Annotated in this window: 49 protein-coding genes and 4 tRNA genes (2 of these 53 only partly in view); 18 read left to right on the plus strand and 35 right to left on the minus strand. The window is 42.9% G+C overall.

Going from position 1 to position 57,671, the window contains the following annotated elements:
* The 6 genes from uvrD to lptM form a co-directional block, all read right to left on the minus strand.
* Window positions 1–2,126, minus strand: partial view of a DNA helicase II gene (uvrD, locus tag CKY02_RS04210; protein WP_476641906.1) — the 5' portion only. 37 nt of this gene lie to the left of the window's left edge; 2,126 of the gene's 2,163 nt are visible here — the first part of the coding sequence; the start codon lies at window positions 2,124–2,126; its stop codon lies off the left edge, out of view.
* A 66-nt stretch (window positions 2,127–2,192) separates the two neighbouring features.
* Window positions 2,193–2,909 carry a 5-amino-6-(5-phospho-D-ribitylamino)uracil phosphatase YigB gene (yigB, locus tag CKY02_RS04215; RefSeq protein WP_112877286.1) on the minus strand — a complete coding sequence of 239 codons (717 nt, stop codon included), beginning with the start codon at window positions 2,907–2,909 and terminating at the stop codon, window positions 2,193–2,195.
* Complete coding sequence (xerC, locus tag CKY02_RS04220; protein ID WP_193493042.1) at window positions 2,909–3,817, minus strand: tyrosine recombinase XerC; 909 nt, start codon at window positions 3,815–3,817, stop codon at window positions 2,909–2,911. Before xerC ends, yigB begins: the two co-directional genes overlap by 1 nt.
* Complete coding sequence (locus tag CKY02_RS04225; RefSeq protein WP_112894341.1) at window positions 3,817–4,521, minus strand: DUF484 domain-containing protein; 705 nt, start codon at window positions 4,519–4,521, stop codon at window positions 3,817–3,819. The genes xerC and CKY02_RS04225 overlap by 1 nt, the downstream gene beginning before the upstream one ends.
* Window positions 4,522–4,553: 32 nt before the next feature.
* Complete coding sequence (gene dapF / locus CKY02_RS04230; protein WP_112894342.1) at window positions 4,554–5,378, minus strand: diaminopimelate epimerase; 825 nt, start codon at window positions 5,376–5,378, stop codon at window positions 4,554–4,556.
* Window positions 5,379–5,426: 48 nt separating this feature from the next.
* Window positions 5,427–5,621 (minus strand): LPS translocon maturation chaperone LptM, encoded by a 195-nt coding sequence (gene lptM / locus CKY02_RS04235; RefSeq protein WP_112894343.1) that lies wholly within the window; start codon window positions 5,619–5,621, stop codon window positions 5,427–5,429.
* Between the two features lie 78 nt (window positions 5,622–5,699).
* Between lptM and cyaY the strand changes: the two genes are divergently transcribed.
* On the plus strand, window positions 5,700–6,020 hold the full coding sequence (cyaY, locus tag CKY02_RS04240) for an iron donor protein CyaY (protein ID WP_112894344.1): 321 nt from the start codon (window positions 5,700–5,702) through the stop codon (window positions 6,018–6,020).
* Window positions 6,021–6,049: 29 nt separating this feature from the next.
* Here the strand turns inward: cyaY and CKY02_RS04245 are convergent, their stop codons facing one another.
* Entirely contained in the window at window positions 6,050–8,620 is a 2,571-nt protein-coding gene (locus tag CKY02_RS04245; protein WP_112894345.1) for a class I adenylate cyclase, read from the minus strand.
* 597 nt (window positions 8,621–9,217) lie between these two features.
* On the opposite strand from CKY02_RS04245, the gene hemC reads away from it, so the two are divergent.
* Genes hemC through hemY form a run of 4 tightly spaced genes read left to right on the plus strand, consistent with a single transcriptional unit; the run spans window position 9,218 to window position 13,283 of the window.
* Complete coding sequence (gene hemC, locus CKY02_RS04250) at window positions 9,218–10,159, plus strand: hydroxymethylbilane synthase (protein WP_112894346.1); 942 nt, start codon at window positions 9,218–9,220, stop codon at window positions 10,157–10,159.
* A complete protein-coding gene (gene hemD, locus CKY02_RS04255; RefSeq protein WP_112894347.1) occupies window positions 10,156–10,896 on the plus strand; it encodes a uroporphyrinogen-III synthase in 741 nt (246 codons plus the stop codon). The genes hemC and hemD overlap by 4 nt, the downstream gene beginning before the upstream one ends.
* A 20-nt stretch (window positions 10,897–10,916) precedes the next feature.
* Window positions 10,917–12,041: a uroporphyrinogen-III C-methyltransferase gene (gene hemX / locus CKY02_RS04260; RefSeq protein ID WP_112894348.1), complete on the plus strand. Its 1,125-nt coding sequence runs from the start codon at window positions 10,917–10,919 to the stop codon at window positions 12,039–12,041.
* Window positions 12,042–12,044: 3 nt separating this feature from the next.
* Complete coding sequence (gene hemY, locus CKY02_RS04265; protein WP_112894349.1) at window positions 12,045–13,283, plus strand: protoheme IX biogenesis protein HemY; 1,239 nt, start codon at window positions 12,045–12,047, stop codon at window positions 13,281–13,283.
* A gap of 65 nt (window positions 13,284–13,348) precedes the next feature.
* Here hemY and CKY02_RS04270 read toward each other — a convergent pair whose 3' ends face one another.
* The 20 genes from CKY02_RS04270 to trxA form a co-directional block, all read right to left on the minus strand.
* Complete coding sequence (locus tag CKY02_RS04270) at window positions 13,349–13,651, minus strand: NINE protein (protein ID WP_112894350.1); 303 nt, start codon at window positions 13,649–13,651, stop codon at window positions 13,349–13,351.
* A gap of 758 nt (window positions 13,652–14,409) precedes the next feature.
* Window positions 14,410–14,486 (minus strand) — tRNA-Pro (locus tag CKY02_RS04275).
* A 31-nt stretch (window positions 14,487–14,517) separates the two neighbouring features.
* A tRNA-Leu gene (locus tag CKY02_RS04280) sits at window positions 14,518–14,604 on the minus strand.
* A gap of 15 nt (window positions 14,605–14,619) precedes the next feature.
* Window positions 14,620–14,695, minus strand: a tRNA-His gene (locus CKY02_RS04285).
* A gap of 74 nt (window positions 14,696–14,769) precedes the next feature.
* Window positions 14,770–14,846 (minus strand) — tRNA-Arg (locus tag CKY02_RS04290).
* A 157-nt stretch (window positions 14,847–15,003) separates the two neighbouring features.
* Window positions 15,004–16,380, minus strand: a complete 1,377-nt coding sequence (gene thrP, locus CKY02_RS04295; RefSeq protein ID WP_112894351.1) for a bifunctional threonine/serine APC transporter ThrP — start codon at window positions 16,378–16,380, stop codon at window positions 15,004–15,006.
* 259 nt (window positions 16,381–16,639) lie between these two features.
* Window positions 16,640–17,377, minus strand: coding sequence for a lipopolysaccharide N-acetylmannosaminouronosyltransferase (gene wecG / locus CKY02_RS04300; protein WP_112894352.1), 738 nt, complete (start codon window positions 17,375–17,377; stop codon window positions 16,640–16,642).
* A gap of 9 nt (window positions 17,378–17,386) precedes the next feature.
* Window positions 17,387–18,736 carry an ECA oligosaccharide polymerase gene (gene wzyE, locus CKY02_RS04305; RefSeq protein WP_112894353.1) on the minus strand — a complete coding sequence of 450 codons (1,350 nt, stop codon included), beginning with the start codon at window positions 18,734–18,736 and terminating at the stop codon, window positions 17,387–17,389.
* Window positions 18,736–19,821, minus strand: coding sequence for a TDP-N-acetylfucosamine:lipid II N-acetylfucosaminyltransferase (locus tag CKY02_RS04310; protein WP_112894354.1), 1,086 nt, complete (start codon window positions 19,819–19,821; stop codon window positions 18,736–18,738). Before CKY02_RS04310 ends, wzyE begins: the two co-directional genes overlap by 1 nt.
* On the minus strand, window positions 19,818–21,068 hold the full coding sequence (gene wzxE, locus CKY02_RS04315) for a lipid III flippase WzxE (protein WP_112894355.1): 1,251 nt from the start codon (window positions 21,066–21,068) through the stop codon (window positions 19,818–19,820). Before wzxE ends, CKY02_RS04310 begins: the two co-directional genes overlap by 4 nt.
* Window position 21,069: 1 nt before the next feature.
* Window positions 21,070–22,200: a dTDP-4-amino-4,6-dideoxygalactose transaminase gene (gene rffA, locus CKY02_RS04320; protein WP_112894356.1), complete on the minus strand. Its 1,131-nt coding sequence runs from the start codon at window positions 22,198–22,200 to the stop codon at window positions 21,070–21,072.
* 1 nt (window position 22,201) lies between these two features.
* On the minus strand, window positions 22,202–22,915 hold the full coding sequence (gene rffC, locus CKY02_RS04325; protein WP_112894357.1) for a dTDP-4-amino-4,6-dideoxy-D-galactose acyltransferase: 714 nt from the start codon (window positions 22,913–22,915) through the stop codon (window positions 22,202–22,204).
* Entirely contained in the window at window positions 22,893–23,774 is an 882-nt protein-coding gene (rfbA, locus tag CKY02_RS04330) for a glucose-1-phosphate thymidylyltransferase RfbA (RefSeq protein ID WP_112894381.1), read from the minus strand. The genes rffC and rfbA overlap by 23 nt, the downstream gene beginning before the upstream one ends.
* A gap of 21 nt (window positions 23,775–23,795) precedes the next feature.
* Window positions 23,796–24,866, minus strand: a complete 1,071-nt coding sequence (gene rffG, locus CKY02_RS04335) for a dTDP-glucose 4,6-dehydratase (protein WP_112894358.1) — start codon at window positions 24,864–24,866, stop codon at window positions 23,796–23,798.
* Window positions 24,863–26,125: a UDP-N-acetyl-D-mannosamine dehydrogenase gene (gene wecC / locus CKY02_RS04340; protein ID WP_112894359.1), complete on the minus strand. Its 1,263-nt coding sequence runs from the start codon at window positions 26,123–26,125 to the stop codon at window positions 24,863–24,865. The genes rffG and wecC overlap by 4 nt, the downstream gene beginning before the upstream one ends.
* Before the next feature lie 4 nt (window positions 26,126–26,129).
* Window positions 26,130–27,251 carry a non-hydrolyzing UDP-N-acetylglucosamine 2-epimerase gene (wecB, locus tag CKY02_RS04345; protein WP_112877342.1) on the minus strand — a complete coding sequence of 374 codons (1,122 nt, stop codon included), beginning with the start codon at window positions 27,249–27,251 and terminating at the stop codon, window positions 26,130–26,132.
* A 108-nt stretch (window positions 27,252–27,359) separates the two neighbouring features.
* Window positions 27,360–28,430 carry an ECA polysaccharide chain length modulation protein gene (gene wzzE, locus CKY02_RS04350; RefSeq protein WP_112894360.1) on the minus strand — a complete coding sequence of 357 codons (1,071 nt, stop codon included), beginning with the start codon at window positions 28,428–28,430 and terminating at the stop codon, window positions 27,360–27,362.
* Window positions 28,431–28,459: 29 nt separating this feature from the next.
* A complete protein-coding gene (wecA, locus tag CKY02_RS04355) occupies window positions 28,460–29,545 on the minus strand; it encodes a UDP-N-acetylglucosamine--undecaprenyl-phosphate N-acetylglucosaminephosphotransferase (protein ID WP_112877308.1) in 1,086 nt (361 codons plus the stop codon).
* Between the two features lie 294 nt (window positions 29,546–29,839).
* Window positions 29,840–31,099 carry a transcription termination factor Rho gene (gene rho / locus CKY02_RS04365; RefSeq protein ID WP_011148733.1) on the minus strand — a complete coding sequence of 420 codons (1,260 nt, stop codon included), beginning with the start codon at window positions 31,097–31,099 and terminating at the stop codon, window positions 29,840–29,842.
* Between the two features lie 476 nt (window positions 31,100–31,575).
* Entirely contained in the window at window positions 31,576–31,902 is a 327-nt protein-coding gene (trxA, locus tag CKY02_RS04370) for a thioredoxin TrxA (protein WP_112894361.1), read from the minus strand.
* Between the two features lie 118 nt (window positions 31,903–32,020).
* Between trxA and rhlB the strand changes: the two genes are divergently transcribed.
* Window positions 32,021–33,307 carry an ATP-dependent RNA helicase RhlB gene (gene rhlB / locus CKY02_RS04375; RefSeq protein ID WP_112877310.1) on the plus strand — a complete coding sequence of 429 codons (1,287 nt, stop codon included), beginning with the start codon at window positions 32,021–32,023 and terminating at the stop codon, window positions 33,305–33,307.
* 5 nt (window positions 33,308–33,312) lie between these two features.
* Complete coding sequence (gene gppA / locus CKY02_RS04380; RefSeq protein WP_112894383.1) at window positions 33,313–34,815, plus strand: guanosine-5'-triphosphate,3'-diphosphate diphosphatase; 1,503 nt, start codon at window positions 33,313–33,315, stop codon at window positions 34,813–34,815.
* A 50-nt stretch (window positions 34,816–34,865) separates the two neighbouring features.
* Here gppA and rep read toward each other — a convergent pair whose 3' ends face one another.
* Window positions 34,866–36,893, minus strand: coding sequence for a DNA helicase Rep (rep, locus tag CKY02_RS04385; protein WP_112894362.1), 2,028 nt, complete (start codon window positions 36,891–36,893; stop codon window positions 34,866–34,868).
* Between the two features lie 162 nt (window positions 36,894–37,055).
* A complete protein-coding gene (gene ilvC / locus CKY02_RS04390) occupies window positions 37,056–38,534 on the minus strand; it encodes a ketol-acid reductoisomerase (protein WP_112894363.1) in 1,479 nt (492 codons plus the stop codon).
* A gap of 197 nt (window positions 38,535–38,731) precedes the next feature.
* On the opposite strand from ilvC, the gene ilvY reads away from it, so the two are divergent.
* Both ilvY and CKY02_RS04400 read left to right on the plus strand, forming a co-directional pair.
* A complete protein-coding gene (gene ilvY, locus CKY02_RS04395; RefSeq protein ID WP_112877313.1) occupies window positions 38,732–39,613 on the plus strand; it encodes an HTH-type transcriptional activator IlvY in 882 nt (293 codons plus the stop codon).
* A 579-nt stretch (window positions 39,614–40,192) separates the two neighbouring features.
* Complete coding sequence (locus CKY02_RS04400) at window positions 40,193–41,047, plus strand: AraC family transcriptional regulator (protein WP_112894364.1); 855 nt, start codon at window positions 40,193–40,195, stop codon at window positions 41,045–41,047.
* Window positions 41,048–41,280: 233 nt separating this feature from the next.
* On the opposite strand, the gene CKY02_RS04405 is transcribed toward CKY02_RS04400, so the two are convergent.
* The gene (locus CKY02_RS04405; RefSeq protein ID WP_338047380.1) at window positions 41,281–42,399 is read right to left on the minus strand and encodes a flavin-containing monooxygenase; all 1,119 of its coding nucleotides are present in this window, start codon (window positions 42,397–42,399) and stop codon (window positions 41,281–41,283) included.
* A 361-nt stretch (window positions 42,400–42,760) separates the two neighbouring features.
* Here CKY02_RS04405 and CKY02_RS04410 point away from each other — a divergent pair, with 361 nt between their 5' ends.
* From CKY02_RS04410 to CKY02_RS04450, 9 genes are all read left to right on the plus strand, one after another.
* Complete coding sequence (locus tag CKY02_RS04410; RefSeq protein ID WP_112894366.1) at window positions 42,761–43,939, plus strand: LuxE/PaaK family acyltransferase; 1,179 nt, start codon at window positions 42,761–42,763, stop codon at window positions 43,937–43,939.
* Window positions 43,940–43,955: 16 nt separating this feature from the next.
* Window positions 43,956–44,312 (plus strand): iron-sulfur cluster assembly scaffold protein, encoded by a 357-nt coding sequence (locus CKY02_RS04415; protein WP_011148743.1) that lies wholly within the window; start codon window positions 43,956–43,958, stop codon window positions 44,310–44,312.
* The gene (locus CKY02_RS04420) at window positions 44,309–45,499 is read left to right on the plus strand and encodes a cysteine desulfurase family protein (RefSeq protein WP_112894367.1); all 1,191 of its coding nucleotides are present in this window, start codon (window positions 44,309–44,311) and stop codon (window positions 45,497–45,499) included. Before CKY02_RS04415 ends, CKY02_RS04420 begins: the two co-directional genes overlap by 4 nt.
* Window positions 45,500–45,739: 240 nt before the next feature.
* Window positions 45,740–45,976: an acyl carrier protein gene (locus CKY02_RS04425; protein ID WP_112877319.1), complete on the plus strand. Its 237-nt coding sequence runs from the start codon at window positions 45,740–45,742 to the stop codon at window positions 45,974–45,976.
* A 154-nt stretch (window positions 45,977–46,130) separates the two neighbouring features.
* Entirely contained in the window at window positions 46,131–47,396 is a 1,266-nt protein-coding gene (locus CKY02_RS04430; protein WP_112894368.1) for a beta-ketoacyl-[acyl-carrier-protein] synthase family protein, read from the plus strand.
* A complete protein-coding gene (locus CKY02_RS04435) occupies window positions 47,393–48,208 on the plus strand; it encodes a MaoC/PaaZ C-terminal domain-containing protein (protein WP_112894369.1) in 816 nt (271 codons plus the stop codon). The genes CKY02_RS04430 and CKY02_RS04435 overlap by 4 nt, the downstream gene beginning before the upstream one ends.
* A 56-nt stretch (window positions 48,209–48,264) precedes the next feature.
* Window positions 48,265–49,008, plus strand: coding sequence for a 3-oxoacyl-ACP reductase FabG (gene fabG / locus CKY02_RS04440; RefSeq protein WP_112877325.1), 744 nt, complete (start codon window positions 48,265–48,267; stop codon window positions 49,006–49,008).
* 322 nt (window positions 49,009–49,330) lie between these two features.
* Window positions 49,331–50,503 carry a multidrug efflux MFS transporter periplasmic adaptor subunit EmrA gene (gene emrA / locus CKY02_RS04445; RefSeq protein WP_112894370.1) on the plus strand — a complete coding sequence of 391 codons (1,173 nt, stop codon included), beginning with the start codon at window positions 49,331–49,333 and terminating at the stop codon, window positions 50,501–50,503.
* Between the two features lie 7 nt (window positions 50,504–50,510).
* On the plus strand, window positions 50,511–52,028 hold the full coding sequence (locus CKY02_RS04450; protein ID WP_112894371.1) for a DHA2 family efflux MFS transporter permease subunit: 1,518 nt from the start codon (window positions 50,511–50,513) through the stop codon (window positions 52,026–52,028).
* A 137-nt stretch (window positions 52,029–52,165) separates the two neighbouring features.
* On the opposite strand, the gene ilvA is transcribed toward CKY02_RS04450, so the two are convergent.
* The 5 genes from ilvA to ilvG all read right to left on the minus strand — a co-directional run.
* Window positions 52,166–53,740 (minus strand): threonine ammonia-lyase, biosynthetic, encoded by a 1,575-nt coding sequence (ilvA, locus tag CKY02_RS04455; protein WP_112894372.1) that lies wholly within the window; start codon window positions 53,738–53,740, stop codon window positions 52,166–52,168.
* Between the two features lie 4 nt (window positions 53,741–53,744).
* The gene (gene ilvD, locus CKY02_RS04460) at window positions 53,745–55,595 is read right to left on the minus strand and encodes a dihydroxy-acid dehydratase (RefSeq protein WP_112894373.1); all 1,851 of its coding nucleotides are present in this window, start codon (window positions 55,593–55,595) and stop codon (window positions 53,745–53,747) included.
* A 67-nt stretch (window positions 55,596–55,662) separates the two neighbouring features.
* Entirely contained in the window at window positions 55,663–56,589 is a 927-nt protein-coding gene (locus tag CKY02_RS04465; protein ID WP_011148753.1) for a branched-chain amino acid transaminase, read from the minus strand.
* A 23-nt stretch (window positions 56,590–56,612) separates the two neighbouring features.
* A complete protein-coding gene (gene ilvM / locus CKY02_RS04470; RefSeq protein WP_011148754.1) occupies window positions 56,613–56,870 on the minus strand; it encodes an acetolactate synthase 2 small subunit in 258 nt (85 codons plus the stop codon).
* A protein-coding gene (gene ilvG / locus CKY02_RS04475; protein WP_112894374.1) for an acetolactate synthase 2 catalytic subunit crosses the window boundary here: on the minus strand, window positions 56,867–57,671 show its 3' end. 842 nt of this gene lie beyond the right edge of the window; only the last 805 of its 1,647 coding nucleotides appear in the window; its start codon lies off the right edge, out of view; its stop codon occupies window positions 56,867–56,869. Before ilvG ends, ilvM begins: the two co-directional genes overlap by 4 nt.

The raw sequence follows: 57,671 nt of genomic DNA on the forward strand, positions 1-57,671 counted from the left end.
CACTTAATCCCTTCCCCTTGAAACGCGATTTGCAATCGGCTATTTTCACCACTCCCCTCCATATTGACAATGGTTCCTTCACCAAATTTAGGATGACGAACACGTTGCCCAAGAGCATAACCGCTATCATTGGAGCTAATTGGTGTACCTAACCGACTATGGCTAACTGGACGAGATACTGTCGCACGTAACCGAACTTCTTCAATACATTCTGACGGCAGTTCCCCAATAAAACGAGATGGCCGATGATAAACCTCTTTGCCATATAAACGACGACTTTCGGCATAAGTGATGGTCAGCTTTTCCATTGCACGTGTCAGCCCCACATAAGCCAAACGACGCTCCTCTTCCAAACGTCCACCTTCTTCAATCGACATCTGGCTTGGGAACATGCCTTCTTCCATGCCAACAATAAATACCTGTGGGAATTCCAGTCCTTTAGCCGAATGTAATGTCATCAGTTGCACCGAATCTTGATAGGCATCGGCCTGCCCTTCTCCCGATTCCAGCGCGGCATGGGAAAGAAACGCCTGCAATGGCGTAAAATCTTCATCCTCTTCCTGATAGCTAAACTGGCGAGTCGCCGTGACAAGCTCTTCAAGGTTTTCAATACGCGCCTGCGCTTTTTCACCTTTTTCCTGCTGATACATTGCCCGCAGGCCAGAATCACGGATAACCCTGTCAGTCTGAACATGCAATGGCATATCTTCAGTTTCTGTCGATAATGCGTCAATCAGTTCAATAAAACGCTGTAAGGAAGCAGCGGCACGCCCAGCCAGCACTTTCTCTTGAAGCAATATCTGACAACAGTCCCACAACGTTTGCTGCCGTTCACGTGCCGCTTGGCGCACAATATCTAAAGTTCTGTCACCAATACCACGGGTAGGCGTATTCACCACACGTTCAAACGCCGCGTCATCATGACGATTGGCAATCAAACGCAGGTAAGCCAGTGCATCTTTAATTTCCTGACGTTCAAAGAATCGTTGACCGCCATAAATACGGTATGGCATTGATACCTGTAACAGCGCCTCTTCCAGTACACGGGACTGAGCGTTGCTGCGGTAAAGTATGGCACAGTTTTTCAGGGCACCACCATTTTCAAGCCAGTTTTTTATCCGGCCGACCACATAACGGGCTTCATCCAGTTCATTAAATGCACAATAAAGGGAGATGGGCTCACCCTCTATACCATCAGTCCACAGATTTTTACCCAGACGATCACTGTTATTGGCAATCAGTGTATTGGCAACTTTCAAAATATTACTGGTGGAACGGTAATTCTGCTCCAAACGGATAGTTTCAGCGCCGGGAAAATCTTTCAGAAAACGCTGAATATTCTCAACTTGAGCCCCACGCCAACCATAAATAGATTGATCATCATCCCCGACAATCATCACTTTGCCTGTTTCCCCTGCCAACAGATGGATCCAAGCATATTGAATACTGTTAGTGTCCTGAAACTCATCCACTAGAATATTAGTAAAGCGACCACGGTAATGTTGCAGGATCTGAGGTTTATTCAGCCACAACTCATGAGCTCGCAGTAAAAGCTCAGCAAAATCCACTAGCCCAGCCCGATCACAAGCCTCCTGGTAAGCCTGATAAATTTTCTGCCATGTCGCCTCAACAGGGTTGCCATAACTTTCAATATGCCGTGGCCGCAATCCTTCATCTTTTTTACCATTGATGTACCACATGCCTTGACGAACTGGCCATTGTTTATCATCCAGATTCATCGCTTTGATAATGCGTTTAAGCAGGCGATTTTGATCTTCACTGTCAAGAATCTGAAAATCCTGTGGCAAATTAGCATCCAGATGATGGGCTCGTAACAAACGATGAGCCAAACCGTGAAACGTACCAATCCACATTCCACCTTGACTGGTACCGATCAAGTTTTCAATCCGATGACGCATCTCCGCAGCCGCTTTATTGGTGAAGGTCACGGCCATAATGGAAAATGGCGAAGCTTTCTCCACCGATAACAACCAAGCAATTCGGTGTACCAGAACCCGGGTTTTACCACTCCCCGCGCCAGCTAATACCAACATATTAGTCCGCGGAGCAGCTACAGCTTCCCGTTGTTTGTCATTCAGACTTTCGAGCAGATAGGAGACGTCCATAGTTACCATCAATTGATTAGACAGCGCCCAGAGGTTGCTGTGTTTTTATACAGAATAATTTCTCGATTATATCAATGCTGTCAAAGAAGCCAAATCGTAAATCTCAATGTGAGGCAGTAGGCAGCTTTCCATCGTCTGCAATAATTTTTTATTCTTAGTATTCATCCAGCAAGCTTGCATACCACTACGCAGTGCCCCTGCCACATCAGTATTCAAGTCATCACCGACATGTAAGATTTGCCCAAGCGCTAAACCCAGACGATCCGCAGCCAAACAGTACATATCGCTGCAAGGTTTTGAACGCCCATCAGGGCCAGCTTTCAGCACAAATTTAAAATAAGGGGCAAGACCACAAGCAGCGGGTTCCGCATTGCCATTAGTAATGGCTACTAGTGGCATCTGTTCAGCAAGTGCCGCCAGGGTCTTATGTGTTGATTCAGGAATATCAATCCGATTACGCCAGAGGGTGAAATGCGCCATGACATCATCTGCCCCCCGATCAGCATCTTCACGGCTAAAACCGTAATGGCAAAACATCAACTTTGAAGAGTGCCAGCGCCATAAAGTCATGTCATGACAAATTTCAGGATACTGCTCAAGTGTCAATTCACGGAAAGCACATAGATCCTGATGATTAAGATGACTGAACCTAGGATCATACCGCCGTACAAAATTCAGTACTTCCTCTTCCGTTTTATCCATAACTGGATGATTATCATACAGCGTATCATCCAGATCAAATGTCATCGCTAACACTGGCGCAAGAGGCCGATAAAAACGCATTACGATTTCCCCCGTTTGGCTCTGGGATGGGCTACATCATACACTTTTGTCAAATGCTGGAAATCCAAATGAGTATAGATTTGTGTGGAGGATAGGCTGGCATGACCAAGTAATTCCTGAACTGCGCGCAAATCACCACTGGATTCCAGAATATGAGTGGCAAAAGAGTGGCGCAATTTATGAGGATGAATATGACTACTCATTCCCTGGCGTATTCCCCACTGAGCAAACCGTTTTTGTACATTACGGGTTGATATCCGCCGCCCACTCTTTGAGACAAAAACGGCATTATCCTCCGGCTCGAATAGTTCCCGCATTGCCAACCAACGATTAAGCCATTCAACCGCGGTATGTCCCAAAGGCACCTTCCGCTCTTTACTGCCTTTACCTGAAACCCATACTTCTCCACTTTCAAGCTCCAGATGCTGGCAATCAAGGCTCACCAACTCCGACAAACGTAATCCAGCACCATACATCACTTCCAACATCGTCCGGTCACGCACCGATAATGGATCATTAAAATTGATATTCAGCAACTGGTTCACTTCATCCACATCGATATTTTTCGGCAAGTGACGCTTGGTTCCCGGCATGCTGACGGTTTTACTCGGGTTAACGGAAATATCCCCTTGAGTCACCAGCCAATCAAGGAAACTACGCAAGGAAGATAAACGCAACGCCAAGCTAGCTGACTGTAAGCCAGCCCGACGACTACGTGTTACCAACATCCTCACTTTCACTGGATCAAGATCTTTCCATTGGCTGACACCCATTTCTAAAACCATCTCAGCCAATGTGGCAAGCTGGCGACGATAATTGATGATAGTCACTGGACTTAACCGACGCTCTACCCTGAGATACCGCAAAAATGCCTCAATCGGCTCCAGTAACCGGTCAATTTCCTGCATCATATTCGTTTAATCCAACGAGACAATATATCCGGCAATAACTTAGCCAGATGCTCAAGCATGTCAGTTCCCATGTCTTCTTGATAATGTTGATGATTCCGACTGTTAAATATCACCATACCCAGTTCGCCCCTCGTTCCCAGTAGGGAGACGGCAACCGAACCGACATGCTGAACTTGCGGCAACAACAATAGAATTTCCGGCCCATTTAGCATACCGAGATAGTGGTTTTTATTACCAAAACGCTGAATACGGATTGGTTCAAAAGCATTGCGAGAAAGTGCTAAATCAGGCGCATCAAGTGGTGCACCAATATGCCATTTATCATTGAAAAGACGGATACTGGCACTATTTAGTCCCATATTCTTAGCCCATAAACTTAACCGACTAAGCATATCTTGCAAACTCTCTGCCGCAACCAAATTAACAAGTAATTTAAGCAACTGCTCAAACAGTTGTTCATTCACTCTAGCCTGCTCCATGAGCAGAGTTATATCTTCTTCCAGATAAGCAATCCGCGCTCTCTGGCGGCTCATATACCATTCAACCAAAGAAACCGTTTCTCGTACCGGATGAGGAACCCGCATCTGTTCAACGACACATGCATTACGGATAAAGAAATTGGGGTTTTCCAATAAATAATCCACAACAGTCTGATCATCAAGTATGCCATTGATGTTTAACTGCTCTTCTTTTTTCTCCATCTCCAATGCCCCGCAGCTCAAAACAGAATCGATTACAGATGAATTGTACCATCATAAACATGCGTCGCCGGTCCCGTCATATAGAGCGGTTTTCCCGGCCCATCCCAACAGATAAACAGTGAACCTCCCGGCAAATCTACCCGAACGTGATTGTCGAGCAATTGCTGCTGAATACCTACTGCGACCGCTGCACAAGCACCACTGCCACAAGCTTGGGTTTCCCCAACGCCACGTTCATAAACCCGTAAGCAGATATGACCACGGTTTAAAATTTGCATGAAACCAATATTCGCCCGTTCAGGAAATCTTTCGTGGCTTTCCAAAGCTGGCCCTAAAATATCTACTTCGGCCGTTTCCACGTCTGACACTTGAATCACACAATGAGGATTCCCCATAGAGACAACACCACAAAGAACGGTTCTCTCTACTACCCGTAAAATATAGGTTTTTTCCGCCCTTAACGCACGAAATGGTACATGATGCGGCTCAAATTCAGGTTCCCCCATATTAACGCAAACCTGATCATCATTGGTGATGCTCAGCATCATCCGCCCCGATTGCGTGCTGACTTTAATATCACGCTTATTAATTAATCCCTTAAGACGGACAAAACGGGCAAAACAACGCGCTCCATTGCCACACTGCGCAACTTCACTGCCGTCAGCATTAAAAATACGATAGTGAAAATCCATATCCGGATCATAAGGTGCTTCAACAATTAATAATTGATCGAAGCCCACACCAGTATGTCTATCTGCCAAACGGCAGATCAATTCTGGTGAGAAATAAACATTTTGGGTCACGGCATCAACGACCATAAAGTCATTACCTAGACCATGCATTTTGGAGAACTGCATATAATGCTCCACCGTAAACCGTAGCTACTGACTATCGGCTTATCTCGCTTATTTCTGAGAGGTGCTATCCACTTTCTGCCCTTGCTGCCCTTGCTGCCCAGTATTTGGGGAAATCTGAGACGCAGTTGTCGCCTTCTCTGTCGATGGTTGTTCTGGAGGAAAATAGAGAGGACCTTTCAGTCCACAGCCGGAAAGTACAAATAGGGTTATGATAGCCAGAAATCCGCGTAATTTTTTCTTCATTGCATTAATGCCTGTAATTCATACGTCAATATTCTCTATAATCGCAGTTAGACCTCGAAAAGCAAATAGGAAATGAAGATGAACGACAGTGAATTTCACCAGTTAGCTGACCAACTGATGCTTTATATCGAAGGGCAGTTAGATAATTATGATGGCAATGCTGATATCGACTGTGAAACCAATGGCGGCGTCATGACCCTGAGCTTTGATAATGACAGCAAAATTATTATCAATCGCCAGGAACCTTTCCATCAAATCTGGTTGGCAACCAAAGGCGGTGGTTATCATTTTGATTACAAAGAAGGTCAGTGGATTTGTGACCGCAGTGGTGACAATTTTTTAACCATGCTAGCACACGCCATCACCGAACAAAGTGGCGAACAGTTCAGTTTTCCATAATTGAACCCTACCCCGCATCGCGGGGTAAATCAGTAATGTGACATAAAACGATAAGGTTCTGGCTGCTCTTCATTTTCCCCATCATGAGCCACACACAAATGTGAAAAAGATGATTCACTAAATGGAATCACCTGAATCTGGCCTTTCATTTGCACAATCTGATAAAACTGTGGCAAGTTAAAGTTGATAAAACTTGATCCGTAGGTAAACCGATCATGAGATGAAGAATAAAACCGACTGACGTCACGTACCAATTCTTCCTTACTTCCCTCACAATGAGAATAAATTTCCACCCGGTTGGTTTCATCCAGAATATAAATATTAAAACCTTGATTATCTGGCGTATTTTCGAAGAAAAATTGAATAATGCCCTCACTGGCAAAGCCATCAACCACCGCGGGCAAATGTGTCTCTTTGGTATTAATTTTCACCGGCAACCCATGCAATTTGTTATTAGAAATTGCCCCATAGAATTCCACGGCATTTTCCAATTTCTGCACAGATACGTTAAGACGTTCAAAGAATAGCCCCCAAGTCTGGCCGGCAATACGTAATGCTTTAAAACGACCAGGGTCCTGACGATTGCTGGATAAACGTAATTCAATACATTCAGATACCAGTTGCTGGATCCGGGTTCGGATAAGCCCTCGTAAATGTTCGCTGTAACAGAACACTTCAACAGCCGCTGGCGGTGCAGCATCTTGATGCATTTTACCCAGTATGGTCTTCAACGCTTCCAGCACAGATTGCCCACCACTAAAGTGTAAAGTCCTCACTTCATTCCATGAATTACGATAAAGTAAGTCAATGCTTTCCACCAAACACTGTTGCGATTCACCAAAACTGAATACATCAAGCTTACGGAAATCAAAATGTACAACCTGATTGGAAAATTCAGCGGTCGGATCTTTCTCCAGATTGACAATAATTGCCAAATGGCGAATTTCACATGGGCTATAGAGTGCTTTCGGTGTCGGTGATGGTAGACGGATGGGAAAATGGGTAGAAATATCATTAATCAATTCATATAGCTTCAGCTCATCACATTGAGTTTCGCCATGATGAATATGGATACACGATTTTTCTGTTAATAAACCGTTAAAGTAGGTCCACGACACCAGTTTATTGAGATAACGATTATATTCCAGAGGTTGATGACCAATGATCGATCCAATAACCGGAGCCTGATTGTAGAGATACCAACCGCTACGGTTCGCACGTCCTTGAGGGACATAAATAAATGTTAAATTTTTCTCTGATAGGTCTGGCGAAATTTGCGGATTAACCAGCGTTACTTTCCCTGGCAATGCTTCAAACGCAGCATAAAGTTTACGCGTCAGCACACCAATATCCTGTGGACTGGCACTGACACTCAGATTATTACGGCGAGCAAAACGGATAAGATTACGATAGCTCTGCATCATGGTATCGAGCAGTTCATTATGCGCATCACGAACCTGTTCAATTTTCCATGAGTTGCGGTTATCCAAAATTTTCAATCGTTCTGGATCCCATTTCCACTCATAGACCAATTGGGTCAAAACCTGACGTCGCCAGCCAATGCAGCCTTTATCATCTTGATTTAGAGAGAGCTTTTCACAAACTTTTAAATAAAAACATCGACGTATTAGATCTAAACGGGTCGTATCATTAATTTCTATCAGATAACGGGTAACACGCTCAAGCATCATGCTGTATGCATCAAGGCCAAAGGAGACTATTTCACCCGCATGTAGGCGCTGTTTCATCTCCATTGCCAGTAACTTACCATTGGGATATTCCCAAGAATAGGCTTCCAGTAACAAGCTTTTTAATACGGCTTTATAAGGGGAATCGATACTTTTGTAGAGTTGCCATAAGCTAGCACCAAAGTACTCTTCAGCAGATAGTTCACCCAATCCACCGAGATCAAGCCACTCATTTGGCGTCAGAACACCTTGCGCATAAAGCGATAAAACATATTCATCATAATGGCGTTCTTCTTCTACGGGCACCATTTCCCATAACAAACGCTTACCCGCCATACGTACAGCGGTACGATAAAATTCATCAAGTAACAGAATATGCTGAGTAGAACCGCAGTCCTCACCACCGAGGCTACCACTCGCATTATGGCGAAAGCGGTTTTCATCAATAAGAAAAAAATTGACTTCAATACTAAGCGCTGCCGCCCACTGTTCAATAAGCGTACACTTACGTTGCAGCAAAAGGCGCTCATCATTATCAAGCCATGACTGATGACATACCCAGATATCCAAATCAGAACAACCGCTCTGCCCGATTGATGAAGTACTGCCCATTGAGTAAATACCGGTAATAGGAAGTTCACCATTGGCAGGCTGTTCTATGAAGTGATCTAATTTATTTTCTAAATCATTAAGATAAGATTTTTGTGCTTCATCATGCACGAAAAAACATACGCCATAGGGAACATTACCGTTAATGTAACCTGGCATCATCGGATGATGATAATGCAATAATACTGGCAGTAAACTGTATACCTGTTTAAATTCCGCACTCATGGCGGTAGAGGCGCGTTCTAACCTGAGTTGGTTTATCGCATCCAGTCTCTGCTTCAGTGTTTCGATATAAAGGTACAAGACGTCTCGCCCGATTGAGTTCCAGTGCCCAGATAAATCCCCCGTTTCCGGCTGTTATAGCTCGATGGAATTATTTAGAATGATTTTTACCAATTTATTACCGGAAACGTGATCAATTTAACACCTTGTCGATAAACCGTAAAGTCAGTAAAGCAATTGAATTCGATGCCTTATCGTACAGAAAATCAAATAATACATTGTTATATATGGGAATAATCAAAAAACCCATACCGTTTATACTTTCTTATACGAAAGAAATTTTCTCTACCCATTTTTTCAAGTTAATGCGCGTAATACCTTGTTATCATCAACCCTATAAAAATGACTCCGTTGGCTATATTTTAATTAATGATTTTTTCCATTAGGAATTCTTTAATTACAGAAATAATTTACTTGAAAAGTTAATTCATAATTAAATCAATCTATTTTTATAGATATCAAAATAATTTAAAAGTTAAAATTTATTTTATGCTTTAACATAACTGGCATCTCTTCTTCTCAGCCTCCTAGCTGGAAAAAAAAGTGATGAAGTGTTAAAACGAGTGCTATGTTTTTCATTTATATGACGCCTGAAAAGCCTGAGAAATACAAACATCTATGTCAACTAAAACCATCCGCATCGCAACCCGACAAAGCCCTCTAGCCATGTGGCAGGCGCTGTATGTTCAACAAAAACTACAACAATGTCACCCAGATTTGGAAGTTCAACTGGTTCCGATGGTAACCCAGGGCGATATTATTCTGGACACGCCTCTAGCAAAAATTGGAGGAAAAGGGCTATTTGTCAAAGAGTTAGAATTAGCTCTACTTGAAGGCCGAGCCGATATCGCCGTCCATTCAATGAAAGACGTCCCGATCTCTTTTCCTGAGGGGCTAGGTCTGGTCACTATTTGTGAACGTGATGATCCACGTGATGCTTTCGTCTCCGTGAAATATCACTCTCTTGATGAATTGCCAACAGGCAGCATCGTTGGCACATCAAGTTTACGCCGCCAGTGTCAACTCCGTGAATTACGTCCTGATCTGATTGTCCGTGACCTTCGGGGCAATGTTGGAACCCGTCTGAACAAGTTGGATAATGGTCACTATGATGCAATTATCCTCGCCGTCGCAGGATTGAAAAGGTTAAAACTGCATGAGCGTATCCGTACGCCATTGACGGCAGAACAATCATTACCTGCCGTTGGTCAAGGCGCGGTAGGAATTGAATGCCGCCTCGACGACCAACAAACACAAACTCTGTTAGCACCATTAAACCACTATGATACAGAAGTTTGTGTTCTTGCCGAACGTGCGATGAATACCCGGCTGGAAGGAGGCTGCCAAGTACCAATAGGTAGCTATGCTATCTGGCAGGACGGGAAAATCTGGTTACGGGCATTAGTTGGCGCACCTGATGGTAGCGTTATTATTCGCGGTGAGAGAACGGCTTTCCCAAAAGATGCCTGCCAGGCAGGGGTTGAATTGGCAGAAGAGTTGTTGGAACGGGGAGCACGGGAAATTCTAACCAAAGTTTATCGAGGAAATCCCTCCACATGAGTATTCTGGTGACTCGCCCTGCTCCTGCCGGAGAGGAACTAGTCAGAAAGTTACAGGCTGCGGGAAAAACAGCTTTCAGCGCACCTTTAATCAATATTCACCCAGGTTCAGAGCTGCCACAGCTAGCTGAGAAGCTTAACCATCTAAATACCTGTGATATGGTATTTCTATTGTCAAAAAATGCAGTTTATTATGCAAACTCTCAGTTAAATAAAATTAATCTTTCATGGCCCAACAAGCTGATTTATTATGCTATCGGCAGATCAACCGCTCTGGCTTTTCATCAACTAACGGATATGAATGTTATCTGGTCATCAGAGGGTGAGACCAGCGAAATTTTGCTAAAACTACCATCACTACATCAGGTTGAAAATAAACAAGCTTTGCTGCTCAGAGGAAATGGCGGACGTGAACTTATTGCCCGGACGCTGACAGAAAGAGGCGCCACAGTTAATTATTGTGAATGTTATTTCCGCGAGCCAGTAGACTACCCGGCAGCAGAATTCAGTGCCCACTGGCAAAAGTATGGAGTACAAACTTTAGTTGTAACCAGTGGCGAAATACTGCAACTATTATATAACTTAATACCTGAAAGTGATCGAAACAGGTGGTTATTGCATTGCCACCTGATTGTGGTAAGCGAGCGTCTTGCACATACCGCCCGGAACTTGGGCTGGCAGGATGTTAAAGTTGCAAAAAGTGCAGATAACGATGCCTTAATTCAGGCACTAGAATAAACTGACATGGGATGCCCACTATGACGGAGCAAAAACAGTCCGCCGAGACAGTTGAACAAACAAAAACTACGGTTGAAAACTTGCAACAGCTCGAAACCGCGCCTCAAAAGCAAGAACGTTCTGGTACGCTAAAAAACATTATTGCTATTGCAATCATGCTGGCAATCGGTGGCGGTCTTTATTATTACGGACAGCAACAAAGCCATTTATTGAGTGCAGAGAACCATGAGCTACGCCAACAACTGGAATCACTGAAACAACAGCAATCACAGGATAAACAGCATATTGAAGCGCTGTTTAAAGAACAATCACAGACTTTAAGCCATTTCGCCGCACAAAATGATCAGCTAGATAATAGCCTACAAGAGTTACAAGCCAAAATCTCTGCGTTATCCAGCTCTGATGTAAAAAGCTGGCTACTGGCACAAGCTGATTTTCTGGTCAAAATGGCAGGCCGGAAATTATGGAATGATCAAGATGTAGTCACCGCCGCTGCTCTGCTGAAAAATGCAGATGCCAGTCTCTCTGAAATGAATGATCCAAGCCTGATTGAAATCCGTCGTGCAATTACACAAGACATCAGTACATTATCTGCCATTGGTCAGATTGATTTTGACGGCATTATCCTGCGAGTTAATCAGCTTTCTAACCAAGTAGATAACCTGCGTCTGGCTGACAATACAACCGATGGTTCGCCAATGGACGAAGATAATGATGAATTAACCGGTACATTATCTGAATGGCGCCAGAATCTGAGCAAAAGCTGGAAGAGTTTCATGGATAATTTCATTACCATCCGTCGCCGGGATACCGCAGCAGAGCCATTACTGGCACCAAATCAAGATATCTATCTACGAGAGAATATCCGAGCCCGTCTGTTGATTGCCGCCCAAGCAATACCGCGTCATCAAGGTGAAGTTTTTAAACAATCACTGGAAACGGTTTCAACTTGGGTTAGAGCTTACTTTGATATCAATGATCCCAATACCAAAGCATTCCTGGAAGAAATTGATTCATTAAGCCAGCAGCCTGTCTCCATCACTGCGCCAGACCACCTTTCAAGCCAGCCTTTACTGGAAAAACTGATGCAAACCCGGGTTCGCAGCCTACTTTCCCAATCTTCTGAAACCAATCAGGAGGGTTAAGTTATGCTGAAAGTTCTATTACTGTTTGTGGTACTCATTGTTGGTATTGTGCTTGGCCCAATCGTTGCCGGCCATCAGGGATATGTTCTGATTCAAACTGACAATTACAACATTGAAACCAGTGTTACCGGCCTGTTTATTATATTTGTTCTTTTACAACTGGCACTCTGCCTCCTTGGCTGGTGCTACCGCAGAGTTATACGCACAGGCTCACGTACCCGTGGCTGGTTCCTTGGACGCAAACGCAGCCGTGCCCATGCTCAAACAAAAGCAGCGCTGATCAAACTGGCAGAAGGCGATTTCAAACAAGTTGAGCAATTACTGACCCGTAACGCTGACCATGCAGAACAACCTGTGGTCAACTACTTATTGGCGGCTGAAGCAGCCCAACAACGCGGAGATGAATTTCGTACCAATCAATATTTACAACGCGCGGCAGAAGTCGCAGATAATAACCAGTTGCCTGTGGATATTACCCGTGTACGTATTCAACTCACGCAAGGTGAAATTCACGCAGCCCGTCATGGTGTAGACAAGCTATTAAATCAAGCTTCACGTCATCCAGAAGTCTTACGCTTGGCTGAACAGGCTTATATGAAGTCAGGAGCTTACCAGTCACTGATTGATATACTACCGGTAATGGAAAAAATCCATCTACATGATGAGTTACAAATTCACAAATTGCGCCAGCAAGCCTATATCGGTCTGATGAATCAGTACATGGCAGAACAAGGCAGCGAAGGCTTAAAACGTTGGTGGCACGATCAAAGCCGAAAAATTCGCCATGATGTGGCTTTACAAGTTGCAATATCTGAACATTTAATTGAATGTGATGACCATGAAACTGCACAAAAGATCATCTTGGAAAGTTTAAAACGTCAATACGACGAACGTTTACTTTTATTGATCCCACGCTTAAAAAGCGAAGATCCAAAGCCGATACAAAACGCATTGGATCATCATTTAAAACAACATGGTTCAACTCCCTTGCTAAACAGTACGCTCGGACAAGTTGCTTTGCGTCACGGAGAATGGGAAAAAGCAGTAAAAGATTTTAAAACCGCATTAGCCCAACGTCCTGATGCACATGATTATGCATGGTTAGCAGACGCATTGGATAAACTGCGTAAACCAGAAGAGGCCGCACAGGTTCGTCGTGAAGGATTAATGCTCACTTTGAAGCGCGAGAGTAATGTCGTGAAGAGTGATCTCGTTAATAGCAATAGTGCTGTAATGTCGTGATCTCTCATCCATTATTAGCAAGTCTTCATGCCGATGATTAAAAATGCCCCGCACGGGGCATTTTTCTAACCATATTTTTTGGCAAAATCTTCATCGGAAGCGCAAAGATAAATAATAAATTCAATAAATGAGATAAGTGCAGGGATAAATGTCCAGCAAAATAGCAGATATAAAATCCCCATACCGATCTTGCCCAGATAAAATTTATGAGCGCCAAAGGAACCAAGAAAAAACGCCAATAGTGCAGCAACAATGCGGCTTTGACTACCAGAAGAATAGGCCCTTATCATTGCACCACAATGTGGGCATGATTGTGCAGATTCATGTAACATTCGGCTACAACCAGGGCATCCCATCATTTTTGACATCAATATTCCCCTTAAGATAAGTTTAGAAATGAAATAACTAAATTAATTTTACAGTAAAAAACTAACCATCATATTTTCAGTTCTGTTTATATTAGACAGTAATACCTAAACAGTATATAAACCTACCAGATATATCTCTTAGAAATAAAAAAAACACCTACCTTAAAAACAAAAGATAGGTGTACAAATACAATCAGGTCTACAGACGGATAGTGCCTCACTCAACGTTGAGTCCGGTCGGCGATGAAAATTACTCATCTGTGACATGGACAATAGGCACCGATAATCGGCTCTGCATCATCCCTGGGTTTATGAAGCATATGCAATCATAAGAAATAGGATGAGCATCTACGTTTGTAACAATGCATTTAGTGTGCCAGCTTTTATTTAAATAAAAGCTGCCTCGCTTCATCAGCTATTTCTCTATTTATTACAACAAGAAATCGAATCATCACAAAATCCATCTCATGTACTGTCTCTTATTTGAGACAAAACATAAGGTATTTATTATTTTCATTATAATTCAATTTGTTATAAGTCTCTTATTTGAGACAGCTAGTATATCGACTGTCTTAAAAAGACAAAAAATAAAAAATTACCATATAAAACAAATAGTTATTTTTAAAAAATAATCCACTAAATTTGAATCAACAGAGCACAACTTAAAGGTATATGGATCAGGAAAGGGAACAAAAAGTCAGGGGGACAAAAAGGGATAAAACGCAAAAAACCCTGCAATGCAGGGTTCTTTTGGAATTTGGTCGGCGAGAGAGGATTCGAACCTCCGACCCACTGGTCCCAAACCAGTTGCGCTACCAAGCTGCGCTACTCGCCGAAATTTTCTACTCTTTCTTTTCTCTTTTTCATGGTGCGAAAGGGGGGACTTGAACCCCCACGTCCGTAAGGACACTAACACCTGAAGCTAGCGCGTCTACCAATTCCGCCACCCTCGCATGTCACAAAAAAGATGGGGTGGCTAATGGGACTCGAACCCACGACAACTGGAATCACAATCCAGGGCTCTACCAACTGAGCTATAGCCACCATAACAGCTATTTACTGCTAAATACTTATTACCAACGGCGCAATACATCACCGCAGCTCTTGCACGCAAATAATGGCGCACCCGACAGGATTCGAACCTGAGACCTCTGCCTCCGGAGGGCAGCGCTCTATCCAGCTGAGCTACGGGCGCTTAACGCCGTTTCGGGTGGGGATAGTACGGATTTAATGATATACTGTCCAGTGCTTTTTTAAAGAAATGATGCGTTTGATTACACCTTGCTCATTTCGTAGATAAAGCCAGCTCTGAACTTCCCTATTCACTACCACCGTGACAGTAAATCAATCTATCAGGCTTTTGGTTTTTTACCGTTAAAAAGCTTCACCAACCAATAAATCAGCGACACCATTAACAAAAATCCCCCACCGACCAGCAATGAGAAACGAGTATCCGGGTTAATTGCCATCCCTATCAACACACAGCATAAAAATGCTAATGTCAGGTAATTTACATAAGGAAACAGAATGGATTTAAAACCATGTTGTTTCAGTGCCTGCTGATGATACTGACGAAAACGCAATTGACTCATCAGAATAACAAACCACGGTACCATTCCTGGCAATACGCTGGCACTGTAAACATAAACAAAAACCGCCTGCGGATTTGGGATCAAATAATTCAAACTAGAGCCCACAATCAAACACAAGATAGTGATGGCAATACAGATTACCGGCACCCCATTCTTTGACAATTTAGTCAGTGATGAAGGTAGCTGACGGTTTTGCGCCAACGCATAAAGCATCCGTCCACCACTGTACATGCCGCTGTTACAGCCGGAAAGCGCAGCCGTCAATACGACAAAGTTAATCACGGCTGCCGCGGAGGTGATCCCCACTTTGGTAAATGTCATTACAAACGGGCTACCCTGTGAACCCACTTCTGTCCATGGAAATAATGTAACTACAATGAAAATCGCACCCACGTAGAAAATCAGGATACGCCAGAGAATATTGTTAATCGCTTTTTTCAATGTCACCTGAGGGTTCTTCGCTTCCCCCGCAGTGATACCAACCAACTCCACACCCTGATAAGATGCAACCACAATACAGAGCGCAAACAAGAACCCTTGCCAATTACCCGCAAAGAAACCACCATGCGCAGTCAGATTACCCAATCCAATAGGCTGCCATTGATTACCAATACCGAAAAATATCAATCCCAAGCCAATCAGGATCATGACAATAATTGTGGTCACCTTAATCATGGCAAACCAAAATTCCAGCTCACCATAAAGACGTACCGCCGCAAGGTTAGCCAAAGCGACCAATGCCACCGCAATCAATGCCGATACCCACTGAGGAAGTTCAGGGAACCAAAACTCGGCATAAACCCCGATAGCCGTTATTTCTGATATTCCTACCGCCACCCACATAAACCAATAGCCCCAAGCGGTGAGGCATCCCCAGTATGGGCTGAGATATTTATGTCCAAAAGAGGCGAAAGAACCCGTGACAGGTTCAAGAAACAGCATTTCTCCCATCGATCGCATAATGAAAAAAACAAAAATTCCGGCAATAATGTAAGCCAGCAAAACGGAAGGACCAGCCCATTTCAGTGTGCTGGCCGAGCCCATAAACAGACCGACACCAATTGTGCCGCCTAGTGCGATCAGCTCTATATGACGGGCTTCTAAACCCCGTTGCAAGCTATGTTGTTGATCTGCCATAAATTCCCTGTCCATTGTTATATGTTGTAATGTGCAATAATAAAAACATACAAGACTGATGTTGATCAGCCATAAAAAGGTCAGGGATCAAAACATGTTTTTCCACTGAGTGGAATAAAAAATTATCTAATAATTAACTACAAATAGTGAAAATCTGGCAGGATCAAAACTGTTAGATAAATATTGTGGAATAAATTCACTGTATCGCCTGACGAAAACATCACCTGACGAAAATTTACACGGCAGGCAAGAAGCGGGTTTACAGACGACCACTATAATAATATCCAAGAAATTTCAGTAAATTAAACTGGCGACGAATACGGCTTGGTTGTGATAACAAGCGATAAAGCCATTCAAGCCCCAAATTCTGCCATGCTTTTGGCGCACGTTTCACATGGCCGGTAAATACGTCATAAGTACCGCCAATGCCCATATACAACGCATCCGAATGAATTTTTCGACAGTCACGCATAAAAACCTCCTGTTTAGGCGATCCCATTGCAACTGTCACAATCACCGCACCGCTGGCATGAATCCGTTCAAAAACAGCATTACGTTCTTCTGGCGTGAAATAACCGTTCTGGCTGCCAACAATATTGACGTTCCACTGAGCCCGTAGTTTGCTTTCAGTCTGTTTCAATATCTCTGGTTTACCTCCAACCAGAAAAATAGGTGTACCTTCTTTGCCGGCACGTTCCATGATGGCTTCCCATAAATCAGCACCCGCTACACGAGAAACTTCAGCATCAGGGTATTTACGGCGAATAGCACGTACAATACTGATACCATCAGCATACAGATATTCTGCGTCACTCAGCAGTGTGCTTAAAGCTGTATCTTCTTCTGCCGTCAGAACTTTTTCCGCATTAATCGCTACCATAGTACCCGTCTTTACCTGCCCGCGTTGAAAAATATGGTCAAGAAAGTGCGCCATATCGCGGAAGCCCCAAATATTCAGGCCACGAATACTGTATTTAGGAATATTGTTTAGCTCCATTTTCTTCCCTTACATTGCAACAGACGTTTTTGTGATACAACCAGGTTGCTTTCTAATAAGCCCTGCACTCTCAAATAGCCAATACAACAACTTAGCAATTACCAGACATAAGCCAAAAATAATACAGAAAAATACCACACGGGAAACAAATGAATCCATACCTTCACGGGCCAATACTATCATGTTGAAGATCGCGCCAAAGCAAAATGCCTGCAAGATAGCGGCCTTATAACGATTAGTCTCCTGTTTTCCTAATTCATAAATCCAGTCAAACCACTTAATTATCAATCCAACAACAATCGCACCAACCGGAATAAACAGCACTCCCCCCATCACAACCAGAGAGCCTATCAGAGTTGGAGAAATTGCCAGACCAGAGTGGTTATCCAGTACTTCCCAGGTAAAATAATTCGCAGAATTCAACACAGCATCAGGGCGTCCTGGCCAAAGCCAACGTGGAATAAAAACATAGAAATCACGGATAATAGGCGCCAACCCCTGAAAATCAATTTTGTCGTAGTTATTCAGCAGTAATGCAAAATTTTCCCACGGTGAAAAAGTATCCCTTGTAAGGTAGAGAAAAGTATAAAACGCTTCTGCACCGCTGACATCCAAACTATAGCGTTTGAGTGCCAACCAAAACATGCCAACAATCCCTATTGCGCCCGCCGTTACCAACATCCACAAGGTTATCCAGCCACGCACAATGCCAATAAACAGAAACAACGCGAACGCAATAATAATATTAGCCCGTGTTCCGCCAACAATGACATAAGTCAGTATCCCAAAAGCAACCGTGCTCATCAGAAAAAACAGCCAGCGTAACTGGGTCTGCTTCAAGAAATAAACCACCAACATGGCAGGAATAAAGAAGTAAAAGAATCGCTTTAGGGCAACACCGGAAACCTGACTGGAAAAAATTTGACTGTACGACTGTAATTTAAACAGTAGAAAACCGTTTTGCATAAAGAACAGACCCACTGTCACCACCGCAACCAATGCCAATAGTAACCACGTAAAGTTAGTTTCTACCCGGTTCATGGTGAATACAGGTGCTTTAGGCTGTATAGACGGCTTTCTTAGCCGTGTTTTATAACTGACGTAATAAATACCATAAAAACAGGTCGAAGCCAGTAGAGCGTGTAGTAAGGCGTCTACAGGTACCACTTCAACATCAAATTGGAAAACCAACAAACATGTCAGTGGGAAACCAAAATAGAATGTCAGCAAATAAAGCAATGAGAAGAATATATTAAAATTAAAGCGTACACGCCGGAATTCCTGATAAGTCAACGTCAGGATGAAAACCAGTGATATTAAATAAACAACAAATAATCCGCCAAACTGCGTTAAAGTCATTATTGCTGCTCTCCTACCGCTTTCGCTAGCGCCTGCCGCCAGCCATCAATAAAGTTCGGACTAAAGAAAGCTATCGCATTTCTGTCTAGGGAGAGCATCTGACGTTGCGCTTCTGCAATCAGTTGATTATCTAAAGGATCACCGGAGAAAAATACCGGCACCTGTTGTTCTATTAAATCTCGCCAAAAAAGATTCTGACGACTGAGCACAAATGGCACACCAAATTGTATCAACAAACAAATTGTTCCAATCCCCTGCTGGCGATTAAACATGAAATACCCTAAATCACAACGGCGCAACAATGCCAGATAATCACCAAACGCCATATTCTGCTTAATAATGTTCAAATTTTCTGGCCGGAACAATGATAAAGCAGCCTGTTCAACCTGATTAATATAAACCTGATTGTTTTCAGGATAACCCATTGGGATAATGATTCGCACCTTATCGCCAAACTGCTTATGAATTGCTTTCAATGCCATAATATGGCGGTTCGATCGATCACCGGAATTCCCCAACAAAATTGTCATTTTACCATCTTCAACAGGTATTCTTTCCGCAATTGTCAAAGCAGGTTCCATTCTGGTTGGAAAATAGAGCAATGATGTTGGTACGTCCGGATGATGTTGAGAATAAAAATAGAGATCTCCACGAACCGCAAACACATGCCCTACCCGACGCTGTGCCAGACGACGCAAGAAATAGAATAGACGGAATTTTAACTGACTGGAGTCTTCATACAGATCAGCTCCCCAGACATGCCACCAAAATTGATTGCGTTTGATTTTTCCTGACAACAGCGCCAACCACAAACTCACATTAAATTGACCATGAAAAAAAAATCGACAATCTCTGTCTGAACTCGCTTTAGCAATAACCGCCTGCGCCAGAGATTTTTTACTGTCGAAGAATGCCACATCCAATGCTGGGCAATCATCCAATAAAGCGCGATTTCTGGTCACTACCATAAACTTCGGTTTGGCTAAAAAACCAATTTCGTGCGCTAAGACATCATTAAAAAAGCGCAATACCGTTCGATTGTGATGTGGGATATCAGATCCCAAAACGTGAATGAGGGTTGTCATGCTCGCCTACGATAAATAAGAAATGCACCACAACAAAGGGTGAAATAAATAATGTAAGTTGCCATATAGGCTTGTGCTGCACCTAACGCTCCATTTACAGGAATAAGCCAGTGGGCAAAACCAGTAAGCAATAAAAACTGACTAACTTCTGTCAACACATAAAAACGTAACGCAGCCTTGGCAATCACCAGATAACCAAAAACATAAGCGCCCACCTTCAAGACATCACCCACCAATTGCCAGGCAAATAGATCACGCATAGCAGTAAATTTGTCAGAAAACAGTAACCAAATGGCAAAATCACGCAGCAGCCATACAGTAAAACTTGCAACAGCCACAGCAGGCAAAACAAATTTCAGCGCCTTAATTATCTCATTTGATATTTCGTCCTTACCTTGCAACCGTGAAAGCGTTGGCAACAGATAAACAGTAAAAGATGCTGTGATAAATTGCAGGTAAGCATCGGAAATACTGCTTACACCTTGCCAAATACCCACATCGCGCCAACTATAATGCGCTGCCAGTAGATTTCGCATCATAATGTAGGCAACCGGTAAGGTAATAGAAGTCAGCAGAGCCATAAGGGTAAACTTGCCAAGCCGACCAGCCAGTACTTTATCCCACATGGGCTTAAGATTTGAAATCGATACCGCTTTGAGACGCCAAACCATCAATCCCGCGGGAAATATGATTAATGCTGGCACTAAAGCCAAACCCGCCAAAGCACCTTCATATCCACCAAGGACAAAACAGAGATAATAGGCCATTACACCCATCACGCTACCAAAAATAATCGCCAGCGCATTCCTCTGAGCATCTCGGTATCCTTTCAAAATAGCCAAAAAATAGTTGGCAAAAGCAATCCCCATTTGAATAAAGGCGAGGGCCTGCACAACTGGCTCATAATCTTGATGGCCGAATAATCCCGTACTGATAGACCCGCTAAACAGCAAAAAAATCACTGCCAACAGCGTGGAAAACCCAAGGATAATGGCAGAAGATGTTCCCAGCACCGCACGCAATCTTTCCGGCTGCTGCTGATACTCAGCAACATATTTAGTTACACCATTAAAAATACCGGCACCAGCCAACACCCCAAGCACAGTGATAAGCTGACGGAAATTACCCGCTTGCCCAACCCCACTGGGGCCAAAAGCAACCGCCAGTAATTTAACGATTAAAAGCCCCACACCGATTTTTATCAGTGTGGAGCCCACAGTCCATATTGATGCTTTAGCCAACGACATATCAGGCGAAGTATTCCCGAGTATGTTTGATGACAATCTGCTGTTCAGCGTCTGTTATGTTGTAAGACATCGGCAAACGTACCAAACGATCACTTTCATAAGTAGTAAAACGATCTTCCCCATGAAAACGGCCAAATTTTTCACCACCGGGGCTGGTGTGCAGAGAAACATAATGGAATACCGTTAGTACACCCGCGTCCTTCATATAACTGTTGAATGCTGAACGTTCTTCAACATCTTTCAGCTTGATATAGAACATGTGAGCATTATGCTCCAACCCTTCCGGTATGACAGGCAATGTCAGGAGACCAGCATCAGCCAGCGGTTTTAATGCTTGATAATAAGTATTCCACAAGGCAAGGCGACGTTCATTGATTGTCTCAGCTTTCTCTAATTGCGCCCACAAATAAGCAGCCTGAAGCTCCGACATCAGATAACTCGAACCGATATCGCGCCAAGTATATTTATCAACTTGACCACGGAAAAACTGACTACGATTAGTCCCTTTTTCGCGAACAATTTCCGCACGGGAAATCAGTGATTGATCATTGATAAGCGCTGCACCACCTTCACCACCAGAAGAGTAGTTTTTGGTTTCGTGAAAACTGTAGCAACCAATGTGTCCGATAGTTCCCAGTGCGCGTCCTTTATAAGTAGACATTACCCCCTGTGCAGCATCTTCCACGACAAACAGATTATATTTCTCTGCCAAGGCCATGATGGTATCCATTTCACAGGCTACGCCGGCGTAATGCACTGGAACAATCACGCGTGTTTTAGCTGTAATTGCTGCTTCGATTTTGGTTTCATCAATATTCATGGTATCCGGACGAATATCCACGAATACAATGGTTGCTCCACGCAGCACAAATGCGTTAGAACTAGAAACGAAAGTGAAGCTCGGCATAATAACTTCATCACCGGGTTGAACATTCAGCAAAATAGCCGCCATTTCCAGTGAAGCTGTACAGGATGGCGTCAATAAAACTTTCGGGCAATTGAAATGTTGTTCCATCCACTCTTCACAACGCTTGGTGAAACCACCATCCCCGCAAAGCTTACCGCTCTCCATTGCTTGCTTCATGTAATCTAATTCAGTGCCAACGACTGGTGGTCTGTTAAATGGAATCATTTCATCCCCTATATAACCAATACGCGGTGCTTTCAACAAACGCACCACTGCGTGTATAAAGGCGCAAAGCAGCAATGTTGCTGGTTTGTGTCGCAATCCTTAACTGCCGTATTTGGTGGCGTTGACACCACTGCTGCGCCGCCAACATCAATTTTGAGCCAATCCCACGGCCAATATTTCCTGGGAATACAGCCAGTAAACCTACACGAGCCTCTCCTGCTCCTATATCTCGTAAGGTAACAAACCCTGCGGGTTGTCCATTATCTCCATTTACCAGCAAACATTGATGATCAAATGTCCCCAATACCGCTTTTTCCACCCAGGTAGCGTAGAAACGACCGCTATCCTGCGGTTGATACCACGGAGTTCGGAAACGACTCAAAGGAAATACGTTGGAAGCTACCTCCTTCAACATCGGGATATCTCGCCGTTCAGCCGAAAGCAACTTACTCTCAGAGTTGTCGTTATCAGCATTTTCTATGCCAATTATTAAGGAAAGGTCTACTTCTCCTTCCACTAACGAAAAGCCCAACGCGAATAATCCATCAATAAGATCCAATCGCTGCGCAAGTACTTTAGCTTGCACTAAAGCATACTGATCTAACTGAGATGAGGTTAGCAGACCGGCATCAGGTGTGAAATCAAGGCGAGCGGTGGACAAGCCAAAATAGTGGCTATCCCACTCTAATGGTTCAATATTGGCGCACACGGACATGGAGCAGATCCAGCAGATATTGACCATAGCCAGTTTTTGACAAGGATTTTACCGTTTCTCTTAACTGTATATCATCCAGCCAACCATTACGCCAAGCAATCTCTTCAAGACAGGCAATCTTAAAGCCCTGACGTTTCTCAACGGTCTGTACAAAAGTGCTGGCCTCAATCAGGCTGTCATGAGTGCCAGTATCCAACCAGGCAAAACCACGCCCTAACAACTCAATGTTTAGTTCGCCACGTTCCAAATACATCTGGTTAATACTGGTAATCTCTAGTTCACCTCTGGCAGAAGGCTTGACCTGCTTGGCAAAATCCACTACTTGATTATCGTAGAAATAGAGGCCGGTTACCGCCCAGTTGGATTTTGGCTTTTCTGGTTTTTCCTCAATAGAAAGAACGCGGAACGCGTCATCAAATTCCACCACTCCAAACCGCTCAGGATCCATCACTTGATAACCAAAAACAGTCGCCCCTTTTCCACGAGACACAACATTTCTCAATTTTGGGCTGAACCCTTGTCCAAAGTAGATATTATCTCCCAATACCAAGCAGCAAGGCCCGCCGTTGATGAACTCCTCACCAATCAAAAATGCCTGGGCCAAACCATCCGGTGATGGCTGTTCTTTATAGCTTAAGTGAATACCAAATCTGTCGCCATCACCTAACAGTCGGCGGAAAGAAGGTAAATCTTCTGGTGTAGAAATAATCAGGATATCACGTATCCCTGCTAGCATGAGTACTGACAAAGGATAGTAAATCATCGGCTTATCATAAATTGGCAGTAATTGTTTGGAAACACCCTGTGTTATCGGATGCAACCGGGTTCCTGATCCACCTGCCAGAATGATCCCTTTCATATTTACTGCCCCCATCGTCATTCAGTTTTTACCTAATCCAAGGCGTTCACCGGCATAAGAGCCGTCTTGAACTTTACGCCACCAGTTTTCATTTTCCAAATACCATTGAACTGTTTTGCGAATACCTGATTCAAATGTCTCTTGTGGTCTCCAGCCTAGATCTCGTTCAACTTTCGCCGCATCAATAGCATAACGCATATCATGGCCTGGGCGATCTGCAACATAAGTAATCAAATCTCGATAATAAGCAATACCCGCTGGTTTCTCAGGACAAAACTCTTCCAGAAGCTCACAAATCGCACAAACCACATCAATATTTTTGCGTTCATTATGACCTCCAATATTGTAGGTTTTGCCCGGTTCAGCTTCTGTCACAACCAAATAGAGCGCTCTGGCATGGTCTTCCACATACAGCCAATCGCGAATTTGTTTCCCTTCACCATATACCGGTAAAGATTTTCCTGCTAATGCATTTAAGATCACCAGTGGGATCAGTTTTTCCGGGAAATGGTAAGGACCATAGTTATTTGAACAATTGGTGATAACGACCGGTAAACCATAAGTCCGGTGCCATGCTCTTACCAGATGATCGCTGGATGCTTTGGACGCCGAATATGGGCTACTTGGCGCATAAGGTGTTGTTTCAGTAAAGAGGCCCTCTTCACCATGTAAATCACCATACACTTCATCTGTTGAAATGTGGTGAAAACGGAAAGCAGCTTGTTTCTCTTCATTGAGTTTCTGCCAGAAAGCACGCGCAGCTTCCAACAAAGTATAAGTACCCACAATGTTGGTTTCGATAAATGCCGCAGGGCCATCAATAGAACGATCCACATGGCTTTCTGCCGCCAAATGCATCACACAATCCGGCTGATATTGTTCAAAGACCCGATCCAGCGCTCCGCGTTGACAGATATCAACCTGCTCAAACGCATAACGAGGGCTATCCGCAATCGGGGCAAGAGACGCCAGATTACCGGCGTAAGTCAGGCTATCAACCACAACCACGCTGTCTTCTGTATTATCAATGATATGTCGTACAACAGCAGAGCCAATAAAACCTGCGCCACCTGTGATTAGAATACGTCTCAACGCCAGACTCCTTTTGTATCCACAATCCACTTCTGTTTAATTTCATGACTATTTACAGCTTTAAACTGATTATGATCCACCAGCATCAACAGAATATCTGCTTCTTCCAGCGCTTTTTCCAGATTAACTAATCGAGTTATTTCCTTCAAGGGAGCGGGTAATTCATGAATATGAGGTTCTACAGCCAGCGTTTCACCTGCATGCCATTGCGCAATCATACCGGTGATATGGGCTGCTGGACTCTCACGCAAATCGTCAATATTTGGTTTAAATGCCAAACCAAAACAGGCAATTTTCACTTCGCTTGCGCGTTTTCCACTTTCAGACAAACAATCCGCAACAGCCGCTTTTACTTGATCCACAACCCACAATGGCTTGTCATCATTAATCATACGTGCTGTATGAATAAGACGTGATTGTTTCGGGTTTTGAGAAACAATGAACCACGGATCAACAGCAATACAATGACCACCCACGCCAGGACCTGGTTGGAGAATATTTACACGCGGATGGCGATTCGCCAAATTGATCAATTCCCACACGTTGATACCTTGATCAGCACAAATCAGGGAAAGTTCGTTGGCGAATGCAATGTTTACATCTCGGAAACTGTTTTCTGTCAGCTTACACATTTCTGCCGTTCTTGAATTAGTGATAACACATTCACCTTCAAGGAAAATTTTATACAGCTCACTAGCTCTGGTTGAAGATTTTGACGTCATACCACCAACAACACGGTCATTCTTAATTAATTCAACCATAACTTGCCCTGGCAACACACGTTCAGGACAGTAAGCGATATCAATATCAGACTCCTCTCCCATCTGTTGTGGGAACGTTAAATCAGGGCGCGCTGCTGCCAACCATTCTGCCATCTGCTCCGTCGCGCCTACTGGTGAGGTAGATTCCAGAATAACCAAATCACCTTTTTTCAGAACTGGTGCCACAGATTCGGCTGCGGAACGGACATACGTCATATCCGGCTCATGATCGGCTTTAAAAGGCGTCGGAACAGCTATCAGAAAAGCATCTGCGGGTAACGGAGCAATCACTGCTTTCAGGTAACCGCCTTCTACGGCAACTTTCACCACTTTGTCTAGATCCGGTTCTACAATATGAATTGCACCACGGTTGATGGTTTCTACCGCATGCTGATTGACATCCACGCCAATGACTTTCTTATTACGGGATGCAAACGCTGCCGCCGTTGGCAAACCAATATAACCAAGACCAATAACAGAAATAGTTTCAAAGCTCATAGTGTCACCTGATTTTTTTCAAAGCGTCGAGAATACGTTGACAGGCATCGCCATCCCCGTAAGGATTATGAGCGCGGCTCATTCGCTGATAGGCAGCATCATCTGTCAACAATCGAGTCACCTCTTCCACGATAGTTCTTGTTTCCGTCCCTACCAAACGTACCGTTCCAGCATCAACCGCCTCTGGCCGTTCAGTAGTATTACGCATTACCAATACCGGCTTTCCTAAAGAAGGAGCTTCTTCCTGAATACCACCGGAATCTGTCAGGAGCATATAGGCATGGTTCATTAGATAAACAAATGGCAAATAATCCTGAGGTTCAATAAGAATAATGTTATCAATATCATGCAAAATGCGCTTTACTGGCTCACTGACATTCGGGTTTAGATGAACCGGATAGACTACTTGCACATCTGGATGAACACGGGCTATCTGTGCCAAAGCTTCACAAATTCGCTCAAATCCGCCACCAAAACTTTCACGACGATGCCCTGTTACCAGAATCATTTTCTTATTAGTATCAATAAACGGGTAGTGCTTCGCCAGCTTACTCCGCATAGCCTCGTCATTCATTATTCGATCGCGTACCCACAACAACGCATCAATTACTGTATTTCCGGTAACAAAAACCCGATTATCTGCAATTGATTCTTTCAATAAATTATTGTGAGAATTTTTTGTCGGAGCGAAATGATACATTGCCAGATGCCCAGCAATCTTACGGTTTGCCTCTTCCGGCCAAGGGGAATAAAGATCACCCGTTCTTAATCCAGCTTCAATGTGACCAACAGGGATACGTTGGTAGAACGCAGCCAAACTGGTTGCCATCGTTGTTGTCGTATCTCCGTGAACCAATACAACATCAGGCTTGAATTCTGCTAAAACAGGCTTCAATCCTTCCAAAATACGACAGGTAATATCCGTTAGATCTTGCCCTGATTTCATAATATTGAGATCAAAATCAGGAGTAATCTCGAAAAGGTGTAACACCTGATCCAACATTTCCCGATGTTGGGCGGTGACACATACTTTCGCTTCGAAGGCTTCATCCTCTGCCAATGCGTGTACTAGCGGAGCCATCTTGATAGCCTCCGGCCGAGTACCAAACACAGTCAACACTTTCACAGTGACTCTCTTATAGTCAGTAACTTGCAGATTTTCCTGCAAACAATACTCTGAATGCCATTTACTCCTGCTGGAGTCGCAGAAAATATCCTTCAGAAACAGTTATTCCTAATAATTATCTGATGATTTACGCGAACATCTAACCAATGCCACGCCGGCTCCCACTAAAGCACCAACTGCACCCCACATGATCATCAAAAACATTCTGCGAGGGCTGTCTCTGGTAACAGGCTCCTCTGGTGTTCTCAAATAGCGGTAAGCCTGGAATTGATCCTGTAATGTCGGGTGAACATTCAATGCTGCTAACATTGCAATATTTTGGTCATGGTCCACATCATACTTAGGCCCTATTGCTTCCAAAGTCTCAAGTTGAGCCTGTAACAACGGAGCCCCTAACATAAACATTTTTGAATCGGGCAACTGATCCACCGGTGTATCCGTTTGATTGCGCTGAATCCCTTGTTTTTCCGCAATTTTCAGGGACTGCTGTAATACATTCATTTCGCGGTTATAAACCGCTTTAGCGACCATTTCTTGGCGCTTAACCAGTGCATCCATAGATTGGGCACGGGTAACCCATGCACCTTTTACTTCATCATTTAAATGAGTACTGGCACGACTATTGGCAAAAGCAATGTACTGGCGCAGGAGTTGATTTGCTTGTCTAGAAGACTCAGCGGTCAGTTTAATGCTGTCATTCAGCACTTTTTTATCATCATGAGGAATAAACTGAATATTATTGATTAATTCATCTAATAAGGCCGCATCAGCTCTGGCATCGCCCTCCTGCTGCTGTTTGTAATAATCAGATTTCAACCAAAATTCACGGCGAGTATCATATGCGGCAACCTGAGTGATAAACTCCTTATAGGCTTCTTCTGGAATAGACGGTAACTGAGTTTCCAGTGAAATATTAATGTGAGTATCCAGATTGCGCAAAAACTGCTGCTGAGAGTAATAACTTCCCAACTGATTAGTCGTAGGCAGATCAGTGATTGCGGTGGCACTCCATTTTTGTTGCATCAGATAAGATGCTCCTAGCGCCGCGGTTGCGAAAATTATTGCCAGTGCAACGATCCATACCTTTCCATGCCATAGCGCCCTGCACAAGGCTCTGATATCTAGCTCATGCTCCAGAGCTTGTTCATCCTGAATAGATTTCGTTTCTGATTTTATCACTGCACAGAACCTCTGCTGATAATAGATGTTTAATGGTTAGCTGAACGGCGCATACGACGCTTTTGCCGTTTAATGAAACGAGCTACCTTCCATACACGCTTGAGGCAATAGCCATACAACACAAATGCAAGCAAGAACAGTGCCAACATTATCCACTCAGGCACAAATTCCAACCATTCTCCAGTAATGCCGACAGCGGCTAATAAAGCGGCAACAACAGTGATTAAAATAAAAGCCTGACGTGATGAGAATCCAGACCGCATAACTAGGTGGTGAATATGTTGCCTGTCAGGAGAAAATGGGCTCATTCCTTTCCGTAACCGGCGGTACATAATAGCAACCATATCCATTAATGGAATGGCAACAATCCACAACGCAGTAACTGGATTAACAGGATGCTCATTCCCCTGAGTAGATTCAATGAGCAGCCAGATAATGGTAAAACCAATCAGTGTACTGCCCGCATCCCCCATAAATACTTTGAAACGTTGGCTTAATAAACCAAGATTAAGGACAATATAAGGGAAAATGGCAGCAATAAATGCAAAACACCATAATGCTAGTGCCGTATTACCACTTTGATACAGTAAGATCCCCAAAGCACCGAAGGAGACACAGGATAATCCGCCTAATAATCCATCTATCCCATCAACCATATTGAATGCATTGATAGCAGCCCAGACAGCAAATAGTGTCACAACATAACTAAACGGTCCAAGTGTCATGTCCCAAGGGCCAAAAGCATAACCAAGACTATCTAATTTCAGGCCAGCAAAATACATCATCGCAATACCAACCAGAGCTTGGATGGCTGCCCGGACCTTAACGCTGATATCAAAACGGTCATCCAATGCGCCGACAAATACCAATACACCGGCACAAACCAAATATAACCACTTGTGAGGAATAAATTCTTTTGTGATAACAAAAGCAAAACAGATGCCAACAAATATTGATATTCCTCCAACCAGAGGCACTAACCCCTGATGACACTTACGATAATTGGGCTTATCAACAAGACCAACTTTCTTTGCTATTTTGCGAGCCATAAACAAAAACGCAAAAGAAAATAGAAAAACATAAAAAATTTCAATATTCATGCTGAGAATATTCACGATGATAACTCTCTGTAAAAAGTAAACACACCCTGGTCATTTATCAACCGAAAACATATGATTTTCTTGCCAGAATCTACCCTCACGAGCGCCTAGCTTACGAAAACACTGCTTATATGAAAAAATTAATGGCCCTTATGCTCTTACATCATTCTTTTAATATTTATTTCAAATATATGGCAGCAGATACAGCTTGCAAAATACATGCCATATATAGCTATAACAGTGCGGTGAATACAAAAAACGCCACGAAACTGTGGCGCTAATTAAAATGATCATGAACTGAGTTAAAAACTATGAACGTTTCATCATGTCAAAGAAATCGTCATTCGTTTTGCTCATAGCCAGTTTGTTGATAAGGAATTCCATCGCATCAATTTCGCCCATCGGATGAATAATTTTACGCAGAATCCACATTTTCTGTAGCTCTTCAGAGGTGGTGAGTAGCTCTTCTTTACGTGTACCAGAACGGTTGTAATCGATAGCTGGGAAGACGCGTTTTTCAGCAATTTTGCGGGAGAGATGCAGCTCCATGTTACCAGTGCCTTTGAACTCTTCGTAAATCACTTCATCCATCTTAGAACCCGTATCCACCAACGCAGTCGCAATAATGGTCAAGCTTCCGCCCTCTTCCACATTACGCGCAGCCCCGAAGAAACGTTTCGGACGATGTAACGCGTTAGCATCCACACCACCAGTCAATACCTTACCGGATGCGGGAACAACAGTGTTATAGGCACGAGCTAAGCGAGTAATAGAGTCAAGCAGAATAATCACATCTTTTTTGTGTTCAACCAGACGTTTTGCTTTCTCAATAACCATCTCTGCCACCTGAACGTGACGAGAAGCAGGTTCATCAAAAGTAGAAGCAATAACCTCACCTTTTACCAGGCGTTGCATTTCAGTGACTTCTTCTGGACGTTCATCAATCAGAAGTACCATCAATACACAATCTGGATGATTGTGGGCAATGTTAGCAGCAATATTTTGCAGCAACATCGTTTTACCCGCTTTTGGTGGCGCGACGATCAGACCACGTTGTCCACGGCCAATCGGTGCAGCCAGATCCAGAACACGGGCAGTCAGATCCTCAGTGGAACCATTACCACGTTCCATACGCAGGCGGCTATTAGCATGCAGCGGGGTTAAGTTTTCAAAAAGAATTTTACTGCGGGCATTTTCTGGTTTGTCAAAATTAACTTCGTTAACCTTCAACAGGGCAAAATAGCGTTCACCTTCTTTAGGTGGACGAATTTTACCTGAAATTGTGTCACCGGTGCGGAGGTTAAAACGACGGATTTGGCTGGGAGAAACGTAGATATCATCGGGGCCGGCAAGGTAGGAGCTGTCTGCTGAACGGAGGAATCCAAAGCCATCCTGCAATATCTCCAACACGCCATCACCGAAGATATCTTCCCCACTTTTCGCATGCTGCTTAAGGATAGAGAAGATAATATCTTGTTTACGCATACGGGCTAGATTTTCCAGCCCCATATTTTCGCCGAGTGTAATCAGTTCAGATACCGGCGTATTTTTTAATTCGGTAAGATTCATAATGGTGGGTTCTTAAACTCGGGGTATATCTCGAACTATGAACGTGAATAGTATGGCAGCGTCATCGATCGGTGCCTGTTTATTTTGTACAAAAACAAATCAGACCTTTAATACATTATTCATATAAAAAGGTAATAATTTGAAGTACTAAGATTGAGCTCAAATAAGACTGACAGGCTGTCAAAAACGCTGTTGAGATAATGCTGAAACATTACTGATTTCTATAAAAACTATCTCAACGTAACGAGCTATACGCCAGATTATTCCCGTATAACCCATTGGATATTTTAGACTATCCAGAGATAACAGACTTATCAGACACTACAGATTATTCAGTATGCAACATACATCTAACATGATGTATGTGATACAAGCAGTGGCGCTAACTTATCACGCTTCTTTACGGACGTCTAGCGGTCAATGAAATAAATAATAATATACGCTAAACGCCCGGCATTAATGTGAGCTCACTTCAATCAGAGATTAGCATCCAAAAATTCTTTCAATTGAGTTTTTGACAGTGCTCCCACTTTTGTAGCAGCAACCTGACCATCTTTAAACAGCAACAATGTAGGAATACCACGGATACCATACTTAGGAGCAGTTGCCGGGTTGTCATCAATGTTCAATTTAGCAATAGTCAGTTTGCCTGAGTATTCTGGGGCAATTTCATCTAAAATAGGTGCAATCATTTTACATGGTCCACACCAGGCAGCCCAAAAATCGACAAGAACTGGACCTTCTGCGTTAAGAACGTCAGTATCAAAGCTAGCGTCACTCAAATGAATAATTTTGTCGCTCATTTTTTACTCCAAAGAATAATTTTTTACCATGCTAGTGTAACATTACTGATATAAGGTTGCCTTTATTTCAGCGGATACACTTTCGTAAGACAATGGTTAACTGATATTCTACCACACTATGAGTAAAACACACTTGACAGAAAAGAAGTTTTCCGACTTCGCCTTGCACCCCAAGGTTATAGAAGCTCTTGATAATAAGGGCTTTTCTAATTGTACACCGATACAAGCACTGACATTGCCTTTCACTGTCGAAGGTCGTGATGTCGCGGGGCAAGCGCAAACCGGTACGGGGAAGACGCTAGCATTTTTAGCGTCTGCTTTTCATTATTTACTGACTCATCCCGCAGCGGAGGAGCGTCAAACCAATCAGCCAAGAGCGCTGATTATGGCTCCTACCCGCGAGCTCGCTGTACAGATTTACTCTGATGCAGAAGATCTGGCACAGGCAACAGGTCTAAAGATGGGTCTTGCCTACGGCGGTGATGGTTACGACAAACAGCTGAAAATACTAGGATCCGGTGTTGACATCCTTATCGGCACTACCGGACGTCTAATCGACTATACCAAACAGGGGCACATTAATCTGAATGCGGTCCAAGTTGTGGTTCTTGATGAAGCTGATCGCATGTATGATCTCGGTTTTATCAAAGATATCCGCTGGCTATTCCGTCGAATGCCATCAGCAAACGAACGTATGAACCTACTGTTTTCAGCCACACTCTCTTACCGAGTCCGAGAACTGGCATTTGAGCAAATGAATCATGCAGAGTATGTCGAGGTAGAACCGTTACAGAAAACGGGACACCGTATCCGCGAAGAGCTGTTTTATCCTTCTAATGAAGAAAAGATGCGCCTGCTTCAAACGTTATTGGAAGAAGAGTGGCCTGATCGATGCATTATTTTCGCCAATACAAAACATCGTTGTGAAGATATCTGGGCGCATCTGGCTGCTGACGGACATCGAGTTGGGTTACTAACCGGTGATGTAGCACAAAAAAAACGGTTACGCATTCTGGAAGAATTCAGCAACGGCAATATTGATATTCTAGTTGCAACTGATGTCGCAGCCCGTGGATTGCACATTCCTTCAGTCACTCATGTTTTTAATTATGACCTACCAGACGACTGCGAGGATTATGTTCACCGCATTGGCCGTACTGGTCGTGCAGGTGAAAGTGGCTATTCGATCAGCCTAGCCTGTGAAGAATATGCACTAAACCTGCCAGCGATTGAAGATTATATTCAACACCCTATCCCGGTCAGCAAATATGACAGTCAAGCCTTGCTGAAAGATTTACCGGTACCTAAACGCCGACACCGTCCGCGTTCAGGAAACCATCAGCGTCGTAACAACTTGTCGCATCGTAATAATACACCACGTAATAACCGTAAACGTTCAGGCTAAAAATGATGCTGAGTTCTTCTTCGCTCTATGCGGCTATCGACCTAGGTTCAAACAGTTTTCACATGCTGGTTGTGCGTGAAGTATCCGGCAGTATGCAGATACTGGCACGAATCAAACGTAAAGTCAGGCTGGCCGCTGGATTAGATAAAAATAACCGTTTATCTCAACAGGCAATGGAGAGAGGCTGGCAATGTCTCAGGATTTTTTCTGAACGCTTACAGGATATACCTCCATCACAAATCCGCGTTGTTGCCACGGCAACTTTACGCATCGCTGAAAATTCAGACGCATTTGTGAAAAAAGCATCAGAAATCCTTGATTGTCCGGTTAAGGTAATCAGTGGCGAAGATGAAGCTCGGCTTATTTATCAAGGCGTTGCCCATACAACTGGCGGCCCTGAAAAACGTCTGGTTGTCGATATTGGTGGTGCAAGTACAGAACTGGTTACGGGGAATGGGGCAAAAGCCTCTCAGTTATCCAGCCTAAGTATGGGTTGTGTTACCTGGCTTGAAGGCTACTTTAATGACCGTAGCCTGACGGGAGAAAATTTCGCCAGAGCCGAAGCTGCCGCACATGAAACGTTGAAACCCATTGCCCCAAAACTTATCGAACAAGGCTGGCAGATTTGTGTAGGTGCTTCCGGTACCGTTCAGGCTCTGCAAGAAATCATGATTGCTCAAGGTATGGATGAGCTGATCACTTTGCCGAAACTTCAGGAGCTCAAACATAAAGCGATTGAATGCGGTAAGCTGGAAGAGCTGGAAATAGAAGGATTGACGCTGGAACGGGCTTTGGTTTTCCCAAGTGGCCTTGCTATCCTGATAGCGATTTTCCAGGCATTAAATATTGAAAGTATGATCCTTGCAGGCGGCGCTTTACGGGAAGGTCTTGTTTACGGCATGCTGGATTTACCAATAGAACCAGATATTCGTACCAGAACACTACGAAATATACAGCGACGTTTTCAGTTAGACGTTGAACAGTCTCAACGGGTCAAACAATTGGCTGAACACTTCCTACAACAGATTGCTAAACCTTGGGAGCTTGATAGCCGATGTCATGAATTATTACAAAGTGCCTGCCTGATACATGAAATTGGCCTAAGTATTGATTTCCATCATGCTCCATCACATGCAGCCTATCTGATCAATTATCTCGCTCTCCCCGGCTATACGCCCGCGCAGAAAAAACTCTTAGCCACATTGCTAAAGAACCAGAGTGGCCCTATTGATTTGTTTTCCTTTAATCAACAAAACGCCTTACCTCTGATACAAGCTCAACGTTTATGTCGTCTGTTGCGGTTAGCTATCATCTTTGCCAACCGTCGTCGAGATGACACTCTCCCTGCTCTACATTTAAAAGTGAATGATGAAGCGTTAACAATAACGTTACCTCATGGCTGGCTAATGCAACACCCTCTGAGGGCAGAGTCTTTACAGCAGGAAATCCAGTGGCAAAGCCATGCTCAATGGTCACTTGTTTTAGGCGAGCAGGATACTCAAGCCTGAATAAAATCACTTTCCCTGTATCTCTGTGATACAGGGAATCTCCAACATATTTACGACTTATTTTTTTGTCCAAGCCCTAAACGCGATTTGATATCCGCAATACGCGATTGCCCTTTTTGCATTCTTTCTTCTGCTGTCACTATTTTTTTATCTTGTGGCCAATGTAAGTCATCCTGTGGCAACTCATGCAAAAAACGACTTGGTTCTGGATGGATTAATTCGCCATATTGACGACGCTCTTTACATAAAGTAAAAAATAACTCCCGTTGAGCGCGGGTGATCCCTACATAAGCCAGTCGTCGCTCTTCATCAATATTTTCTTCGTCAATACTGCTCTGATGAGGTAACAGCCCTTCTTCCATGCCGACCAGAAATACATAGGGAAACTCCAATCCTTTAGAAGCATGTAGAGTCATCAATTGCACCTGATCAAACTCCTCACCATCTTCGCCTCGCTCCAGCATATCCCGTAATGTGAAACGCGCGACCACCTGAGATAAAGTCATTGCTTCGTTCAGTTCATCACCTTCCAGCATTTCACTCATCCAAGTGAATAACTGATTAATATTTTTCATCCGCATTTCAGCCGCTTTCGGACTCGGGGATGTTTCGTACAGCCAGCTTTCATAATCCATACCATGTAGTAGATCACGCACAGCTAGCAAAGGATCTCGTTCAACCTGACGAGTTATCTCATCCATCCAGTGAGTAAAACGCTGTAATGCCGCCAAACCGCGGCCAGTTAGACTTTGTTCCAAACCAAGATCGAAACTAGCCTGATAGAGACTTTTATTGCGCTGATTCGCCCACTCACCCAGTTTTTGAATGGTAGCCGCACCAATTTCACGTCTTGGTGTATTGACAATTCTTAGGAACGCACTGTCATCTTCGGGATTAGTCAGCACTCGCAGATAAGCTAGCAAATCCTTAATTTCAGGGCGGGCAAAGAAAGAGGTACCACCAGAAATCCGGTAAGGAATGCGGTTTTGCATCAGCATCTTTTCAAACACGCGGGATTGATGATTTCCTCGGTAGAGAATAGCGTAATCTTTATATTGGGTCTTATTGATAAAGTGATGTGCCATCAGCTCCCCAATAACCCTTTCCGCCTCATGTTCTTCATTATTAGCTGTAATCACTTTCAATGGATCACCATACCCCAGTTCAGAAAAAAGCCGTTTTTCAAACACGTGAGGGTTATTGGCGATCAAAATATTAGCTGCTTTCAGAATACAGCCAGAGGAACGATAATTCTGTTCCAGTTTAATCACATTAAGCTTTGGGAAATCCTCTTTCAGTAACACCAAATTTTGTGGTCTTGCGCCGCGCCATGAATAGATCGACTGGTCATCATCACCCACCACCGTAAAACGAGCCCTTTGCCCCACCAACAATTTAACCAGTTGATATTGACTGGTATTGGTGTCCTGATATTCATCTACTAGCAGATAACGAATACGGTTTTGCCAACGCTCTCTGACTTCATCATCATGCTGCATCAGCAAAGTCGGTTTGGTAATCAGATCGTCAAAATCCAATACATTACAGCTCGCCAGATGTAAATCATAACGGCGATAACATTCAGCAAACTGATGCTCCTGAGCAGAACGGGCCAATGCCAAAACTTGCTGTGGAGAAAGCAGATCATTTTTCCAGTTTGAAATGGCAGAGATCAATTTTTGTAGCAGATCTTTATCTTCCTCCAGTAAATCAGCTGTTAAATCTTTCAACAGGGCCATCTGATCCTGATCATCAAACAACGAGAAATTGCTTTTCATTCCTAACGCTTTGTACTCGCGCTTAATGATTTCCAACCCCAACGTGTGGAAAGTAGAAATCATCAGCCCCTTAGCCTCTTTGCGCCCCAGAGTTTGTGCTACACGCTCTTTCATTTCCCGTGCGGCTTTATTAGTAAACGTCACAGCGGCGATATGACGAGGCTGATAGCCACAAATGCGGATAAGATGAGCAATTTTATTGGTAATCACTCTGGTTTTGCCGGAACCTGCCCCCGCCAGGACCAGACAAGGACCGGTAACAAATTCGACAGCTTGTTGTTGGCTAGGATTTAATCGCATGATGTTTAATAAGTTATATCAGGACAGTATCTCAGGGGGATAGAATTGTAGCAGAAAGAGGAGAAAGGAAACGCGGTTTTCTTTATGAAGAAAAAGGACTCTACTGGTTGATAAATATTAAATGCAAAGAGGGAGGATTTCTCCCCCTTATCTTTATCAATATCAACCGCCAACAGCAATACGTTTCATATCTGTCATGTAACCACGTAATACGCGGCCAACAACTTCAATTGGGTGGTTACGAATAGCCTCATTTACATCGCGTAACTGGGCGTTATCGATACCGTTATCTACAACGGGCTTACCTAAATCACCCGCCTGTAGCGAACCCATAAACTTCTCTTTTAGCAGTGGGACCGCAACATGAGAGAACAAATAGTTACCATATTCTGCTGTATCAGAAATAACGATATTCATTTCGTACAGGCGCTTACGAGAGATAGTATTCGCAATCAGCGGTAATTCATGTAGAGATTCATAATAGGCAGATTCAGCAATAATACCGGTATCAACCATAATTTCGAATGCCAGTTCAACCCCGGCTTTCACCATAGCAACCATTAAAACGCTGTGATCAAAATATTCCTGTTCACTGATTTTGCCATCATATCCAGGTGAATTCTCAAACGGAGTGTTACCGGTTTCCTCACGCCAACCTAACAGTTTCTTATCATCATTGGCCCAATCAGCCATCATACCGGAGGAAAATTCACCAGAAATGATATCATCCATATGTTTCTGGAACAGCGGCGTCATCATTTCTTTCAACTGCTCAGACAAAGCATACGCTCGCAGTTTTGCCGGGTTAGACAGGCGATCCATCATCAGGGTAATGCCACCTTGTTTCAGTGCTTCTGTGATGGTCTCCCAGCCAAACTGGATCAACTTTCCTGCATAACCCGGTTCAACGCCATCTGCCACCAGTTTGTCATAACACAACAGTGAACCCGCCTGTAACATACCGCACAAAATAGTTTGCTCACCCATCAGATCAGATTTCACTTCAGCCACGAAAGAAGATTCCAGAACACCGGCGCGATGCGCACCTGTTGCCGCTGCCCATGCCTTAGCGATTGCCATACCTTCACCTTTCGGATCGTTTTCCGGGTGAACTGCAATCAAAGTAGGAACACCAAAACCCCGTTTGTATTCTTCACGTACTTCCGTACCAGGACACTTAGGCGCTACCATCACCACAGTGATGTCTTTACGGATTTGTTCACCTACTTCAACAATATTTAAACCGTGAGAATAACCTAGTGCAGCGCCTTCTTTCATCAATGGTTGAACTGCGCGAACAACAGAAGAGTGTTGTTTATCTGGCGTCAGGTTAATTACCAAATCAGCCTGCGGTATTAACTCTTCATAAGTGCCGACTTGAAAACCATTTTCCGTTGCTTTGCGCCATGAAGCACGTTTTTCTTCAATGGCCTCTTTACGCAGGGCATAAGTGATATCCAGACCGGAGTCACGCATATTCAGGCCCTGATTCAGTCCCTGCGCTCCGCAACCGACGATAACCACTTTTTTACCTTTTAAATATCCTGTCTCATCAACAAACTCTTCCCGCGCCATAAAACGACATTTACCTAACTGCGCCAACTGCTGACGCAAATTCAGCGTATTAAAATAATTCGCCATTAGTGACTCCGTTATCATGTTATGCTCAGCGCTCAGCAATGAAATGCTGTGACTGTTTTTTAGATTTCCCCACCCTGTGGGGTGTTTATATATTTTCAATATATGACATGAAAGCTATTGCTTAAATTGATATATTAACAATACTACATTGCACTTTATGCAATACAGATTATTGGACAGGAAAAGGAGAATAGGCTGTGGATATACGCGACCTCAAACTGTTTCTACATCTGGCTGAAAGCTGTCATTTTGGTCGTACAGCAAAAGCAATGCATGTCAGTCCATCCACATTATCTCGCCAGATTCAGCGTATTGAAGATATTTTGGGGCATCCATTATTTTTACGGGATAATCGCACTGTAAAATTGACCTTTGCCGGTGAGCAATTTAAACAATTCGCCCAACAGACACTGTTGCAATACCAGCAACTAAAACACTCATTGAATCAACAAAGCCCATCTCTAAGCGGCGAGTTACGTCTGTTTTGTTCGGTCACCGCGGCCTACAGTCACTTACCACAGATTCTAGACCGTTTTCGTGCGGAACATCCTATGGTTGAAATCAAACTCACCACAGGTGATGCCGCAGATGCGGTCAATAAGATACAGTCTAATGATGCCGATTTAGGCATCGCCGGTAAGCCGGAAAAACTACCAGATAATGTCAGCTTCACCAAAATCGGTGAAGTCCCACTGGTGCTGATTGCGCCTTCCCTCCCTTGCTCTGTACGAGCACTTGTAATACAAAAGTCCCCTGACTGGAATAGCATTCCCTTCATTTTGCCGGAACATGGCCCTTCACGTAAGCGCATTGAGCACTGGTTCCGTCACCATAAAATTACCAACCCATCGATTTACGCTACCGTGTCCGGTCATGAAGCCATTGTTTCTATGGTTGCATTGGGTTGTGGAGTGGCATTAATTCCCAATGTCGTTGTAGAAAACAGCCCTGAACCGGTACGCAGTCGCATATCTTTATTAGACAACATCTCTCTAGTAGAACCGTTCGAATTGGGTATATGTGTACAGAGAAAACGGCTTAATGAACCCCTGATTAAAGCATTTTGGGGATTGTTATAACAAACTGCCCTAACAGATCTTTTTATTCATTACAAGCCTGATACAACTTATTTTCGGTATTATGCCAATACACTTATAATTTATGTGGCCTAATTCACAAAGAATATAAAAATATAACCATATTGTTCTCATGATAATATGTTTAATATAAGTTATAACCAATCAAAATAATTATATGAAAATATTGGCTCCTCATTAAATTTTTGGTCATTAATTATGTCACTAAAGAAAATACTTTTAATTATATCAAGTAGATAGTAGCTATTTAACGTTAAACAATTTAGATATTGTTAAGATTGACCAGCAAAAGCTGAATATTCCACCAGCAAAAAAAAGAGTGGAAAATAATTCTTTTCGCCATGTCATAACGATATATTCCAATAGTGAAATTATTTTTTCCAGATACCAAAGGAGGCGGCTTCATAATAATGATTTAATGGTATTGTGACGATATAGTAACTAATAATAATCATTTAATGAGTTAATATAATTTAATTAAAAAATAACATCAAGGATTCATAATAATTAAATAAAATAATTAATTCAAATACACAAAACAATTTAATAAAGGACACCATCATGTTACATAAAATAGACAAATCACCGTATTTTATTAAATTCTATAAATTTTATCTACAAGATCTCGTCTTCTCTTATAATATGCAAACAGAATGGCATCATCATCCTTGCATCCAATTAAGTGTATCACCACATAATTCACTCATGAGGGTTGATACCGAAAATGAATCGAGACAAGTACATGGATTCATTATTTCTTCTAATATTAAACATAGATTACACTCGGAAGGGCAACTCTGCTTTAATCTACTGATAGACCTAGCCAATCCACTATGTCATTTATTACTACATCAAATGAGAGGCTCAGATATAGTATACTTAAATCAAGAATCATCCAGTTTAATAGCAAATTACTTTATTAATTGTTTACAGTCAGAAACCTCTCCAGATATTTTCATCTTAAATAACCTTTTAGGTAAAATAGAAGATTGCCATTGTTATCAGGACAAACGAATCATGAAAGCAGCCTCTCTTATTACTGAATTACCGGTTAAATGTATATCTTCTCGTGAAATATCAAACCAACTCTATTTATCCGAAAGCCGATTCTTACATCTATTTAGAGAAAAGATGGGAACTAATTTCCGTAGTTATCTATTATGGAAACGTCTACATCATGCTATTGATGAGATACATTCATCAGATTCACTGACTTTATTAGCTTGTAATAGTGGATTTTCAGATGGCGCACACTTCAGTCGTACCTGTATGACGCTATATGGATTAAGGCCCTCTGAATTAAAACATGCCAGTAAAAACAGAATTCAACAAGCACAACAAAAATATTTCAATTTATCATCAACATTAACAGGTCTAAATTTTACAAAGAAAAATATCTGTTTTATGAATAAATAATATTTTTGATACATTACCTAAAATAAATAATTTCTATTTATAACCGTTATTATCAAAGCCAATATGTTAGAGATTCTGTATCATTTTATTCCTAATAGCACATTTACTATATTATGCACTCTTAGTAATGATACAGAATTCAGAATAACACCATAACAATACTACCTAATAAACCATCAATCCACGACAAATAAAACATACAGAGTAAAATATCACTATTCTGAATTAATCATTCATTTTAATGATACATGCTCTTTCAGATAATTTTCCACCCATTTAGCGACCCGACAAGTGTCTTTATAAGCCCCTAACATCAGTTCAGAACCACGGCTACTCAACCATTTCCGCCCAACGATAAATAACCCAGGATAAGGAGTTTTCCCACCTTCCGCATGACCATTTTTACAAACGAATCCATTAGCATCCGCAGCACCGGGAAGCGTTAACCATGCCGTATCATCTTTATACCCCAAACACCAGATAACCGTATCCACCTCATATTGATTGCCGGACGAATCACATAATTTATTGTCTTTTATATCAACTAGCCTATTCGCTATTTTTATACCCCAAGCAGCTAGTCGATGGTTTTTCAGGTCACCACAAGGGATAGGATTACGCCGCCGCATAATTTTCCCGACTAAACTGTAATAATTGGCAAATAACAGACCGCTTTTACTTAACCACCAAAATATATCTTTGCCCAATATTCTATTAGGTAAGAGAGGACGGGAGGAACCGCAAAATAATGTCACCTTCGCAGTTGCTGCCAAATCTTTAGCAATCTGACGACCACTCGCACCATCACCAACGACAGCAACTCGGCTGCCCGTTTTAATTTGCTTAGGTTCCCGGTATTGATCTGCTGCAATTTGTTGTATATCTGTAGAAAACCGTTCAGCAAGCGCCGGAATATCAACTAATTGATTAGCCCCTGTTGCATTAACCAAACAATGCGCATGAAATACTTTCCCATCTTTTGTTTTAACACGATAGCCATCTGTATCATGCTTCACCTCAATCACTTCGGTTTGAGTATGTATCGCAAGGTTATGATGTGAAGCATAGCGCTCAAGGTAATCAGCGACTTCATTTTTATCTGGATAACCTTCTTTAATTCCAGGAAACGGTAAGCCATGAAGTTGAGTCATACCGCGTGAAGTGAATAATAGCATATTATCTGGGCGCCTGCGCCACACATCACCAATACGTGCCTCCCGCTCTAATATGCAGACATTAATATTCTTAGCCGCAAGGATAGCAGCTAAACTTAACCCGGCTTGACCGGCACCCACAATTAAGCAATCCATTTTCATCATGCGTACTCGTTTTTTAATTTGGCATTTATTTATATTTTATTTCTATCATTATCCCAATCTTAGGACAATGAAAAAATTTACAAAAAGAACATTCAATAGATCAAAAAACAACGAACTTCACAAAAATATAAAAGACAATTAAAAAATTTACTTGAATTAACTGGTCATATTCGCACTAAAGTGAATATTTTGAATAAACCAGCTATTTTTAGCATAATTTTAACAATATTGACAAATCCATATAATGATCAAAGCAATAATATAGCCAATTTATTCAATAAAAATAAATTATTAATGACTATCCTTTTTGCCTACGTAACTTATGCTTTATCGCTATAACTTATAATAAGCAAAGATTAATTTATCTACTCTTTACCCTACCGGAGATGAAAAAATGGAAAATATCAAAAATATATATGACGGTATAAAATCTCGTGGCGGAAATCCGTTGAAGTGGTTAATAGCCGATGTTGACCTTCTCTATAAGCTGTCTAAAGAAGAGCAACAAGAATTAAAAACCTGTTTGCTTAAGGACGCTTTTAATTTCCATTATCATAATAACCCTTACTATAAAGATATTTGTGAAAAACAAGGTATTAAACCAGAAGATATCCAGAATTATAATGACTTAGTTCGCATCCCACTAATACCCGTTGCAACTTATAAATCAGCCGAAAGTCACCGTTTATTAAGCAAGCCATTATCTGAAATCGAACATGAAATGCGCTCAACGGGTACCAGTGGAATTCCTAGCGTTTATCGTCGTTGCCACGATACGATGGATCATACAGTATTGGCTGTCTATTCCAATTATCGCAGTATGTTCAAAGTATCTGGCGGTGCCGGCCTATGCTTATGCCCGTCAACAGAAGATATTCCAGAAATGGCACTGGTCAAAATCTTTAATTTCCTGACAGGTTTGTTAGATACCCGACGCTATATGATTAATCAGGACCGCTTTTCTCCAGAAGATGCACTGAATCAATTAATCCAGTGGAAAGGTAAGTTCACTCGTCATTTAATTGGCCCTCCATTCATGATCCATCGTTTTATCACGTTCCTAAAAGAGAATAATACCAAGCTCACTTTAGATCGCGATAGCATGGTAATCACCATGGGCGGCTGGAAACGTTTTACCGGGGATATGATCTCCCGCGGCGAATTAAATGCAGATATCGAAGAATGGATGGGCATTCCAGTTTCCCGGATACGTGATATGTATGGTCTGGTTGAAGCAAACGTTCTTGCCATCGAAGATGAATATAACCATAAGCATGTTCCGCCTTATATTCATTTCTCCGTCCGTGATCCTAATGATTTAACACGTGAGCTACCTGAGGGTGAAACCGGGCAATTAGTGATCCTAGATCCACTCTCTGTTTCCACTCCCGGCATGTTACTGACAGAAGATTTGGTCTACTTGCGCACCGATCCTAATAAATCCTGGCGTAATTCTCAGCGAGTTCAGTTTGTTATGCGTACCGCTGCTGCTAAAGAGTTTGGTTGCTGTGCAGTCAACCTTGAGAGAAAAATGTCAGACGATGAAGGTACTTCAGCTACACCCGCTGTATAAATAGCAAGGTGGAATTATGTTTAACAACATCATTATTGACAACTTTTGCAATCCTGACTGCCAAGGGACGTTATCCGCCCCCACCATTAAACTGGCATTAGGTAACCCTGTATGCGGTGACAAGGTTGATATCGACCTGACACTGGATAACCAAGGGCGGGTAAATAATGCCTGTTTTCGTGCATGGGGATGTACCGCCTCCCTGGCAATGTCTAACCAATTTTGTCGTCATGCTAAAGGTAAGACTCTCGAAGAATTGAATGCATTATCGCCTGAGGGAATAGATGCATTATTAGGCGAGTTAGAACCCGCACAGCAACACTGCCTTGATATGCTGCATAAGCTATTTGAGCAGCTAAAGGGAAAAATATGACAAGTCTATATTTCGACTACAACGCCACAACACCGCTAAGTGTTAAAGCGCAGTTGGCGATTAAAGACGCAATGTCTATTTTTGCTAATCCGTCTAGCCACTACAGCTTAAGCGGCACGGCGAAAAAGTTGCTCACTGACGCTAGAAGATCGATGGCTGCATTGATGGGCACAGTCCCTGAGCAAATCCTATTTACATCAGGGGGAACCGAAAGTAATAACCAAGCCTTATCCAGCTTGTTAGCAACACTTTCCGATTCGGATCTGTCTGCTCATCATGTTATTAGCTCTTCCATTGAGCATCCGTCTGTTCTGGCACCGTTACTCTGGTATCAGCAACGCGGGCTCCAGCTAACGCTGATCAATCCCGATAATCAAGGACGGATCAGTGTACAAAGTATCCAGGAAAACCTACGGCCACAAACACGTCTGATCACATTGATGGCGATTAACAACGAAACCGGCGTGATCCAGCCCTATGAAGCGGTCGCCTCTTTAGCAAAAGAGGCCGGTGTTTATCTACATATCGATGCAGTACAGGCTATTGGTAAGCTTCCTTTTAGCTGTGACACACTTTCCGGCGTAACGACCGTATCTTTCTCCGGCCATAAGTTTAACGGCCCGAAAGGTATTGGCGGGCTCTACCATGCACCAGGCATTCAATTAAATCCCTTGCTACATGGTGGAGGGCAAGAACAAGGAGTACGCAGCGGCACTGAGAACACCTTAGGACTTGCTGGACTGGCAGCAGCAGCTAAAGAATCACTGAACGGCTTGCAAGGACGCTTCAATACTTACAAAACGCTCAGAACAACCTTGCTATCTCTGTTAGATCAATATCATGTTAACTACCTAATTAATGGTAATACCAATCCAGCGTTTCAGGCACCTTGGACTCTCAATTTAAGTTTCCCTGGTATTCGTGCTGAATCGCTAGCCAGCAGGCTAGATTTACGTTACGGCATCTCTTTATCCTTAGGATCAGCCTGTAGCAATAACAAATCAACACAACGTTCTCATGTTCTGGCTGCTATGAGGCTCCCCGATGATCGTATTGATAGTGCGGTACGCATCAGTTTCGGATATACCACAAGCCAAGATGATATTGAGATATTGGCTAGCGCTATCAAACAAGAAACATATAACTTACTTAAAATTTCAGGGAAATCTTTAATCACCCAGGAATAATAGCAAAACGATATTTAAAAAACGGTGTGGCAGGAATAACGCATTTATTAATTGGTACCTACACCCTATAGATTTCAAGATGCATCACGACGGCAAGGGAGCGAATCCCCGGGAGCACAGCTAACTATGTGACCGGGGTGAGCGAGTGCAGCCAACAAAGAGGCAACTTGAAGGATAACGGGTATATATTCCTGCACCTAAGCTCCACCAATATTTTTCAAATTTTTAGGGGACATTAATATGAAACTATTTGAATTACTTCAATCTCAAATTACTGAATTAACTGATATCGAACCAGAAGATATTACTCTTGACACCCTGCTTGATGATATTCATCTGGTGAGTCTGGATTTTGTTTCTATTCAGGTTGCTTTAAAAAGAGAAATGGGAATTCAACTGAATTTCGATAAGTTCCAACGAGATAACACGACGACAATCGGTGATTTCGTCAATTATGTCAGTGAATTAACAAAATAATCATCACCAATGCACTTGGATGTTAGCTGTCTATGACGATATCACAATGCAGCTAACATTCATTTTTATGATGCTTTTATCTGCCAATCCTATTATTTGGTTGTATTAAAAATAAAGCATGTCACCAGGAAATAAATTTTGGAGATAATGTTTCATGAATATTCAAACAGGCTATCACCGCGTTGCCGTCACAGGCTATGGTTCTATCTGTTCACTTGGGCAAAATACCCAAGAAATTTGGGACGCAATTCTAAACTATCGTGTAGGCTACAAAAAGGAAGACCACCCAGACGTTTCTGTCGTAGCAAAGTTTTTCGGCAATATCCCTTTTTCTCCTGATGTATCTCGGTTTTCCAAAAAGTTATTAAAGAACCTGCCCAAATTCAGCAAACTTGGGCTGATTGCTGCGGATGAAGCAATCAAGATGGCATTTGGTCACGATAAAGCCGCTCTTGACGAAAATTATTCTCCTTTTGAATGCGGCGTCATTTTTGGCACTGGCTGGGGTGGAGAAGATGCAACCGTTGAAAACAGCCATTCCTATGCTGATCAAGGCATTGCTTCACCTATGACCAATATTATGTCTATGCACAGCGTAGGGACAGCGGCAATTTCAATGAACTGGAATTTACGGGGATATCAAAATACCCCGGTTGCAGCTTGTGCAACTGGCAGTATGGCGATAGGTGATGCGTTTGAACTTATCCGTAGTGGACGCACTAAAATGATGCTAGCAGGGGGCGGTGAAAGCATCAGAGATCCATTCATTGTCTGGAGTATCGACATTCTTGGAGCATTGAGTAAAGAACAGGAATCTGTCGAAAAGGCCTGCTGCCCATTCAGTAAAGATCGTAGTGGTTTTGTTATGTCGGAAGGTGCCGCAATATTATGCCTTGAAGACTATGACAGCGCTGTTGCCAGGGGAGCCAAAATACTGGCGGAAGTGATTGGCTATGGCAATAACTCTGATGCGTCAGATATGACAGCCCCGGCACCAGATTGCAAAGGACGGGTCATGGCGATTCAGATGGCGCTGGAACAGGCCAAGCTCTCCACCTCAGATATTCACTATATTAATGCTCATGGGACATCAACCCCATTAAACGACATTAACGAAACCGATGTTCTAAAAATAAGCCTGGGCGAGCACGCTTATCGTATCCCTATTTCCAGTACAAAATCCTATACAGGCCATCTTATTGCCGGAGCCGGAGCAATTGAATCCATTTTCTGTCTCAAAGCGATAGAGACAGCAACAATTCCCGCAACGATGCACTTGAATAACCCTGATCCGCTATGCGATCTGGATTATGTCCCCAATACCCACCGAACTCACCAAGTTGTTGACACTGCTTTAAATGTTAACTACGGATTCGGTGGCACAAACTGTGCACTTATTTTCAGGAAAGCCGACAGATGAACGTTCAATTTCGTAAAGAAGATCTCAGTCAATGGGCTAAATTCTCTGGCGACTACAATCCTATCCATTTTGATGAAAAAATCGCTAGAGAAGTCGGGTTGGGTGGTATTGCAGTACACGGCATGCTGGCAATGATCCCGCTCAAAAGCGGATACGATTATCTGTCACAACCAAATGGGGAAATGGGCAGACAGTGGCACGTTAATTTACGCAATCCCGTACCTCTGGATGCCTGCTATTGCGTCAAAACTAAGCACACTGACCGAAATGGGAAAACGACCTTTAATCTGCAAGACGAAACAACCAACCTGAAACCTCTAGTTGGTCACTATAGTTGTTTCGATTTTTCACAAAAAACTAGCTTTCCCGAAAAACCACGTTGCCAAGTTCCCATACAAGAGACAATAAAAAAATCCATCGAATTTAAACATACCTTTCCGGAAGTCAATGAATTCTGGATCTTTCTTGATGCTCTGATGTTTTATCTTTTTATGCAGCAAAGTGCCAAAACTGCACTAGCAACAGAATTTAAAACCTATTTTGGCAAACAAGAACATGATGAAACATGCCTCAAAGATCTCATTGTTTTGCATGTTATGCACACTGTGAGTTTCTCTCCAGCGCTGCTTAATCGCCAAATCCCAGATGAAATGCCAAATATCGAATATACGATCCTACCAAAAGATACATTCGACGTTGATGGTTCGTTATACGGTACGTTGGAAATCCCGATCTGGCTGAATGGCAAAATCTCTTTAGTTGTTGAGATGAGTCTGATGGGAACAACAAAAAGAAAGCAGATTGCCAACTAAGATTTAATGAATGCGGTATTGGCAGACGGATGGCAAAAATTTAGAGGAATAACTTAATGAGTATCAGCACCCCTTGGGTTTTTATTTCAGGAGGATCACGTGGTATTGGCAAAGGCATAGTAAAAATGCTGGCTGCTCAGAACTATCACGTGGTTTTTACCTATAAATCAAGCACAAATGAAGCTCAAACATTATGTCAGGAAATTGAACAGCAAGGTTATCGCTGTGAGGGCTATCAATGTGATGTCTCAAACGCCGAAGAAGTCAAAACATTGTCAACAGAGCTTATCTCACGATATGGCTCTCCCTATGCCATCATCAATAACGCCGGAATTACACAAGATGCATTACTGATAAATATGAAAGAAGAAGAGTGGCACAATGTCATTTCTACCAATCTTTCTTCTGTTTATTTAGTTAATCACGCTTTTCTCCCTGAAATGATTACTGCGGGAGAAGGCTGCATTATCCACATAAGCTCAGTCACTGCGTTTAAAGCCAACTCAGGGCAAGTTAACTACGCTGCAACCAAAGCCGCTATGATCGGTATTACCCGCTCGTTAGCGGTTGAAGTTGGCCGATTTAATGTTCGAGTCAATACCGTTGCGCCTGGCTTGATTGATACTGAAATGTTGGATCATATCCCTGCATCACACAGGAAAAAACTGTTATCTACCATTCCATTGGGCCGTTTAGGTTCAGTGGAAGATATTGCTCTGGCAATCAATTTCCTGCTCAGCCCCGGAGGACGCTACATCACCGGGCAAACATTCGTTATTGATGGAGGAATGACTGCCTGAGTCAGTTAAATAATTAACATCAATGGCTTCGTATCCCTATTATGTGATTATTTGTACCCAGATAAATGTTCTGGGTACTGACACAAAATACTGTTAATCATTACCAGATAGACAATCCAGCCTCTCTGATAAATGTTAATAACGATAATAAACAATTTTAATATTAAATCATGCTTTTGGCGTTAAGTGCTAAATATTAGCAATTTTCATTTTATCAGATGAGAAGGGCTTGACCTTGTAGTCGACTCCAAGGTGTTTAATCAAATATAAGCACATTAATTAAGACGAATTTATTTTTAATCACTGTGATGGGAGAGAACACATGGACGGAGAAATACAATCACCTCCGCTTAATGAGAAAAAGTCAAAACGTAAGTTAACACTGATCCTCGCAACTCTCTTATTTATTTTTGCCGGGTTAGGTTACTTCGCCTATTGGCTTATTTCATTACGTCATTATCAAGCAACTGATGATGCTTACGTTGTTGGTAATCAGGTACAAGTAATGGCCCAGATCACCGGCAGCGTAACCGCTATTTATGCTGATAATACCGACTTCGTTCAGCAAGGCGATATTTTGCTACGTTTAGACTCTATTGATGCGGAACATGCTTTTGAGCGAGCGAAAAATATATTGGCTAATAATGTCAGACAAACTCACCAAACCATTATTGATAATGAAAAACTATTGGCTAATATTGCGCTCAAACAAACGGCATTACAACAGGCTCAAGATGATTTAAAACGTCGTGAACATCTGGGACTCACAGGTGCTATCGCCAAAGAAAATCTGATTCATTCCCGCAATAGCGTGCAAATGGCAAAATCTGAGCTAAATGTTGCCCGACAACAATATTATGCTAACAAAGCACTAGTTATAGACACCCCATTAAATCAACAACCTGCCATTAAACTGGCCGCTTCCCAACTCCGCGATGCATGGTTAACCTTACAGCGCACCCAGATTGTAGCGCCGGTAACAGGATACGTTTCACGCCGCAGTGTTCAAGTAGGCTCACAAATAAAAAGTGGCGCTCCATTGATGGTTATCGTACCCGCTAATCAACTTTGGGTCGAAGCTAACTTTAAAGAAGTTCAACTCGCCAATGTCCGTATTGGTCAACCCGTAACACTGATTAGCGATTTCTATGGCAATGATGTCATTTATAAAGGTCAGATCGTTGGTCTTGATATGGGAACTGGCAGTGCATTTTCTTTATTACCAGCACAAAATGCCACCGGTAACTGGATCAAAGTGGTTCAACGTTTACCTGTCCGGGTTGAACTAGAAGCACAACAACTTATCGATCATCCTTTACGCATCGGTTTATCCATGCACGCCACGGTTGATACCCGAAATCGGGATGGTCTGGTGCTTGCCGACACGCCTCGTAATGGCATTGTTTATGAAACCAACGTCTTAACTTACAACACCGGAGAAATTGATCAGCTAATTAACGAAATCATTCAAGTTAATACCAGTCAAAATAAGTGAGGTTAACATGCTAAAAGAGCCATTATCAGGAGCCAAACTTGGCTGGCTAACCCTGGCTTTAGCATTAGCCGCTTTTTTACAAATATTGGATCTGACTATTGCTAACGTTGCAATATCAACAATTGCTGGAGATCTGGGTTCATCAGTATCACAAGGTACTTGGGTAATTACTTCATTTGCTGTTGCTAACGCGATCTCTATCCCATTAACTGGCTGGTTAGCAAAACGGTTCGGGGAAGTCCGGGTTTTCTTAATTTCAATGATCTTGTTTGTGATCACTTCCTGGTTATGTGGTATTGCTAATAGCTTGGAAATGTTGATCATTTCCCGCGTTCTACAAGGTATCTCAGCCGGGCCAATTATGCCCCTTTCGCAAAGTTTGCTACTCAACAACTATCCTCCGCTAAAACGCAATATGGCATTGGCACTGTGGTCAATGACTATCGTTATCGCTCCGGTTTGTGGTCCGATACTCGGCGGTTGGATCAGCGACAATTACCATTGGGGATGGATCTTTCTCATCAATGTTCCAGTTGGCTTTGTTGCCATTGCTATCACCTGGATGCTGTTAAAAGACCGGGAAACTGAAACAACAGCTAGGTCAATTGATATCGTAGGACTAATTTTATTGGTCATCGGTGTTGGTTGTTTTCAGCTATTGCTTGATAGAGGAAAAGAGCTTGATTGGTTCAACTCAACAGAAATTATTGCATTAGCCATTATCTCAGTTATTGCCATAACTTTCCTGATCATCTGGGAATTCACCGATGATGATCCGATCATTGATTTATCACTATTTAAATCACGTAATTTTACTATCGGTACTTTATGTATCAGTTTGGCTTTCCTACTCCATATAGGCACTCTGGTTTTGCAGCCTCAACTATTGCAAATGGTATTTGGTTATACAGCCACTTGGGCAGGATTGGTAATGGCTCCATTAGGAATAGTGCCGATAATGCTCGTTCCACTCATTGGTCGTTTTAGTTCAAAAATTGATATGCGTTATTTGGTTATGTTTAGCTTTATCATTTTTGCACTCTGTTTCTTTTGGAGAACGAATACCTTTGAGCTATCAATGGACTTTGCCACCGCTGCCTGGCCACAATTTATTCAGGGCTTTGCTATCGCCTGTTTAATTATGCCACTAACAGCCATTATATTATCTGACGTTGAACCCGCTAAAATTGCCTCTGCCGGTAGCTTGTTCAACTTTTTACGCACGCTGGCAACATCCGTAGGTACTTCAATTACCACCACCATGTGGTCCCGTCGCGAAGCTGTCCACCACGTTCAGTTAACTGAATCGATAACTCCCCATAATCCTATTGCCCAACAAGCCTATGAAAAAATGGAACAACTAGGGATGTCACACACCCAAGTCAGTCACTCTCTGGCACGTGAAATCACTAATCAGGGATTGATTATTGCTGCTAACGAGATTTATTGGCTATTTGGCTTTATTTTTCTGATCTTGCTGATCTTTATCTGGTTGGCAAAACCCACTGTTGGAGAAAAGAAATAGCACAATAATCAAAGAATTTATTATAGAGCTCTTTCCAGTGGAACCTAGGCGAATATTAAATCTTATCAAAATAGCACCTTATCCAGGCGCTATTTTGTCGTTTTATAGAACATGTTTTTTCATTACCAAGACACCGATCAACCTCCGGCTGCTTCAGACGCCTGGCACATTAAAAAGAATTTAAACGCGGGGGTATCCGTCTCATCGTGATACGCATAGCCTAATGCATCAAGATGACGCTTAAAACGCACTTCCGCTCCTGACAATTCAAATGCCGCTAATACCCGGCCATAATCTGTACCATAATTGCGATAATGGAATAACGTAATATTCCAGTGAGTTCCCAAAGTTTGTAGGAACTTGAGCAAAGCCCCTGGCGATTCAGGAAATTCAAAACTAAACAAGCGCTCTTTCAATGGCTTAGATGGACGACCGCCGATCATATAACGAACATGTAATTTTGCCATTTCATCATCTGAAAGATCAGCAACCTGATATCCTGCGGTACATAATTCCTCGATAATTTCCCGCCGTTCTACCTCACCACGACTCAGGCGAACACCAACGAAAAGACAAGCCTGATCAGGATCCGCATTCGTATAACGATAATTAAACTCTGTTACCACCCGATCGCCCAATTTCTGGCAAAAACTCAGGAAACCCCCTTTCTGTTCAGGAATAGTCACTGCCAGCAATGCTTCCCGCTGCTCGCCCAATTCACAACGCTCAGAGACATAGCGTAACCCGTGGAAGCTCACGTTAGCGCCAGAAAGAATATGTGCCAGTCGTTCACCTTTAAGCTGATGCTGCTGAACATACTTTTTCAATCCAGCTAGCGCCAATGCACCGGATGGCTCAGCAATCGCACGTACATCTTCAAACAGATCTTTTACCGCCGCACAAATAGCATCACTGTCTACCGTGATAACATCATCCACATATTGCTGACACAAACGAAATGTTTCATCACCGATACGCTTAACAGCAACACCCTCAGCAAATAAGCCAACTCGTGGTAAATCTACCGGATGTCCAGCTTCCATTGCCGCTTTCAGGCAAGCTGAATCTTCCGCTTCCACCCCAATGATTTTAATTTCTGGCATCAGTTGCTTAATCAACACTGCCACTCCAGCAATCAAGCCACCACCACCAACAGGTACAAAGATGCGATCCAAGCGCACATCCTGTTGCAAAAGTTCCATCGCCAGTGTTGCCTGACCTGCGATTACAGCGGGATGATCAAACGGAGGAATAAAGGTATAGCCCTCCTGTTGTGCCATTTCTATTGCTTTAGCTTTAGCCTCATCAAAATTAGCACCATACAACAGAGCCTTACCACCGAAACTACGGACTGCATCGACTTTAATATCCGCGGTAGTAACCGGCATAACAATCAGAGATTTTATTCCCAAACGATTGGCAGAAAGTGCAACCCCCTGAGCATGGTTACCGGCTGACGCAGTAATCACTCCCCGGTTTTTTTGTTCCTCAGTCAAACCTGCAATCATGGCATACGCACCACGGAGCTTGAAACTGTGAACAGGTTGCCGATCTTCCCGCTTTACCAAAATAGTATTTCCTAAGCGGGCAGAAATTTTCTCCATTTCCTGCAAGGGCGTCACCTGAGCAACTTCATAAACCGGCGTACTTAATGCCGCTTTCAAATACTCCGCACCATTTGGTGCGGAAGTTAAGGGAAGAAATGCAGCCATGCGATTATCCCCCTAACTTAGATTTATCACGGACAGCCCCTTTATCCGCACTGGTCGCCAATGAAGCATAAGCTCTCAGGGCAAACGATACCTGACGTTCACGAGCTTTCGGTGTCCACGATTTATCACCGCGGGCAAATTCCACTTCTTTACGGGTAGCAAGTACCCTTTCATCTACATCAAGTCGAATTTTCCGCCGTGGAATATCAATATCAATAATATCGCCATCTTGAACCAAACCGATTAGCCCACCATTAGCCGCTTCCGGAGAAACATGACCGATCGACAAACCCGAGGTACCACCAGAAAAACGCCCATCGGTAATCAATGCACAACTTTTCCCTAACCCCATGGATTTTAGATAAGTCGTCGGATACAACATTTCCTGCATGCCAGGCCCACCTTTTGGCCCTTCATAACGAATGACCACTACATCACCAGCAACGACTTTTCCACCCAAGATCGCATCAACCGCATCTTCCTGACTTTCGTAAACTTTGGCTGGCCCACGGAACGTCAGACTGCCCTCATCAACCCCGGCGGTTTTTACAATACAACCATCTATAGCCAAATTACCAAATAGAACAGCAAGACCACCATCCCGACTATAGGCATGTTCAATGTCGCGAATACACCCTTCCACACGGTCAGTATCCAACGAAGGCCAGCGACAATCTTGTGAAAATGCCTGAGTAGTACGGATACCCGCAGGGCCTGCCGAATACATCTCCTTCACTGACTCATCTACCATCTGCATCACATCGTACTGATTAAGCGTTTGTAACAAATCCAGACCCAAAACATTTTTAACCTGACGATTCAGCAAACCCGCTCTATCCAGCTCACCTAAAATACCGATCACACCACCAGCACGATGAACATCTTCCATATGGTATTTTTGTGTACTTGGTGCAACTTTACATAGATGAGGGATCTGACGAGACAAACGATCAATATCCGCCATAGTGAAATCAACCTCCCCTTCCTGCGCCGCAGCCAGTAAGTGAAGCACAGTATTTGTTGAACCACCCATTGCAATATCCAACATCATTGCATTTTCAAATGCGGCTTTCGTTGCAATACTACGCGGCAGAGCACTGTCATCATTTTGTTCATAATAACGCTTAGTCAACTCAACAATGCGTTTGCCTGCATTCAGAAACAGCACCTTACGATCTGCATGAGTAGCCAGTAATGAGCCATTCCCCGGTTGAGACAAACCCAGTGCTTCTGTAAGACAATTCATAGAGTTAGCAGTAAACATGCCTGAGCAGGAACCGCAAGTTGGGCAAGCTGAGCGCTCAATCTGATTGCTATCCTCATCACTGACTTTCGGGTTCGCGCCTTGGATCATTGCATCGATCAGATCCAATTTAATAATCTGATCTGACAATTTAGTTTTACCCGCCTCCATAGGACCACCGGAAACAAAAATCACCGGAATGTTCAGACGTAGTGCTGCCATCAGCATTCCTGGTGTAATTTTGTCACAATTGGAAATACACACCATAGCGTCCGCACAATGTGCATTCACCATATATTCAACAGAATCAGCGATCAATTCACGTGACGGCAGAGAATAGAGCATACCACCATGCCCCATTGCGATACCGTCATCCACCGCTATAGTATTGAACTCTTTTGCAACACCGCCTGATGCTTCAATCTGTTCCGCAACCAGTTTACCTAAGTCCCGCAAATGAACATGCCCTGGAACAAACTGAGTAAATGAGTTAACTACTGCAATAATCGGTTTACCGAAATCTGCATCGGTCATCCCTGTCGCGCGCCATAAAGCGCGAGCTCCTGCCATATTGCGGCCATGAGTCGTAGTGGCAGAACGGTACTTAGGCATTATCTTCACTCCCGTATTATCAAAACAGGCGGGGAACGAACCGCCCGTTAAATTATTTATAGTTCTATTAAGGATTGACTGGATCTAACCAGCCCCATTTATCATCTGTCGTGCCATCAAACAAGCCAAAGAAAGCTTGTTGAATTTTTTTGGTAATAGGTCCACATCTACCGATACCAACCTGAATATCATCAACACTGCGAACGGGTGTGATTTCAGCCGCTGTGCCAGACATAAAAACTTCATCAGCCAAGTACAGTGATTCGCGCGACAATACCTGCTCACGCACTTCCAGCCCTAAATCTTTCGCCAGTTTGATAATGGCATCACGAGTAATTCCTGGTAATGCAGCGGAGGTAAATGGTGGGGTAAATAATATGCCATCTTTTACTTCAAATAGATTTTCACCCGCACCCTCAGAGATATAACCAGAAACATCCAGTGCAATACCTTCCTGATACCCACGACGACGAGCTTCACTACCCACTAAAAGCGAAGACAGGTAGTTGCCACCAGCTTTAGCCGCAGTTGGCATTGTGTTTGGTGCCGCACGATTCCATGAAGAAACCATCGCATCAATTCCTTGATCTAATGCGCCTTCTCCCAAATAAGCTCCCCACGGAAAGGCGGCAATAATGACATCAGTTTTATAACCGGCAGGTGGATTAACCCCCATGCCAACATCACCGATAAAGACCAATGGACGTATATAAGCACTGACTAAATTATTTTTACGAAGAGTTGCCCGACACGCCTCCATTAATTCATCGACACTCTGGTTCAACGGCATACGATAAATCTTTGCAGAATCATGTAAACGCTGCATATGCTCACGATGGCGGAAAACCACTGGCCCTTTATGAGAGTCATAGCAGCGAATTCCCTCAAAAACAGATGTACCGTAATGTAAAGCATGGGACATTACGTGAACTTTAGCATCTGCCCAAGGAACCATCTCACCATTGAACCAAATGTAATCGGATTGCTTCGTCATTCTCTTATTCCTTTATTTCTACGTTATGCACGTATGAGTTGTGATTTTTGTTGCAGGATCTTGACGCCAGCGACATCCACTAATTTAGTCAGTTGTGAAGACAACAAATTAACCGGTTTTTGGCTGGCAACAATTAATTCGATATTAACATTATCGCCATCCATTGTTTGATCCATATTCATGGAACATATCTGAAATCCACGATGACGCGTTACCCGTAAGATACGCTCTAATATTTCAGGACGGAAACGAGCATGGATTGCAAGTTGATGCTGCATCATAATGATTTCTCCAACATAGTTTCATTACTTGCACCGGGAGGAACTAACGGCCAAACGTTCTCTAATTCCTCAATAGATACCTGTAATAAATAAGGGCCCTTACTGCTGAATAATGCATTCAGCGCTTCATCAATCTGTGATTTATCTGTGATATGTTGCCCAGGAATACCAAAAGCTTTCGCTAATGTGACAAAATCGGGGTTATCTGTTAATGTCGTTTCACTATATCGCTTATCAAAAAACAGCTCCTGCCATTGCCGCACCATTCCCAATCGCTGGTTATCCAACAATAAAATTTTTACTGGTAATTGCTTGCGTTTAATTGTCCCCAATTCTTGAACATTCATCATGAAAGAGCCATCTCCAGATACACAAATCACCATATCTTCCGGTCGAGCAATCTGAGCACCAATTGCAGCAGGGATACCAAATCCCATTGAGCCCAATCCACTAGATGTAATGAAATTTTCAGGCCCATCAAAAGTCATATGCTGAGCTGTCCACATTTGATGCTGTCCAACATCGGTAGTAATAACCGTATTAAATGTTTTACGATCTGAAACCTGCTTCAATAACCAAGGCGCATAGATACTCTCTCCCTGATGGTCATAACACCAAGGATATTCAGCTTTCAGATACTTAACTTCCTGTTGCCAGGGCATAATTGACAATGGCTGTTGCAAACGGGGCAATAATACCTTCACATCCCCCAGTAACGACACATGAGCCTGACGTAATTTACCCAACTCTGCCGGATCGATATCCAGATGAATGATTTTTGCACACGGAGCAAAAGTATTG

The sequence above is a fragment of the Photorhabdus bodei genome (assembly GCF_003287735.1).
In the GTDB taxonomy this organism is placed as follows: Bacteria; Pseudomonadota; Gammaproteobacteria; order Enterobacterales; family Enterobacteriaceae; genus Photorhabdus; species Photorhabdus kayaii.

Excerpts from the sequence above, each read along its gene's own strand:
- yigB (WP_112877286.1), bottom strand. The coding sequence starts at position 2,909 with ATGCGTTTTTATCGGCCTCTTGCGCCAGTGTTAGCGATGACATTTGAT.
- xerC (WP_193493042.1), bottom strand. The coding sequence starts at position 3,817 with ATGCAGGAAATTGACCGGTTACTGGAGCCGATTGAGGCATTTTTGCGG.
- CKY02_RS04225 (WP_112894341.1), bottom strand. The coding sequence starts at position 4,521 with ATGGAGAAAAAAGAAGAGCAGTTAAACATCAATGGCATACTTGATGAT.
- dapF (WP_112894342.1), bottom strand. The coding sequence starts at position 5,378 with ATGCAGTTCTCCAAAATGCATGGTCTAGGTAATGACTTTATGGTCGTT.
- lptM (WP_112894343.1), bottom strand. The coding sequence starts at position 5,621 with ATGAAGAAAAAATTACGCGGATTTCTGGCTATCATAACCCTATTTGTA.
- cyaY (WP_112894344.1), top strand. The coding sequence starts at position 5,700 with ATGAACGACAGTGAATTTCACCAGTTAGCTGACCAACTGATGCTTTAT.
- hemC (WP_112894346.1), top strand. The coding sequence starts at position 9,218 with ATGTCAACTAAAACCATCCGCATCGCAACCCGACAAAGCCCTCTAGCC.
- hemD (WP_112894347.1), top strand. The coding sequence starts at position 10,156 with ATGAGTATTCTGGTGACTCGCCCTGCTCCTGCCGGAGAGGAACTAGTC.
- hemX (WP_112894348.1), top strand. The coding sequence starts at position 10,917 with ATGACGGAGCAAAAACAGTCCGCCGAGACAGTTGAACAAACAAAAACT.
- hemY (WP_112894349.1), top strand. The coding sequence starts at position 12,045 with ATGCTGAAAGTTCTATTACTGTTTGTGGTACTCATTGTTGGTATTGTG.
- CKY02_RS04270 (WP_112894350.1), bottom strand. The coding sequence starts at position 13,651 with ATGTCAAAAATGATGGGATGCCCTGGTTGTAGCCGAATGTTACATGAA.
- thrP (WP_112894351.1), bottom strand. The coding sequence starts at position 16,380 with ATGGCAGATCAACAACATAGCTTGCAACGGGGTTTAGAAGCCCGTCAT.
- wecG (WP_112894352.1), bottom strand. The coding sequence starts at position 17,377 with ATGGAGCTAAACAATATTCCTAAATACAGTATTCGTGGCCTGAATATT.
- wzyE (WP_112894353.1), bottom strand. The coding sequence starts at position 18,736 with ATGACTTTAACGCAGTTTGGCGGATTATTTGTTGTTTATTTAATATCA.
- CKY02_RS04310 (WP_112894354.1), bottom strand. The coding sequence starts at position 19,821 with ATGACAACCCTCATTCACGTTTTGGGATCTGATATCCCACATCACAAT.
- wzxE (WP_112894355.1), bottom strand. The coding sequence starts at position 21,068 with ATGTCGTTGGCTAAAGCATCAATATGGACTGTGGGCTCCACACTGATA.
- rffA (WP_112894356.1), bottom strand. The coding sequence starts at position 22,200 with ATGATTCCATTTAACAGACCACCAGTCGTTGGCACTGAATTAGATTAC.
- rffC (WP_112894357.1), bottom strand. The coding sequence starts at position 22,915 with ATGTCCGTGTGCGCCAATATTGAACCATTAGAGTGGGATAGCCACTAT.
- rfbA (WP_112894381.1), bottom strand. The coding sequence starts at position 23,774 with ATGAAAGGGATCATTCTGGCAGGTGGATCAGGAACCCGGTTGCATCCG.
- wecC (WP_112894359.1), bottom strand. The coding sequence starts at position 26,125 with ATGAGCTTTGAAACTATTTCTGTTATTGGTCTTGGTTATATTGGTTTG.
- rho (WP_011148733.1), bottom strand. The coding sequence starts at position 31,099 with ATGAATCTTACCGAATTAAAAAATACGCCGGTATCTGAACTGATTACA.
- trxA (WP_112894361.1), bottom strand. The coding sequence starts at position 31,902 with ATGAGCGACAAAATTATTCATTTGAGTGACGCTAGCTTTGATACTGAC.
- rhlB (WP_112877310.1), top strand. The coding sequence starts at position 32,021 with ATGAGTAAAACACACTTGACAGAAAAGAAGTTTTCCGACTTCGCCTTG.
- gppA (WP_112894383.1), top strand. The coding sequence starts at position 33,313 with ATGCTGAGTTCTTCTTCGCTCTATGCGGCTATCGACCTAGGTTCAAAC.
- rep (WP_112894362.1), bottom strand. The coding sequence starts at position 36,893 with ATGCGATTAAATCCTAGCCAACAACAAGCTGTCGAATTTGTTACCGGT.
- ilvC (WP_112894363.1), bottom strand. The coding sequence starts at position 38,534 with ATGGCGAATTATTTTAATACGCTGAATTTGCGTCAGCAGTTGGCGCAG.
- CKY02_RS04400 (WP_112894364.1), top strand. The coding sequence starts at position 40,193 with ATGTTACATAAAATAGACAAATCACCGTATTTTATTAAATTCTATAAA.
- CKY02_RS04410 (WP_112894366.1), top strand. The coding sequence starts at position 42,761 with ATGGAAAATATCAAAAATATATATGACGGTATAAAATCTCGTGGCGGA.
- CKY02_RS04415 (WP_011148743.1), top strand. The coding sequence starts at position 43,956 with ATGTTTAACAACATCATTATTGACAACTTTTGCAATCCTGACTGCCAA.
- CKY02_RS04420 (WP_112894367.1), top strand. The coding sequence starts at position 44,309 with ATGACAAGTCTATATTTCGACTACAACGCCACAACACCGCTAAGTGTT.
- CKY02_RS04425 (WP_112877319.1), top strand. The coding sequence starts at position 45,740 with ATGAAACTATTTGAATTACTTCAATCTCAAATTACTGAATTAACTGAT.
- CKY02_RS04430 (WP_112894368.1), top strand. The coding sequence starts at position 46,131 with ATGAATATTCAAACAGGCTATCACCGCGTTGCCGTCACAGGCTATGGT.
- CKY02_RS04435 (WP_112894369.1), top strand. The coding sequence starts at position 47,393 with ATGAACGTTCAATTTCGTAAAGAAGATCTCAGTCAATGGGCTAAATTC.
- fabG (WP_112877325.1), top strand. The coding sequence starts at position 48,265 with ATGAGTATCAGCACCCCTTGGGTTTTTATTTCAGGAGGATCACGTGGT.
- emrA (WP_112894370.1), top strand. The coding sequence starts at position 49,331 with ATGGACGGAGAAATACAATCACCTCCGCTTAATGAGAAAAAGTCAAAA.
- CKY02_RS04450 (WP_112894371.1), top strand. The coding sequence starts at position 50,511 with ATGCTAAAAGAGCCATTATCAGGAGCCAAACTTGGCTGGCTAACCCTG.
- ilvA (WP_112894372.1), bottom strand. The coding sequence starts at position 53,740 with ATGGCTGCATTTCTTCCCTTAACTTCCGCACCAAATGGTGCGGAGTAT.
- ilvD (WP_112894373.1), bottom strand. The coding sequence starts at position 55,595 with ATGCCTAAGTACCGTTCTGCCACTACGACTCATGGCCGCAATATGGCA.
- CKY02_RS04465 (WP_011148753.1), bottom strand. The coding sequence starts at position 56,589 with ATGACGAAGCAATCCGATTACATTTGGTTCAATGGTGAGATGGTTCCT.
- ilvM (WP_011148754.1), bottom strand. The coding sequence starts at position 56,870 with ATGATGCAGCATCAACTTGCAATCCATGCTCGTTTCCGTCCTGAAATA.